Source organism: Pseudomonas sp. W2Oct36 (assembly GCF_041060465.1).
In the GTDB taxonomy this organism is placed as follows: Bacteria; Pseudomonadota; Gammaproteobacteria; order Pseudomonadales; family Pseudomonadaceae; genus Aquipseudomonas; species Aquipseudomonas graminis_B.
This window is the reverse complement of record NZ_JAUERW010000015.1, coordinates 57,672-111,711: the sequence shown is the minus strand read 5'-3', so window position 1 is coordinate 111,711 and position 54,040 is coordinate 57,672. Positions and strand designations below refer to the sequence as shown.

The following is a 54,040-nucleotide window of genomic DNA, read 5'->3' as shown; positions in this document are numbered from 1 at the left end:
TCAGATCCTCAGGCTGGATGACCAGGCGCTTCAGATTGACCCTTGCCGCCAGTTGCTCCAGATCGGCGCGCTTCGCATACGGAAGAAGCAGCGCCTTGGCGGCGTCATTGACCCGCGCCCTGTTGGCCATCTTGCGATAGGCCGCAACCTCCAACAGCTTGACCACCGGGTCGCTTTCCAGCGGCGCCGTCCAGTTGTCGCCCATCAACAACCGGAACCGCGCGAGCTCTTCGGCATAGATGTCCTCGAAATCCAGCGGCTCCAATACATCGGGTACGGACAGACCCGAGAGGTCGACGATGTTCATGCGGCCACCTCCAGTAGTACGCGCTCGCCTTCGTAATCAGCAGTGAGGCGAAAGGAGATTTTGCCGTCGGACACCGCCACGGCCTGAATGCTGGAAATCACAACCCGAGGCTCATACCGACCCAGCGCCCGGGCGGCCTCGGCCTGAACCGCGCCTTTCCAGCCCTCGGTCACGGGCAAATCGACGTAACGCCGCAGCGCGCTGCCGTACTCGGGCCGCATGCGACGTGCTCCGAGCGGCGTCGAGAGGATGTCGCCGATGGACTGACGCAGATGAGCAAGACCGGTCAGGGGCTTGCCGGTGACGCGGTCCATTCCGATCATCAATCAGTCCTCCTGCAGGCGTACCAGATCCGGATGCCCACTGAGGTATTGCAGATCGGCATCGGTGGTGGCGACCGCGCGGCCCTTGGCTACGGCAATGGTGCTGCCGTCCGGGGTGATCAGCGTCCGCGACATGTACAGGGTGTCGCGGAACACATGAGTGGCATCGGCCGCTTCTGTCTTCACGCTTACTGCAGCAGCGGGTTCCTCCGCCGACCCCAGCGTTTGAAGGTTGACCATTGCCGTGCTTGGCTCGGCCCGTGACTTGTTCATAGGAAGTTCTCCAGGTACAAAAAAGCCCGTATTCGACGGGCTGGTGTTTGTGTAAATCAGTGGACGTGGTTAGGCGTGTTGCCACCGGCATCGATGATCATGCCGAGCCCCGTTATATCGCCGGAGACCGTCAAGGGGCCGGCGATCTCAGTGGGCCCAGCCAGCTTGATCGACCCTGAGGTAATCGTGACCCCACCGTCTGATACAACGATGGTCGACCCGCCCACCTTGATCGTGCCGGTCCCGGTCGGCAGAGTGATGTCGTACGTGCTGGCCTCCCAGTCATAAACCAGTGAGCCGCCATCCTCGAACCGCCAGACCTCGACGTGATCGCGGTTATCTGGCTGAGGGTAGGTGTCGCTGTACAGCCCGGCGATGAAGCGCCCAAGGCCGGGTTGCCCGTGGGGGCAAAGCAGGCTCCCCTTCTCGTTTATGCTCGGCGCGCGCCAGTGCCGGGCCTTGCCCGCAGCCTGGCTGTGCCAACGCACCCATGGGCTCACCCAGCCGCGGGAGTCGATTCGCACTTTCCCCTCGACGGTGTCGACAGCCACCACATGGCCGGGCATCAGCATGGCGCCGATCATTCTGTCGTGCTCAGCGAGGGCTTCGCGGCTCATACGATTCCGACCTCGATTTCGACCTGATCAGGGTCCAGCTCAGGTTCCAGGAAAGCCGGCGCCGTATCAGGCCAGGGCCATTGTTCCTCACCCAGGTTGATCTCCTGAGTCCACTCAACTTTCCAGACGGTGTAGCCGTCGAGCTCCGGCCGGCTCCAGTCAGGCCCGGCCTGCACAAACTCGGCTGCATCGACGTGATAAAGATCCCAGTACTGCGCCCGAAGCAGTACGGCGAGTTGAGTGGCCAGATGCGCCGCCTGCTGGTGATGCCCGGCCTGTTCAGCCGCAACGATCACGTAGCCATCCATTCGACAGACCAACGGCGTTTCACCGGTACCGCGATCGTGTCCCGGCTCCACCTCGGCCAGCTCAAGCAGCAGCGCGGGGAGCTGGACGTGGTCTCGAATGTCCGGCCATACCGCCACGGTCTGGACTCCGGACATCTGCTCCCGGATTTGCTCCTCAACAGCGCTCATGAACTTGCTAAGCGTGAGCGGTTGTTCATCAGCCGGCGTTTCGTCGCAGGTATTTTTGCAGTTCAAAATTCAGCTCCTGTTTGAGAATGAGCAGCAAGCGTTCGTCAGCTCGCCGTGCCCAGCTGTCGAACAGCGATCTGGCGTCCTCAATCGCCACTTTCGCCTTGGCCAGCGGGAAGCGGTTGTCGTTCTCGGCTATCCAGCCAGAGCTCACGCCGGCCGCAGCGGAGATGTCGCTTTCCGGGTAATCCCGCGCGTTGAATTGCTTGCTGGCAGTGCGAATCCAGATGTCCGGGCGGTTGCCGTAGACCTTCTTGTAGAACGCCCCCTTGTACCGCCGCCGCCCGACTGACACGCCCGACGCGGTCTGGCGCGCCCGGCCGGTACGGCTGGCCTCAATGGGGTTGAGCCCGAACCACAATTTGCCCTGGGTGCTGCCGGCCTTGACCGAATACGCTCGCAGACGCTGCCGGACCGCGCGCATGGCGATGCCTTCCTTGCGACCCACCTCTCGGGCGAGATGGGTACGCAACCAACCCAGCGTTTTGTTGATCGCCCGCCGCTGGGCATTGGCGGCGGCTTTGGGCACGAGCTGGGCAAAGTCGGTGAAGGCCTTGAGGTCGGCCGTCGAGGGCTGAATGGTGATGGGGCCACTGCTGGCTGACGTTTTGTAGAACGAACCGATACTCATGGCCTGAGCCTCAAGACGAGTGCGACAAGACCGGCGCCGTCAGGCTCCAGTCGCACAATGATGTACTCGCCGCCGCCATCCAGTTTCGGCAGGTCGATCGTGAGGCCTTGGCCTTGATCCACCTCCCCGGCATCCGCTGTGCGCATGACGAAGCTGGGTTCGCGAAGCCCCGTGTTCAGCTTCCCGAACTGAGGCTGTAGCCAGGGCGCGGCGAACATACCGAGCACCGGTCGGCCCTCGATCACGGCGGTGTCAGCCAGCGTGTTGAAGACGGTTTCGTCAACCTCTGCCACCAGGTCTCGAAAGCCCATGATCAGAGGGTCAACTGGATGACTGCGCGCGGTCGCGTGCAAAGGTGCAGCGGGTTGGACTGCGCCTCTCCCGCGACACCTTTGCCGAATGGCATGGGCTCGATCTTGCTGTAGTACGGAATGCCCAGCGTGTTGACGGTCTCCATGTAGTCCGCCGGGGCGAAGGCGGACTTGAACAGCTCCGGCACGCCTTCCGGCACCAACCGCGCCTCGTCGTCAGCGATGAAAGCGACCCCGGCCACTTTGCCGCGATAGCGCTCCCAGGTGACGCCACCGAAATCGAATGATTCTCGGCCGTCGCCGCGTAACGCTGCTGCCTGAAGCGTCGCCTTGTACGTGTCGACCACCGAAGGATGACCGATGAGCTTCGACCAGAACGTTTTGCCACAAAGACCTCGCGAGCCGCTGCTGGTCACGCTGCCCAGCGCATCCTCCTGCATGTCGAGCGCCTCCACACACTTAACCTGAACCAGCGTCTCGGGGTTAGCGAACTCCATGGACATGCTTTGGCGCTGCACACCGAAGCGCGCGTAGATATCTAGCAGGACCGTGGTGCCGTCTGCATCCAGGACCTGGCCCTTGATCGCACCCATGCGTTGAAATTCGTGGGTAACGTCCAATTGACGTTTGACCTTGGCCAGCCGCTTGTTGACCACGTCCTGTACGGCCTGCAATTCGCTCTGTGTGCCGAACGCGCGGATGCCTTGAATCTCATCCGCCTTGATACTGAAGCGTTGCGGCAAATGCACGGTATTGAACGGGATGAGCACGCGCTTGCTGCCGCCCACTACCAGGCCGGACGTACCGCGCTCGCCGGCAGGTACCAGCGCCAGCGTGTCGCCGTCCTTCTCGATCTGAACCGTAAGGGTGGTCACGCCCTCCTCTTCAAACAGACCCAGGCTGGAGATGCGACCCGGCAGATATTCCTGCTCGTTAATGGCGGTGGTGAGACTTGAGACGCTGAACGCGTCATCTTCAAAAATGCCGATGTCGGCCATGGAATGACTCCATAAATAACAAACCCCGCACTGGGCGGGGTCGGGATGTTTGGGGATCGTCTCAGCGGACGATGATGAACCGGGCGGACAGCGCCTTCTCTGCATCCGCGTCCAGCCCGGTCAGATGGGCCTCGCTGACCTCGGCGAGTCGAACAACGGCGCGACCTCGACGCATGACGTCAGATTGACCGAGCGGGCCGAACAGGATGCAGGCCGCCGTTTCGGTACCGTCTTCGGCAGCGGGATCGTACGGGGCGAATTCGCCGCTGGCGGCAACCAGGCCAAGGAGCTGGCCCGGCACCAATGCCGCCCCTGCGGCCACGTTGATGGCTTCGCGTGAAATCTGGCCGTTGCCTTCCGAGAGCAGGAATTCGCCGGCATGTATCGCTTCTTGTTTGATGTTCATTGTCTGGCTCCAGGTGCCGGGTTGCGTTGATGTTGGGTGCCGCGCCGTGCGGCCCAGATGCCGCCCGGATCGGGCTGCCTGGCCGTGGGCTTAACCACGTTGTCTGGTTCCAAAGGCAAGCTGTTGTCGATCTCAAAGCCACCTTTTCCGGTGAGCTTGTCGAACAGCCGCGCGCGCACTGCCTGCGGGTCGAGGTCGTCAAGCACGAAGCCCTCGACCAGCTCAGGCAGACGTGCTGCAACACACAGGTCCCTCACCGATTTTGCTTTGGTCAGGGCTGCCTGCACGGTGGCTTCGTCTGCCAGCTTGGTGAGGCTGATCAGTGGCTCGATGAGGTTGCTTATCCCGGCCGCCGTACAGCCTTGGGTGATCATCAGCGCCAATGTGGAAGACTGGTTCTCCGGCGTTGGTGCTGGAGGATCCTCAGGAGCTGTCGGTTCCGGCGGATCGGTGGCGTCGTCGAGTTGCGCAAGCAGGGCTTTCGGCGCGCGTTGGTAGCGCTGCAGCACAGCCCCTTCGCCGATGCAGGCTTTGACCTCGATGCCGTTGCCGATCTCGTCGGCCAACCCCAGCGCCACCGCTTCGGCAGCGGTCAGCCAGGTCTCTGCGTTGACCAGCCGCCGCAGCTCTTCCTCGTCGATGTTTGGCGCTTTGGCCTTGTAGGCTGCAATGATGACTTCGAACGTCTGGTCCAGCACGTCAGCGACCCGTCGCAGCGACTCGGCGTCGCCACTGGAATACGTCCACGGGTTGTGGATCATCATCATGGCGTTGGCTGCGATCACCACGCGGTGCGCACCGCAGGCGGCAACACTGGCTGCGCTCGCGGCCAGGGCGTCGATTCGGGCAGTACATCGCTCGCCCAGACGCGAAAGCGCGTTGTGCATGGCCAGGCCATCAAAGAGATCCCCGCCGATGCTATTGAAGGCCACCATGACGGGTGATGCACCGTCGTCCAGCGCTCGCAGATCCTGCACGAACTGGCTGGCTGTGATGCCCCAGCCGCCGATCTCGCCGTAGACATAAACCTCAATGCCGGGCGTCTCCGTTTCTGCGCTGGCCCGCAGGAAATACCAGCTCTTCGCCGAGACAGGCAGTTGCTTGCCTGCGCTGTCGTAAATCTTTGGAGCGGTCTTTTTGCTCATGGTTGATCCTTGTCGTCCGTTGAGTCGGACGTGTTCAGTGTTCTGTAATTGAGGCCCAAGGACTGAGCTCTGTGCTGGTCTGCGGCGTTCTCGGCATCGACGGTCTCCGCGTCGTAACCGGTGCGCAGCACCATCTCGCTGCGCGAGCCGAAACCCGCGTTGACTTCGAGCATGCGTGACTGCACGTCTTGCACCGGGTGGATGTACGCCCAGCCTTGCGGGACCCAGCGGGTGCGCAAGTACTCGCGGCGCCGCTGCGCGTAGTCCGGCAACGTCAGCGCGCCGGAGAGCACGGCCATATCCATCCATGCCGCCCGCACCGGCCGGCAAAGCTGGTGGACATAGACGCTGAACTGCAGCTGTTCGAGCCGCCGACGAAACTCGTTGAGCACGACGCGCAGCGCTCGGTCGTTGACGTCGCGCATGTCGCCGGTCAGGAGCTCATAGGGCGTACCGCTGCCGGCCGCTGCGGCCATCAGTTGCTGCCGCATGAAATCCGGGTAGTTGTTGCCTGCATCGGGCGGTTTCGAAAACTCCACCTCCTCGCCCGGCCCGAGCTCCTGCATGGTGCCGGGCTCTAGCGCCACCATCGGCGTGAAGCCGTCGGCATCGGTGCTCAGCAACTGTCCGGTCACCGGGTCACGCGGGACCTGCCCGGCGTCCGGCGCGGGCCGACTGATAAAACCGGCGAAGAGGTTCGCGACCTCCTGCCGAAACAGCACCGCATCGTCGTAGTTGTCCAGACTGCGCAGACGCTTGAGCACCGGCGACAGTCGTGGCAAACCCCGAAGCTGGCCGGGCTCGACCGGTTCGAAGATGTGCAGCACCTGGCTGGCTGGTATGCGCACCAGCTGGTTGTACCCGCTGTTGAGGCCCTGACTTTCGCGCGGGTGCGATCGGTACATCCAGTACGCCACTCGCTTGCCGGATGGTTCGAATTCGATGCCGGCCCTGATCGAGTTGCCGTTGCTGGTCATCTCGAACTTGTCGTGCGGCACGAATTCGGGCGCCAGGATTTGCAGCTGGATCGGCACGGCCAGTCCCTCATCCAGACTTCGGGGCCTCAAGCGCACGAAGCATTCGCCGGCTGTTTCGACCGTGCGCGCGATCAGGGCCTGCTGCCCGTAGAAATCAGTCAGGCCTTCTGCATCCGCCTCTTCGACCCAGTCCACCCAGAGCTCCTGGAGCAACGTGCGCAGCTCCGGGTCATCCGTTCGGGGCCGTGGGTTGATGCCCGTCCCGATGAGGTTGCTGACCCGCTTGTCGATGGTGTTGAAGGCGTACGGATCGTTGCGCACGGCTGCCCGCGACCGGCTGCGCAGATTGCGCAGTGCAGGCATCATCAGGCTGTTCACGCTGCCATCCGGCGCCGTCCAGCTCGCGGAACGACGGCCCTCACCGGCACCGTCATAGCTGGCCTTGATGCGCTCCGGCAACAGGAACCCGCTGCGGGTCAGCGTCGGATAACGTGCCATCAGAGCCCCTTGCCGCTGTGGTACATCCGATAGACCCGCGAGCGCGGCCGGCCACTGCTGGCGAGCGAGGTGCGGATCTCCTCGCGGGCCTTGAGCAGCTCGTCGACCGTGCGGTACTCAACGGTGCGGTCGGTGTAGCGGACGGTTTTCTCGCCGCGAGCGATCGCCGCCTCGACGGCTTCGAGGTGCTTTTGGGTGAATGACATATCAGCGTCTCTTCAGATAACCGCTTTGTGAACTGCGGCGGGTGGAGGTCGGTGCGGAGCGACTCGGTTGCACAACCGGTGCAGCGGGTTGAGAGATCGTGGCGGCGCGCGGTGTTTCGTCAATCGGCGCAGACTTGGCCGGCCGCTGAGTCGGAGCAGGTTTGAGGTTCTGATCATCAAACAGCCCCGCCTGCGCGAGCGCCTGCCGAACCCGATCCCACTCATGTTCTTTGTAGCGGTTGATCCCCAGGTAGTGCGCCATCGCCAGGTTGTAAACCATCAAGTCGAGCGCTTCGTTTCGCTCGGACTTGCCCTTGACCCACTCGATACGCTTATAGCCGCGGACGTAGCGGGCGACCTTGCGCTCGGCGACACACTGGGCGAAGAAGTCATCGGGCAAGTCATTGGCAAAGTGCAGCGCGCCGGGGCCTGACTCAAACGGGTAGCGGTTGTAGATCCAGTCCTTGGCCGTGTCGGTGCCGACGATCCACAGCTCTGCACCATTGCGTTCGGTCTGGCCCTTCCATGTGACGTCGACTTGCGACGGCCTCTGCGCAATAACGGGTTTGTTCGGCTTGCTCGCGCCTTTGACGGCGAACACATTGCGCCAGCGCCGGACACGGCAGAACTGATACACCTCGTCGGTGTGATTGCCACCTGAGTCGACCGCCGTAGCCAATACGCCCAGACCGACGCCAGCGGGATGCCGGTAACGAACCTTCAGCAACTCGTCCAGCACAGCCCACGTACGCTCATCTGCGGGATCACCAGCGATGACCTGGACATCCACGACCCATCTTTCCATGCCCATGCCCCAACCCATCGCCATGAACTCGAGGCGATTAGCCTGGACGTCTACGGCACCGGTGATCATGAGCACGCCGGCTGGCATCGAGCCCAGCGAATAGTGCTCAAGCCGTGCGCGGGCCATGAGGACATCCGCCTTGGTTTGCTCCTGCGCGCTGTCCCACACCCTTGCCAGCCGCGTGTTGTAGAACACCTGCATGGGCTCCAGGTCGCCCTTGGCCTGCGCCTTTTTGGCTTTCTCGAATTGCTTGGCCAGCGCCCGCCAGTCCATCCAGCCCGGCGGCGAATACAGCGCGTTGAGGTTGAAGCCCACGGTTTCGCCGTCGCCGGTAGACGTCGCGCGCCACTCGCCTTTGGCAAGCATCTCGCCCTTGTGATGCTCCTCGATCAGCACATCGCAGTCGGGGCCCGCGCATTGGTAATGCGCCAGTGTCAGGTCCGCCGAGTAGTGCAAGCGCTCCCATTCCAGCGTCTGCATGTGCCCGCAGGTCGGGCACGGCACGAAGTAGTAGCGTTGATCGCTGGCCTCGAACAGATCGGCGATCCGCGACGCGCCTTTGATCGTTGGCGAACTTGAGAAGTAGAACTTGGCGTTGCGGCCGAAGGTGCTGCCCCGGGTTTCCGCCAGCTCGATCGGGTCACCCTCCTCGCCCACGTCGACGTCCCAGCGGTCAACTTCGTCGCCGTACACGTACCGCGCCGATAGCTCAGACAAGTTCGCGGCGGAGCCTGCGGTGGTGACGTACAACGAGCCGCCTTCGAACTCCTTGGTGTCCATCGTGTTGCGCGAGTCACGGGACCGGGTCGCCGCTACGCGCTCGCGCAGCACCGGCGTGGCCTTGATCGTCTTGCTGATCCGCGACGACACCCGCTTGGCAAGGCCCAGGCTCGGTAGCAGCGTAAGGATGTTCGACGGTGCCATGTGGATCAGGCCACCGATCCAGTTCAGCGCGATCTGAGTCTTCATCAGCTGCGACGCCACCATGGTGACGACGCGCTTGCACGGGTGCGCCGGCGAAAGGCAGCGCATGGGCTCGCGGGCGTACGGTGTGCGCGAGGTCCGGTACTGGCCGGGTTCGGCGGCGCCGGTGTCACGCGGGATACGCATGTACTCATCGGCCCATTCGTCGACCCAGAGATCCGGGTCGGGAGTCAGCCCCCGGTAATACGCTTCGCGGTACACCTCTGCACCGTCTGCGTATCCAGGTTGCATAGGCTTAGCTCTGTGTCATGGCTTGTAGAAGATCGGCATCGCCCATCCGGCCGGCGTCGTTGAAGACTCGGCGGAACGTGTTCGTGAGGTGCTTTTCGATCTGCCAGGGGTCGGTCATTGCCGCCAGCTCGGGCGCCAACTGGGGTGACAGTCCGAACACCAGATCGCGCAGCATGCGGCCGGCGGTAAATGCCGCTTGGGTAACGGCTTCGCGTTCAACAAGGTTGCCCCGGACTTTGTGGAACTCGGCTTCGGCGAGTTGCGCGAGGTAGTGCTCGCGATGGGCTCGGGCCTTCTGGTAATCCGGCGCCTTGCCGGTGGGCGGCACCGCAGGTGTTTCGGCGGTGATTGACAGCTCTGGATACACGTTTCGTTCAAGGCGGTCCTGATCATGCCGTGCGGTGACGGCCGCTTTGCTTGGATCAGCCGATGAGGCGAGGAGCAGCTCGGTGGCTTCGAGATCGATCTTGCCGTCCTCGGTCAGGACCAGGCGTTCTAGTTTGGCCAGCTTGGAAACGTACGATTTTGCCCAGCCACGGCGGGCGGCAAACTCCGTTTTGCTGATGACGGTCATGATGAGTAGTCCAGTTCACCCAATAAATACAGGTAGTTCACCTGTTCACTCGGTTCACTAAGCTGGTGAACCACCCGCTAACAAAATGCCGCGGGTTTCCTGCCCCGTACCCTCGGGATCGCCGCAGGGTCCCCGGCCCTTTCCCGACCGAAAATCGGCATGAGGCCCGGTTTCACGACCGATTTTCGCCGGAGCCCGACGTCAGATCGGCAACCCCCAGCCGTTTCGCCGCCCAGCGCTCGTATAGCCCGATCGCCACGTCTGCGCCGGCCATCGCCGTCAGGCAACCTGCGCCACTGGCGGTCAGGATGGACACCCCTGCTGCATAAAGCAGCATCGTGGTGGACACGCCACATACCACGCACGCCCCTGACCTCAATGCGAGACGGCGTATCAGCGACCAGCCTCGCATGCCTGCCTTGTCCGCGCGCCACATCTCGCCGGAGATGCCGCCTACCAGGGACAGGATGATCACCATCCAGATCGGCATGTCGGCCAGGGCTTGTTGTTCGTTTGTCATTACTTCTCCAGGTCCGTCACCCCGCGGCTTTTCGCCCGGGAATTGCCGACATATCATCAATCCCTTTAGCGCAAAGGGAATGCACATGGTTACGTGGGTTGAGTGTTTGCAAGGGGGTGCCGCAATAGCGACTGTGGTTTATGGCTACGTCCGGCTATCGCACAAGCGCCGCGCGGAGGTGAAGGCCATTGCGTATCGCTGGGGTTCCTACATCGGATGCGCAGTCATTGGCGGCGCTTCAATCATCGAGATTTACAAGTTCGGCACCAGTGCAGATCCCATTACAAGAAGGGATGTACTGTGGCTGCTGCTGAACCTCTGGAACGCCATTGCGTACATCGGCTGTGGCATTGCTCTCGCAGCGATCTGGCACCGGATGGACAAGCGCAAGGCTGATGAGCTGACCGACGACCCCGAGGACAAGCGATAGGCATAAAAAAACCGGCCCATTGGGCCGGTTCTCTTGAGCGCCTTCTACGCCCGCACCTATCGAAGATGACTACTTTTTACAGGTCGATTCCGGTGGCAGCAACCCGGTTTTAACGCCACCGGCGAATATGTAGGCAACACAGCACCAACGCCCCGGCAATATCGACGAATACACCCACCTGGCCATTCGCTTTTGATGCGCGATTTGCCTGTCCCATAGGCCTTGGACAAGGCGGGACAGCTAAGCGCCCCGCAGATCAAAGCGTTGACCCACTGTCCTACTTCTACTTTTACTTCCTCGTATATAGAAAGAAATGAAAAGCACGCCTGCGCGTGACACGCGCGTACCCACTCGCCCGCTACGCTCACATGCGTGATGGAATGGACAGATGGGACAGTGGGACAGCCCAACGACGACGAGGCCCGCGCTTGTCCCATTCGCTGAAACCGTAGAGGGACAAGGCGGGCCTGCGTCATGCGAACAGCCAGGGGCGGGCGATACTTCAAGCAGCCTTCCCTATCAGCATTCCCGCGATGCACTGGTGCGCCAGGTGCAGGCGTTGATAGTAGGTGTCACGGCTGCAGCCGCAGTGGGTGTACTTCTGCGACAAAAAGCTATCCCTATTGCAGTAGTGCTCCCGCACGACCACAGAGAGCTCCGGCGCCAGGTGCTTGTTCACGATCAGCTCGATATCCGCCGACTCATCCAGCAGGACCCGGCTCCCCCGCGTGCCCCGAATCAACTCGCCCTTGCACTCCATCAGCATGGCAATCATGTTGCCGCCGCTGCCGCCGGCGATGCCCCGGCAGGGAGAGTGGAGATCCTCAGCCCACAGCTTCAGCATCTCGTCGATACGCTTAATCATCGAAGCAAGGCTCCTCCACCGGATCGAATACCAGCGCGCCCGCCCCGCCCCAGCTCTCCGGCTTCTTGTATCCCCACGGTCGCTGCTTGCTCTTCGACAGCGCCGGCATTCGCACGCGACGCCAGCCAAGCCGATGCATGATCGCGCCCACGCGCATCTGCTCAGGTTTCCCCCAATGCCCGAAGTCCAGCTTCAGCGCCTGCGAAAGCACCTCGGCGCCAGTGGTGGTCGCGCCGATCTGCGACTCCTCCAGCCAGGTCAGAATCGGGCCTTCCCACTCATCCACCACGAAACGCTCGTCCTGCGCCTCGGCGAACATCTCAGCCTCATCACGGTTGACCCACCAGATCTCGCCCGCCAGATAGCAAAACATCGCCTCCGCCCAAAGCTGATCACGGATCTCGCGCAGTTTGTCCGTATCGACCTTCGTACACGCGACAGGCCAATAGCGCCGGTTGCCGGTGGCATCCTTCAGGTACTCGTCCTGATTGGTCGTGCCCACGAAAACACACTGGCGTGGCACGTCGTTCGTTCTGCGGCCGTAGCTTTCGCGGTAGGTGTCGGTCGAGGCGGAGAAGAACTGCTTCGCTTTCGTGCTCTCGGCCTTGTTGAAGCTGTCCAGCTCGCCCAGCTCCACAATCCACTTGCCTCGAATTGCCTGGAAGCCATCCTTGTCGCCCAACGCAAATGGCGTATCCATGAACCATTCGCCCCCAAGGATGCTCATCGCAGTCGATTTACCCGCGCCCTGCGCGCCTTCAAGGATCAACACCGAGTCCGCCTTGCAACCCGGCCTCATCACGCGCGCGACCGCCGAAATCATCCAGCGCTTGCCGACCTTGCTCGCGTACTCAGTGGGTGCAACGCCCATGACGCTGGTCAGCCAGTCCGCAAGCCGAGGCTCCCGATCCCATTCAAGCTTTTGCAGGTACTCGCGCACCGGGTGAAACGCGTGGTCGTGCGCAACGACGCTCACTGCCTCGATCACGCTGGATGGCTTCACCCGCAGGTTGTATTGCTGTGCCAGCCACTTCATCACGCGCGTGTCATCGATGTCCGCCCAGTCGCCCGTCTCACCGCCGTAGGGTGCCGCACGCTGTTTGACGATCTTTGAACTGAACGCGCTATAGCTGATGACGCCGCTCCAGCGCTCGTCATTGCCGAGGATCATCTCGACGTTGGACATGTGAGCAATCAGCGCGCCTCCCTCGGTCCGCGCGAGGTGATCCTTCCAACCTCCGGCCGCTGGAGGCTTGATGACCGCAAGCACCTGACGCCGAACAGCCTCAAGCCCTTCCGCGCAGTGCAGATCGTTGAAGTCGGTCCACTTGTCGTGCCGCTCGCCCGAAAAGACCGGCCCCACGACCTGCCCGCCGACGATCAACGCCGCATTCGCGCCCTTCTCCTCGCCAGGGTTCCAGGGCTCACCATTCGGTCGCTTCGTCTTCCAGTCATCGTCCCGGCAAACGATCAACGGGCGCCCGGGAAAACGATCACGCATCGCCTTCGCGACTTCCCGCAGATTGCCCGCATCGAACGCCACCGCAACTGTCGCAGAGGTAGCCATGTGCAAACTGGCGCCCGTCGCATACCCCTCGCACACCAGCACTGGCTCGCCCGGCTCAGGGTGCGGGCCGATCAGATGGAACGTGCCCTCTTTGCTCATCCCGTACGGCCAATAGGACTTGTCTCGCCCGGTATTCTCCTGCACCTCGGGGAAGATCACCTGCAGGCCGACAATCTTGTCGCGCGCATCGCACATGGGCACCAAGACAGCCCCGGTGCGAGGGGCATACCGAACGCCGAAGCCCACAATCTGTTTGCGGTCCAGATACAGGCTTTTGCCCTTCTCAGGCATCCGTTTGAACAGACTGGACGCGCGACTGGCTGCTCTGCGAGCAGCGTTTGCTGACACCTCCGCAGCCCGCCGTTTCGCTTCCTCCTGGCGGGCGCGCATCACTTCGCGCTCCTCCGCACTCATGCGCCCAGCCTTGACCTTGATCTTCTGCGACTCGCCGGAGCGCCAATCGCCGAAGCTGCCAAAAATGAGCGTTTCGCCCTTCTCAGTGTGATGCTCATGCACCACATACCAGCCGTTTTTCTCCCTGCCCTTGTCTAGAGACGTCCTGCAGCGGGTCAGCTTGCCGAATACCAACGGCTCGGCAGGCTCCAGACCGAAATCTGCAAATTGCCCCATTACTTCATCAATCATGTCGAACTCCCTGTACTTCCAACTTCGTCTGGCACTGCATGCAACGCACGCAGTTGGCAACAGCAAATCGCCGGGGCCAGGGAATCAATGCCCCACACCCGACACAAAACATCGACGGGGCCTGAGCCTCGGCAGGCTTGCGTGCTGCCAAGGCCAGATCCATCGATTTCAACATCAAGTCATTCGCAAAGTCGGCGGCGTCAGACATGGCACACCCCCAACTTGCGTGTGGCTACCGTTAGTTGTCCACGTAGGAACATTCCTCGGCATCTTTCGGAAGGATCCCTCAGCTCGCGGGGTTCCACTCCTCCATTCCCATGAGCCGCTTGGCTTCGCCGAACGATAGAATTCGGGCGTCGTCCGGAGGGTTGGAAATGGCGTTCGTGAGGTACAAAACGCCGCTGGGGTGCAGGCCGGTTAATTCGGAGTGACCTATCCACGGTCAGTCCCCCGCGTTGTGCGATGGACGTAAGTCGCGCGGTTGAGCATCCCGAGCAGCCCCTGAATGCCGCGAAACACCTGCAGGCGAATCTCGGCCATTTCGGAGTCGTTGACCTGCCCGTCACCGATGCTCTTCGCCCAGGTGTCCGCTAGATCGGCGACCTGACGGAAGTAGGCAGCAATGCCGACGGTCAACGTCTCAGGCATGTCGCAGGTGTAGGCCTCGGCCAGCTCCTGCCAGATCGTGTCGCCGACCAGGGCGTGTACCGCGTCGAGAATGCGGCGGTCCTTGGTCAGCTCCAGGATCTCGCCGAACTCCTGCACGTTGATCATGTGGCTGGGGTGCGTGGGTGAAAGCTTGTGCTGCAGCGTGGAAGCGTTTCTGCCGGTGGTGGCGGCGATTGCGGCAGCGCCGCCGGGGTAGTCCCGCGCGGCGTGGTACAGCGCTAATTCGAGCGTCAGGACTTCCCTTTGTGCTCGATCAACGCAATTGAGAGCGATACGGCTCATGGCATTAATCCCTACGTATTGCCAGGCCGCTCATGCAGTGGTGGTGCACGAAAGCGGCTGAGAGGTCCATTGCCGGCCAAGACCGGCACCGCGCCGAAGATGAGTAGGTCACTACCCAGCGTCCGACGTTGTAGCTGCCTATCCGTGGTGAAGAAGGCGGCGGTCTGAAGCAATCACGCCTCGGACCAAATTTTTAATTCGCAGAGGAGCAACAGTTAATGGGCCATCCCGTCCCTACCATTTCCCTCGGCCGCTTCCGCGACGCGCTGGCAGGCTACCCGGATGACTACGAAATCAGCTTCAGCGGTCTGGATTTTTATCGTGTTCGCGAGTACGGACCGGGTCTGCTGCAGGTTGAGTTCGATCAGCCCGTATACCTCGACAAAACAGGACGCGTGGTGCTTCGTAACCTCGACTGAGCATCGAGACTGCCGCTAACGCGCAGTCCAGCGAAGTCGGCGCATAAGACTGGAAAACGTGCCCGTTGTAAGCGCAGCGCACGACCACATCGCCCTTGTCGATGTGATTGATGGAGACAGACAGCCCAGGCCCTACGCCGAAGTTTTCAGCGTAAATATTGACCGGCTCAGGGCTCGGTGATGGTTTGAGTTCGTGGCTGTTGCACATGGCATTAACTCCTACAGGTTGCCAGTGCCGCGCAGGACGCAATGGTGGTAAATTGCCCGCGTGGCTGAGAGGCCCAAAACGCCGGCTAGACCCGTAAAGTCGAACCCGGCACCGTGCCGGGGCGAGCAATTCATTTGCTCACCCCTGGCGCAACAGCTGCCCAATCTGTGGTGGAGACGGCAGCAACCAAGGCATCCGTGCCTTGGAATCTCGGCTAGAACTGACGGTTGTATCGTGGTGTGACCGTCATGTTTTACCGAGACCTGACAGCGTTGTGGTGACGCTGTCAGGGGGAACTGGGCGGCCCTTGGGTCGCCTTTTTTCCTTATGCGGCTTTGGCCTCAGATGCCTCAGTGATACCGAAATGCTCCAGAACCTCAGCGAGCGAAACCAACCCTTCACTATGCCGTGCGAGGGCTTTGATTAGAGTGACGCTAGGGTCTTTGCTCGCGTACTTGACGTGAAGTCGCAGGTAGCTAGTGGAAATCCCGCATCGTTCAGCGTAAGCAGTTATCGACTGCTGGTTCATCGTGTGAATGTACTGTCGTAGCTTCATGGTGTACCTCCGAAGCCCAAAGTTAACCCAAAGGGTTATTAAAATCAACACCCGTAAGGATATTCACCTATGGGGTTAATCACCTCAGAATTGCCTACATGAATATCAAAAACACTCGACTGCAAAATTTTCGCCGGATCCTGAGCGAAAAGAACATAAAGCTTAAGGACATTGCGAATCGCCTTGACAAAGCGCCGTCGCAAGTGAGCGCGTTTGGGGGCAAAAACCCCACCAAAGGGATTGGCGACCAGATAGCGCGGCAGATAGAAAATGCATTGGGCCTCCACGACGGATACCTCGACATGCCCCATGGGGTCGGTGAGTTCAGCACTCACCAGATTTTGAGCCATACAGGTAGGAAACTCCCCGTGCTTCGATCAGTGCCTGCAGCTGCATTCTTGGAGCTGGATGGAGAGCTAAATCAAGATGGTACAGATGAGTGGATTGAATCCCCTGGACCCGTAGGGCCGCGCGCGTTCATTCTGTTGATCGAGGGGATTAGCATGTACCCACACTTTATCGAAGGCGACAAAGTCGTCGTCGACCCTTCACGTCAACCCTTGCCAAGTCATTACGTTGCGGTGAAGCACAAACATCACCACGCAATTACGTTGAGGCAATTGAAGCAAGAAGGAACAGAGCAGTATTTAGTTGCTCTAAATGCAGACTGGCCCGACAGGATCGTTCCGCTGAATGATATCTGGGTAATTTGCGGGCGAGCTATGTGGAAAATTACGGATCTCTAATAATATCCATCGCGCAGGAGCGGCCCGATGTTCGAAAACATGAAGCACATTAAAAATCCACTTACGCTGATTTCTCTTTTCGCTGGCGTAGCTGAAGTAAGTGGAGCTGGAATTCTTCCGTTTATTAAGACACCCGAAAATCAACTTTTCTACATCTATTTTTTGATGGGTTTTCCTACCCTAACTGTTGTCCTTTTTTTTGTCACATTAAACTTCAATCACAAGACTCTCTACGCCCCTTCGGACTACAAGGACGAGCAAAACTTTGTAAATCCTTTCCGGACGGCCACGTCAGTGGAAGTAGATCGCAAGCTGAAAGATGAGACGTCGGAGGTCCAGAGAAATACTGACGACGCGAGCACGTCACCCGTCGGTAATGCGCCAAATAGCGATGCTACCAAGGCCGAAGGATTAGGGGATGCAGATCTTGCAGTTAAGAACGGTTCGATTCCTCACCCCTCGCCTACTCCTGACCAACCTACTACTACCCCAGAAGAGGTGAAGTCTAAGGCATCCCCTGCCTTTGATCCAAAGAAGATTGACACGACAGAATCATATGAACTTCAGCATCGAAATTTGATGGGAGATGTCGTAGTTACCGAGAAACTTGCTATTAGAAAGCTTGCGACTTGGCTAAATCTAGACTTTAGGCAGGATGTAGTTTTCTCCCCAACCAACTCTAACGGAAGATACGTATTTGATGCTGTAGCCAGAAACAAAGACTGTATCGATGTTGCAGAGGTCAAGCTCTTTACAAATTCGTTTAATCCCAATCGTTTCCTTAAGACATTCGATATTGTTGACAGTATCAGCAGATCAATCTCTAGAGATGACAAGCTCACCCTCCACTTAGTCGTAGTTATGGGAAGACTTTTGTTGAGTCCGGCAGAGATCAAGAACGCTATCCGTAGAGTTGCAGCTGGGTACAACTTCAGAGTGAGGGTACACGTCACTACCAAGGAGGACCTTGAAAACGATGACATTCCATTCCTTTGATGACCGCCGATCTTCGCACACCAAACCCAGATAAACCTGTAAGGTTATTTTATGTTGACGTGTTAACCATATAGGTTATATTTGGCTTCACTCTCCACCACAGAGCTGAGGCCACACCCATGCAAACCACCGCAACCCTGCACGTCCACCCGGCCGCTGCAAACCCGTTCCAAATCTTCGAAACCCGCCGCTTGGCGCGCGAGTCAGGCTGCGCCTTCGTGCCATCTAAGCCGACCCTCGCCGCGCAAATCCGCACGCTCCCCACCGACCCAAACGGCGGGGGACGTGCAGCATGAGCCTGTTCAAAATCGACAACCGCACCCTTCGCCTGCTCGGCGCCCAGGTCAACCTGAGCGAGACGTTCAGTCACGTGCTGCGCTCCACTCCTCAGCGTCACGTTCTGCCCTTTCGTCTGCAGGTCGACCGAGAGCCCGTCAGGACAACGTTCACCGTTGAGATTGGTTGCGAAAGGCACTCGCTCGTCCTGCAGAATGACAAGAAGACGCACCTCAAGCTTGCGGATTTCATCGAAGAAATCGCGAACGGACCGGCCTTGGTCTCAGCTCCTTTGAAGCTGCAGGTCCGACACGCCAGCCGTCAGTTCGGGTGCTTCACTTCCGAGCAGCTTCAGCAGGTGTTTGAGCTCGTCTGCACGGGCGGAACGGTGACGCTGGAGGCGGGCTTCGATCTGCCGATCCACCTCGCCATCCACCGCAACGGCCTGCGCTCCGCGATCACGGTGATCGTCAGCATTGGCGTTAAGCAACCGCGGACTCAGTGCTTCACCGCGCGCGGCAGTGCGGTCGAGCTGTACGAAAAGGTTGCCAACGCCCTCCTCCGTATCGCCGACGCCGCAACCCCTGCGGCTCACGCGGCTTAAGGAGGCCAGCATGGAACGCAGCCTGAAACTCACCGCCGACTACTTCAGCATCACACGGCCCAAGCTCATCAAGTTGATGCGCGCCAAGGGCGTGCTGAACGAGCTCAACCTCCCGGCCTACCCCCACCGTGACCGCGATTATCTGCGCGTCAAAGACAGCAGTTGGTATCACCACGAACTGGGCATGCAGTACAGCCAGTCCACCAGGGTGAAACAAGCCGGCATCCCTTGGCTCGCTGAACAACTCGACCTCGCACTCCCCGCTACCCCGGCTGACCGCCGTGACGTGGCCTAGGGAATACGCTCGCCAGATCATCGCCATGAGGACCAAAGAGGAGCGCAACAGCGCGCTCCTTGAGGTCCCCGAACACCTGCGCGAGCTGACGAAAAAACACTGCCTGATTGCCTGGGGTCATCCCAAAAGGAAAAGACGACATGGACCATCAACTGATTGACGATGCGCTGGCAAAACTTGCATCTATCCCCCCGGAAGCTCGCTCGCCCAATCAGATCCTGAGCTGGGCGCGGCTCATTTGCATCGCCGCTGGAGCTCCAATCGAGGAGACGCCCCCTCTGCAAGTAGCACAACTTGAGCTGCACGCGGCAACGGCATTGCTCGCGCAAAAGCTGGGGGCGACGTCCTATTCGACCGAACACCAGATTAGAGCTAACCGAGATCCATCTCTCAAGGCCTTCATCTATGTACGTGAGGGCCTGTGCTTATACGGCCAAGGCTCGAGCGGCGAAGCAGTGTTGCGGGCTCTCAACCAGGAAGCCACGAAATGTCGGCCGCTGGTGCCGTGATGAACAACTCGAATCAGCCCCCGCTCCGTCTCATCCCGGCGCCGGAAGCCGTCACCGTCGAATTGCTCTACCGCACCTTCGGCGACGTGCTTATCCCTCTGGAGAAGCTGCGCGCGCAGTACTTCCGCAACCTCAACGACCGGTCGTTTCAAGCCGAGATCGAGAGCGGCCGCATCCAGCTGCCGGTCACGACTCTGGACACAAGCCGCAAGGCGCCGAAGTTCGTACACATCCGCCACATCGCGGCCCTGATCGACATCCGTGCCTACAAGGCCGACGAAGAGATGGCCGCCGGCGCATCCGACTCGGCTGAACCCAGCAAATAACCAAACCGCCGCCACCACCGGCGCACCACTAGAGAAAGCACTATGACAATCACTCAAACGTTCGCCTTCATCAGCCTGATCGTAATGGCTGTATTCCTCATTTACCTCGGCTACCGCTTCGGCAACAAAGACGGACGAAATTACGGCATGGAGCTGGGCCTGAAAGTCGGGCGTAGCGGTCTTGAGCCCACGGTGAGAGAGCTCCAGGAGAAGCTGCATCTCGCTCGCCGCGATTACTGCCGCCTTGATCGTCAGTATCACTGCGCCCGCGCCAACGCCAAGCTTGGCAAGGCCGAACGCCAGACGCTGCTGCAGATCGCCAGCAAGCTAAAGGTAGCGTCGGCCACCTTTGGCGCGATCAATGCGAAAGCGCACACCGAGCAGACGCTTCAGCTTCGCGATAAGGCCTTGGCGCTCGCCGACCTCATCGAGCCAGGTGCTCAGGAGCGTGCGGCATGACTCAGATCCTGACCTTCCTCGGCAAGACGATCGACCTGCGCGCACCAGACGCCCAGCAGATTGACCCTCGCGACATCGCGCACGCCCTCGGCCAGATCTGCCGCTTTGGCGGGCACACAAGCAAGTTCTATAGCGTTGCCCAACACAACTGCATCGTCGCGGATCTGGTGCCCGAGGAGCACAAACTCGCCGCCCTCCTGCATGACGCAACCGAGGCCTATTGCGGCGACGTCGTCCAGCCATTGAAACAGGTGCTGCCGGCCTACCGAGACATCGAGCAACGCCTCTGGCTGAGCATCTGCGAGCGTTTCAGGATCGACCGCGTGTTACCGGACTGCGTCCTGCAGGCGGACATGATCGCGCTGGCCACCGAACGACGTGACCTGATGCAACCGACGTTCGACACGTGGGTTTGCCTGGACGGCGTCGCGCCGATGACGAAACCCATTCGGCCGTGGGGTGTACAGGAAGCCCGCGACAATTACTTCCAGCGCCTGATGGACCAACTCGCCATTGAGCATCGTAGGAAAGCGGGCGCGTTAGTGGCGCAGGCTGCACACGAAAAGTCGCCCGCTTTGCTGCGCAACGTACTCAGTGTCGCCGCGCAGAAAACAAAGAGCCTCTGCTGCGCAGCAGCAGGCATTACTGAAGAGGTCAGCGCCACTGCCGAGGCGCGTATACCCCACGAAAAGCTGCGCCGGGCAGCGACATCAGAGGACACGCTAAACGCTCGGGTTTGCCCGCCCGCGCAGCTTGCTCAGGGGTATAAGCCCCTGCCGAAGACAGCCGAAGGTTGGGCCCTGATCTCTCCCAGGCACGTAGGCGAATACGCCACTGCGCCCGAGGTGACGATGTTGATGGAACACGCCAAGAGCCTGATCGGGATGTATCACCACGCGATGCGAGACCTCGCGAGCATTCTTTCATCGAACAATTGCACCACGGGCGCGCCAGGCCATTGTCATCAGACGCCAGGCCGCTGGGAGTTCGATGATTCGGTGTGTTTTGAATGCGCCACCTACGACTCAATCCGCGAGCTGGCTTCAGGCAAGAAGGAGTCCGGCTATGCATAAGCGCATCCTCAAGCACTTCCACATGTGCTGCGGCCTCGGCGGCGGGGCCAAAGGCTTCAACAAGGCCAAGCCGGTGGTGGGCAACATCCAGGGCGAGTGGGTCTGCATCGGCGGCGTCGACGTCGACCCAGCTGGGTTGCGCGACTTTGAACGACTCGCCGGCGTGCCAGGGACCTTGCTCGATCTGTTCACCCGCGATCAATACATCCGCTTCCACGACAAAGAGCCACCTGAGGGCTGGCGGGAAGCGACGGCCGAAGACATTCGCCGTGCAGCTGGATACCAGCGACCCGATGCCGTGTTCATATCCAGCCCGTGCAAGGGCGCATCAGGCTTGCTGTCCGAAACCATGAGCCAGACGCCGAAGTACCAGGCACTGAACGAGCTAACGTTGCGCTGCATGTGGCTCATGTGTGAGGCATGGCCGGATGATCCCGTGCCGCTGATCGTCTTCGAGAACGTCCCGCGTCTGGCTACCCGGGGACGTCATCTGCTCGACCAGATCAACAACCTGCTGAACCACTACGGTTACGCCGTCGCAGAGACAACCCATGACTGCGGGGTGATCGGCGGACTGGCGCAGAGCCGCAAGCGCTTCCTGCTCGTGGCACGGCACGCCGAGCAGGTCCCGCCTTTCCTTTACGAGCCCGAACAGCGGTCACTGAAATCGGTGGGTTCGATCCTCGGCCGCATGCCCATCGCCGGCGACGTGGAGGCCGCTGGCCCCATGCACCGCATCCCTGCCCTGCAGTGGAAAACGTGGGTACGCCTCGCGCTGGTCGAGGCTGGCAAGGATTGGCGATGCCTCAACGACTTGTCGATCGAGGATGGATACCTGAGGGATCTGGTCATCGTGCCGGAAGCGTACGCCGGTTACCTGGGCGTGAACCGCTGGAGCGCCCCGATGGGCACCGTCGCCGGCCGGTCCAGCCCAACCAACGGCGCGTTCTCGGTGGCCGATCCGCGCGGCAAGGCCGGTGCACTGCAGTATCAGCAGTACGGCGTCCGTCGTTGGGACGAATCGAGCGGCGCGATTATCGGCGTGAAGTCGCCGGGCCAAGGCACGTTCAGCATCGCTGATCCGCGCGATCCCGGCATCGGCCACGCCAAGTACAACGTCGCCAAGTGGGACGGCGCATCGCGCACCGTCATATCCGGCAGCACCACGGGCCAGGGCGCCTTCGCCGTACAGGACCCGCGCCCGGGGATGAAGCGCAGCAAGGGCGATGCGTATCTGAGCGGAGGCCACTACGGCGTCGTCGACTGGAACGACCCATGCGGCGCCGTGTCAGCCAGCGCACGCCAGGACAATGGCCGTTGGTCAGTCGCAGATCCGCGCATGCCGGCCGCGAATGAGCGATTGACCTGCGTGATCGAAAGCCTCGACGGCACGTGGCACCGCCCGTTCACCACCTTCGAGATGGCCGCGTTGCAGAGTCTGGTTGAGCCGGAAGAGTGGCTGGAGCTGGACGGCCTGAGCGACCAAGCGTGGCGAGAGCGCATCGGCAACGCCGTGCCGCCGGCTGCGGCCGAGGCGATTGCTTTGACCATGGGAACCACCCTGCTCCTTGCGGGCATTGGCGAGACATTCATGTTGAGCAACTTGCCGGTGTGGGTGCGTCCTATTGCAGTTGGATTGAGCGTGGCGCAGATGGGGGAAGCAGCATGATTTTTGATGCGAAAACCGACACGCTGCCTGAGGCAGTGATCAAAGGTGTCGTCTATGAAGGATTCACCTGCAGCACCCGCGCCGGGAATCGTCTGCGCTTAGCGCTGGTCGACGACAACGGAAACGTGGTGGCTGCAGGTGCTGAGGTTGAGCGGGAGGCATGGAGCGTCTGCATCCAGGTGCAGCACAACTTCTGGATCGGCCAGGGGCATCTGCGCGTACTGAGCAAACCGGTACCTTTCGCTACAGAAGACGCTGCTTAGGCGCCTACCCCAGCCTGCCATTCCCCGGTTGTGCGATTGATCCTCAGCAGCCGGGGTTGAGCACCCTTCCCAACTAACAGCACGTCGATAAATTTCCCTTTTCGGTCAGGATCCTGCATCCCTCGGTGATAGATCACAATCCGCTCGAACGTTTCTGAGACCAATTGGCGGGCCCTCATCCGAGCGCCGTAGTCCAACCCATTGACGCCCTCAACGAGATCCGCCCAAGCTTCAGAAAGCGCCGGCTGGCCCCGGTGCGATACAGCCACCAGCTCTCTCTCGGCCTGACCGACCTCCTTCTGCTTCACGGCAAGCTGCGCCTCCAGCTCACGCGCCTTGCGCACGAACACCAGCGGGGCCGCGCCGCTTTCATCTGCCATCAGCGCCTCGCTCACCCGCTCGATCTGCTGCTCGAGCACGCCGACATCAGCCTTCGCTTTCGCCAACCGCTCGCGAATGGCCTGATTCTGATCGCGTTCCTCCAGCAGACTGGTGAGATTCATCTGATCAGTGCAGTAGGCCATGATCGCTTTCTCGATCGGCACTACGCTGCAGCTGCCTCCAACCGGGCAACCCTTGTTGTGCGAATACCCAACGCAGATCACGCGCCGGTGCCCGTCAGTGATCGAGCCGTCGGCCTTGGCACGCTGCATCGAATTCTGACCAATCATCGCGGTACCGCAATAGCCGCAGTACGAGATGTTCAAGCCTGTGAACACACCAGGTATCGCACCTTTGCCCTTGCGTCGGACGCGACTATCAACCAGCTGCTGCAGCTCGGCATGCTGTAGCGGATCGATCAGCGGCGGGTAGTAGCCTTCCATTCTGTAGGTCTCACCGTCGACCTCCAGCTCCTTCGCGCCGAGCAGCGCCGGCAATCGAACCAGTCTGTGGACCTGCAGGGACGTGATGCCTTTATCAGTCAGCGCGTAGCCCTTGTCGCTCAACTCCCGGACGATCCTGACCGAGCCATAACCTCGCATGAACAACTCGATCACCGCCCGGGCGGCCTCTACCCTCTCGGGGATCATCTGCCACTGCTCGCCGTCCCAGCGGAGCCAAGCGGGATCCTTGCCGTTCCTGATCAGGCCTCGATAGGTCCCGGCTATCCAGTTCTCGCACTGCCGGCGGATCGCGGCTTTAACGCGCTTGGATTTCGTGTCTGACTCTTCGTGAGCGCGGATCATAACCAGGAGCGAGTACACCAGGTCCATCGGCTGGGCTTTCAGACCCGCACGGTTGTACTCACGGCCGTCGCTGGCGGTAACGACGGTTATGCCCGCGTTGATGATTTGGGCGAGTTGGGCTTGAGCTTGAATGGGTTCAGCGCGGCTTAGGCGGTCGAGGCCTTCGACCACTAGGACAGAGCCAGAGGCGATACGCCCGTCTTCGATAGCGCGTAGAAAGACTCCCAGAGCGCCTTTGGTAACATGGCATTGATGGTAGGCGGATAATCCCTCATCCCGCAAAGACAGAGCCGAATCCAACGCTAAATCATGCTCTGCCGCCCACTTACGTGCATATTCGACCTGCCGATCGACGCTGCTGCCAGTCAATTGTTTCGCGTCAGAAAACCTCAGATAACTGTAGACTGATGGCGCGCACTTCTTCATGTGGCAGGCTTTTCCGGCTTCACTAGCTTTTGCGCCTTATCGACGAACGTTGTGAGAGAATCGAACATTTCCATCATATGATTGAAGTCCCCATTCTTTCCTAAAGCAGTTTCTGGCCATTTAATCTCATGCGCAAGCATAGTAGAAATTTCCGAGCGGATCTTTTCATAGCTTGAACTGTCGGCGGGGTCTGAAAACTCTTTAATTCCAAAGTAGGTAAGCATGTACTTATTGAAAATTGACTTTACACGAAGCAGTTGCGTTGAGGCGTCTACAAAACTCCGGTACTGCCTCAGGAACCATGCAGCCAAAAACTCGATAACCAAAAAGGTTAACGAACAAGACACCATACCTAATACCGCAACGGTAGTAAGCTCAGAGTTTCGCTCCAATATCTGCCACCCTACAATGGTGGCAACATAGAAAAAGATGCCGTTTCGAATGTAAGCGGTTCCCTTGTCCAGCAAAATCGACGCCTTCCGCTCAGCGAGATCAATTTGAGATTCAAGATAGTCGTCGATTTTTCGCATATGATCTTCAAATTTTTCGTCGTCAGTCAGAGCAACGATATCGGAGTCAAAAGGATCTTGGGTTGCGCTCTCCACATCTGCTTTAGATAAAGGATCAGGCTTAGAAACCTCCATGGCTGATGTAAACATTTTGAAAGTTTTTTTAGCATCAGGCTGTCTAGCTTCCCCCGCACCTATGGAGTTTTTTTGGACCGCATTGTCAGCATCTATAAACGATGTTTTCTTGTTGGCAGCAGGCGCCATCCAAATCAGCGCGACCACAGCGATTTGCAAAGCAACGAATAACAATGCGACCAGAACATTACTAAAAAACTGAATTAAAATGCTAGGCTGAAGCAGTTCCCACAAGAGAGCAGACGCCAGGACACATGCTGCGTACGTCACCAAAAAATAAATTCTAGTGATGCGATGTTTCTCTTCGGCGTTTTTCGCATCTTCCTTTTCGGCTAGGGCGTGGTCTTCCGACTGTTCAGCGTCCCGCGCAGAAATGAGGCGACCGGTGGCAGGATCCCTGAAAAACATGACGCGCTTCGCGTTCTTGACTCGCTCAGTATTATTAACAGGACCGTCCTTGACACCATTAACACTTTGCTCTTCGCTCATGCTACCCACTTAATATTATTGATTATCATTATGATAAATTTTTTTGCACATTTTTTGAGCAACGCATAGAATCGCGCGCCCCGAATCACCCAAGTCAAAGGTAATATCATGTCCACAGGTCCACGTATAGGTATGGTATCGCTTGGGTGCCCGAAGGCCCTGGTCGATTCCGAGCGCATCCTGACTCAGCTGCGCATGGAAGGCTATCAGGTCGTTCCGACCTACCAGGACGCTGACGTGGTCGTGGTCAACACCTGCGGTTTCATCGACAGCGCCAAGGCCGAATCCCTCGAGACCATCGGCGAAGCGCTGGCCGAGAACGGCAAAGTGATCGTCACCGGCTGCATGGGCGTGGACGAAAGCGTCATCCGCAATGTGCACCCGAGCGTACTGGCCGTTACCGGTCCGCAGCAGTATGAGCAAGTGGTCAATGCCGTCCATGACGCCGCGCCACCCAAGCTCGATCACAACCCGCTGATCGATCTGGTACCGCCGCAAGGGGTCAAGCTGACCCCGCGACATTACGCGTACCTGAAGATATCCGAAGGCTGCAACCACAGCTGCAGTTTCTGCATCATCCCGTCCATGCGCGGCAAGCTGGTCAGCCGCCCGATTGGCGACGTGCTCGACGAAGCCCAGCGGCTGGTCAAAGCCGGCGTGAAAGAGCTGCTGGTGATCTCCCAGGACACCAGCGCCTACGGCGTTGACATCAAATACCGCACCGGTTTCTGGAACGGCCAGCCGGTGCGCACGCGCATGACCGAGCTGTGCCAGGCGCTGAGTTCGCTGGGTGTGTGGGTGCGCCTGCACTACGTTTACCCATACCCGCACGTCGACGAGATCATTCCGTTGATGGCGGCGGGCAAGATCCTGCCGTACCTGGACATCCCGTTCCAGCACGCCAGCCCGAAGATCCTCAAGCTGATGAAACGCCCGGCCTTCGAAGACAAGACCCTGGCGCGCATCAAGAACTGGCGCGAGCAGTGCCCGGACCTGATCATCCGTTCGACCTTCATCGTCGGCTTCCCGGGCGAAACCGAAGAAGACTTCCAGTACCTGCTGGACTGGCTGACTGAAGCCCAGCTCGACCGCGTCGGTTGCTTCCAGTACTCCCCTGTCGAGGGCGCACCGGCGAATCTGCTGGATGCGCCGATCGTGCCGGACGACATCAAGCAGGATCGCTGGGACCGCTTCATGGCACACCAGCAAGCCATCAGCGCCGCGCGCCTGCAGATGAAAATCGGCAAGGAGATCGAAGTGCTGATCGACGAAGTGGAAGAGCAGGGTTTCGTGGGTCGTTCGTTCTTCGACGCACCGGAAATCGACGGCAATGTGTTTGTCGAAAGCGAACGTGACTTCAAGCCAGGCGACAAGGTCATGTGCCGCGTGGTGGATGCCGATGAGTACGACCTGTGGGCTGAGCCGATCTAACGCTCAAGCGCCGGCTCCAACACCGTTCTGCCTCAAACAGCCCCGCCCGTAAAACGGCGGGGTTTGTTTTTTCTGGCTATCGTCCCCACATCAGGATCACTACCCAGGGAGCAGCGGCAATATGGCCCGGCACTCGGTCATCTATCTGCCCAGGCAGCACGACTTCGCCGAACTCACCCGGGTGTGGGAAGCCTCCGTGCGCGCGACCCATGACTTTCTGCCGGAGAACTACATCACGCTGCTGCGGCATCTGCTGGAAACCCAATACCTGGGCGCCGTGAACCTGTTCTGCACCCGGGACTCGCACCTGCGCATCACTGGCTTTGCCGGCACCACGCCGGGCAAACTCGAAATGCTGTTTATCGCCCCTGAACACCGTGGCATGGGCCTGGGCAAGCAACTGCTGGACTACGCGATCGAGCATTTCCACATCACCGAGCTGGACGTGAACGAGCAGAACGCCCAGGCGCTGGGCTTTTATGAACGGCAGGGGTTTGAGGTGGTGGGCCGGGCGGAAGTCGATGGACTCGGTCGGCCGCATCCGATGCTGCGGATGCGGCTCAGGATCAGCTGAAGCTCAACCGAATCAACGCTTCAGGTTTTCCAACAGCACCTTGTTGAACTGCTGCGGATCCTGAATCTGCGGCGCATGGCCCAACCCGGCGAACTCCACCAGCGTCGCCTGGGGAATGCGCTTGGCGGCGGCCTTGCCCAGCTCCGGGTAATTGCCCAGCGTCTTGCGCAATGCCTCAGGCGCTGCGTCTTTGGCAATGGCGGTATTGTCCTTCTGGCCGATCAGCAACACGGTCGGCATCTTCAATTTCTCGAAGTCGTAGAACACCGGCTGATTGAAGATCATCCCGTAGGTCTGGGCAGAAGCTCGCGCCACCTCCTCTTTGCCTTTGCCGTTGAACATGCCGGCCTGCATGTTGACCCAGTGATCGAACTCGGGCCGCCATTCGTTGGCGTAATAGGTCGACTGCTGATACTTGCGAATGCTGCCGGCGTTGGTCTTCAGCTCCCGGGTATACCAGTCATCGAAGCTGCGATCCGGTACGCCTTTGGCTTTCCAGTCTTCCAGACCGATAGGGTTGACCAGCAGCAACTGGTCCACTTGGTCGGGGTACATCAGCGAAAAGCGCGTCGCCAGCATGCCGCCCATGGAATGCCCGACCACCGTGACGTGATCGATGCCCAGTTGGGTCAGCAGCGCTTTGGTGTTCTGCGCCAGTTGCTCGAAGGTGTATTTATAGTCCGCCGGTTTGCTGGAGCGGCAGAAGCCGATCTGATCCGGCGCGACCACACGATAACCTGCGCCCGTCAGCGCCTTGATAGTGCCTTCCCACGTGGCGCCGCAAAAGTTCTTGCCGTGCAGCAGCACGACGCTGCGTCCATTGGCAGGGCCGGTAGGCTTGATGTCCATGTAACCCATCTGCACCGGTGCGCCTTGGGAATCGAAGCTGAAGTTCTGCGCCGGGAACGGGTACTGGAAGCCTTCCAGCTGCGGGCCGTAGGCCGGGGTTTGCGCAGCGAGTAGCGGCAGGCTGACAGTCATCAGCAGTGCGGGTAGCCATTTGGTCATGAATTCGCTCCAGACAATGTAGGAATAGAGAGCAGACCTGCGTCGCTCCCGGAAAAATCCATCGAGTGGAGGCTTATTCACCCGCCAATTTCAATGTGGCCGCGATTAACGGTGCCTGGGCGGGTACAATAGGCGCCTTTCCATTTTGTTACGGCTTTTCTCATGACTGACCCCATTCGCCTTTCCAAACGCCTGATCGAGCTGGTCGGTTGCTCCCGGCGCGAAGCCGAGCTGTTCATTGAAGGCGGCTGGGTCACGGTGGACGGCGTTGTCGTCGACGAGCCCCAGTTCAAGGTCGAAAACCAGACCGTGGTGCTGAATGCGGAAGCAAAAGCCGATACCCCTGAATCCGTCACCCTGCTGTTCAACGCGCCGGCGGGCATGGCCCCTGAACGCGCCCTGGCGCTGATCACGCCAAGTACGTTGTCCGCCGACCACAGCATCGGCCGGCGTCCGCTCAAAGGGCACTTCCTGCGCCTGGAATCTATTTCCACGCTGCAAGCCAACGCCAGCGGCCTGATGGTGTTCAGCCAGGACTGGAAAATCCTGCGCAAACTCACCGACGACCGCAGCAAGATCGAGCAGGAATACGTCGTCGAGATCTCGGGCGACATGGTTGCCCACGGTCTCAACCGCCTGAACCACGGCATGACCTACAAGGGCAAGGAACTGCCCAAGGTCAAAGCCAGCTGGCAGAACGAAAACCGCCTGCGCTTCGCCATGAAAAACCCGCAGCCCGGGGTCATTGCCCAGCTGTGCGAAGCGGTAGGCCTGAAGGTTGTTTCGGTGCGACGTATTCGTATCGGCGGCGTGTCCATCGGCAAGGTGCCTGAAGGCCAGTGGCGCTACATGACCGACAAAGAAAAATTCTGAATCCCCTTTCTGAGCGCCCTATCGACTCTCGCGGGCGCTCATCTGCGAATCCCCAGGAAATACACGCACCATGATGAACAACGATGTACTGCGCAGCATCCGTTACATGCTTGATATCAACGACGCCAAAGTGGTCGATATCATCAAGCTCGGCGGGTTCGACGCGACCAAGGCCGATGTCGCGGCCTACATGAAGAAAGACGAAGAAGAAGGCTTCGTGCCGTGTAGCGACGAGGTCATGGCGCATTTCCTCGACGGTCTGGTGTTCTTCAAGCGCGGCAAGGACGAGAGCCGCCCGCCGCTGCCTGTCGAGCTGCCGATCACCAACAACATCGTTCTGAAAAAGCTGCGTGTGGCCTTCGAGCTGAAGGAAGACGACATGCACGCGATCCTCAAGGCGTCCGAGTTCCCGGTGTCCAAGCCTGAACTCAGCGCCCTGTTTCGCAAGGCGGGTCACACCAACTACCGTGTCTGTGGCGACCAGTTGCTGCGCAACTTCCTGCGCGGCCTGACCCTGCGCGTACGCGGCTAAGCGCTGCAGCTCCGTTGATGACCCAGGCCTACAGCGTTTCGCCGATCGGTTTCATGCGCTCGTGCTTCAAAGAGAAGTTTGCGATTCCCCGGCAGCCGCAACTGGCGCCTGCCGCGCGGGGCGTGTTGGAGTTGATCGCGCCCTTTGATCAGGGTGACGCCGTGCAGGGCCTGGAACAAGTCAGCCATGTCTGGCTGCTGTTTCTGTTTCATCAAGCCCTGGAGGACAAGCCGCGACTCAAGGTGCGCCCTCCTCGTCTGGGCGGCAATCAGTCGATGGGCGTGTTCGCCACGCGCGCCACCCATCGGCCCAACGGCATCGGTCAGTCGGTGGTCAAGCTGGACAAGGTCGAAGCCGGGCGCCTGTGGTTGTCGGGCATCGACCTGCTGGACGGCACGCCGGTGCTGGACGTCAAACCCTACGTGCCCTACGCCGATGTCATCGCTGATGCGCGCAACGGCATGGCCGCCGCTGCGCCGGAGCTGATTCCGGTGCAGTGGGGGGATGCGGCGCTGGCCCAGGCCCGCGAACACGGGTTGCGCCTCGAAGAACCGCTGATCGAACTGATCGAGCAGTGCCTGGCTCAAGACCCGCGACCGGCCTACCAGACGCCCACGCCAGAGCGCCGCTACGGCGCGCAGTTCTGGGATCTGGACGTTCGCTGGCACTATCCGCAGCCGGGTGTCATTTGCGTGCTGGAGGTGGTTCCCGCCGCCGGTTGATAAACGACTGACGCCTGCCCACAAAAAAACCGCCTGGTCCGTGACCTCCAGGCGGTTTTTTTCAGACCCCAAAAATGCGGGTGCCTGTACTGACCTATTCGCCGATGACGTCACCCTCGCAGGGCTGCGAGGGTGTTCATCGGCGATTGGGTCGTATCTGAATGGCGTTACTTCTCGACGAAGGCGCGCTCGATCAGGTAATCACCTGGCTCGCGCATCCGCGGCGAAACGGTCAGGCCGAAGCTGTTCAGCACTTCGCTGGTTTCGTCGAGCATGCTCGGGCTGCCGCACAGCATGGCGCGGTCGTCCTGCGGGTTGATCGGTGGCAGACCGATGTCGCTGAACAGCTTGCCGCTGCGCATCAGGTCGGTCAGGCGGCCTTCGTTCTCGAACGGCTCGCGGGTCACGGTCGGGTAGTAGATCAGCTTGTCACGCAGCATCTCGCCGAAGAATTCGTTCTGCGGCAGGTGCTCGGTGATGAACTCGCGGTAAGCGACTTCATTCACGTAACGCACGCCGTGGCAGAGGATGACCTTCTCGAAACGCTCGTAGGTTTCGGGGTCCTGAATCACGCTCATGAACGGCGCCAGACCGGTACCGGTGCTGAGCAGGTAAAGGTGCTTGCCCGGCTTGAGGTCGTCCAGCACCAGCGTGCCCGTAGGCTTCTTGCTGATGATGATCTCGTCGCCTTCCTTCAGATGCTGCAGCTGGGAGGTCAGCGGGCCGTCCGGCACCTTGATGCTGAAGAACTCCAGATGCTCTTCCCAGTTCGGGCTGGCAATGGAGTAGGCACGCATGAGCGGGCGCCCGTTTGGCTGCTGCAGACCGATCATGACGAACTGACCGTTCTCGAAGCGCAGGCCAGGATCACGGGTGCACTTGAAACTGAAGAGGGTGTCGTTCCAGTGATGAACGCTGAGGACACGCTCGTGATTCATGTTGCTCATGGTACGTGGGAGCTCCTGATAAATAACGTGCGCCAGTCGATGCGCCATTGCGCGACATTCTAGTGGCAGACACAATATCTGTTAACTGAATTATCAAGATATGGGTTATCGGTTATATAGATATGCGATTTACTCTCCGTCAGCTCCAGGTTTTCGTCGCCGTCGCTCAGCAGGAAAGCGTTTCCCGCGCAGCGGTCCTGCTGTCCTTGTCGCAATCGGCGGCGAGCACGTCCATCACTGAACTGGAACGCCAGTCCAGCTGCCAGCTGTTCGACCGCGCCGGTAAGCGGCTGAGCCTCAATGCCACCGGCAGGCAGCTGTTGCCCCAGGCCGTTGCGCTGCTGGATCAGGCCAAGGAGATCGAAGACCTGCTCAACGGCAAGTCCGGCTTCGGCTCGCTGGCGGTCGGCGCAACCCTCACCATCGGCAACTACCTGGCGACCCTCTTGATCGGCAGTTTCATGCAGCGCCACCCTGAGAGCCAGGTGAAGCTGCACGTGCAAAACACGGCGAACATCGTTCAGCAGGTCGCCCATTACGAAATCGATCTGGGCTTGATCGAAGGCGACTGCAGCCACCCCGACATCGAAGTGCAGACTTGGGTCGAGGATGAGCTGGTGGTGTTTTGCGCCCCTCAGCATCCGCTGGCCAAAAAGGGCCGGGCGTCACTGGAGGAATTGACGCGGGAGGCGTGGATCTTGCGGGAGCAGGGTTCGGGGACGCGCCTGACCTTCGATCAGGCCATGCGTCATCACCTGAACAGCCTGAACGTGAGGCTGGAGCTGGAACACACCGAGGCGATCAAACGTGCTGTGGAGTCAGGGCTGGGAATTGGTTGCATCTCGCGTCTGGCCCTGCGTGACGCTTTCCGTCGCGGCAGCCTCGTTGCGGTTGAAACGCCGGAGCTGGATCTGGTGCGCCAGTTCTACTTCATCTGGCACAAACAGAAATATCAGACGTCCGCTATCCGCGAATTCCTCGACCTCTGTCGCTCATTCACCGCCGGTGTTAACCGCAGCGACGAGATTGTCCTGCCAAGCATTGCCTGACGCGCAGCCCGGCTATAAAGGCGATTGTCAGCCCAGCAGGATCAGGCCCCAGACCACGGCAATCATGCTCAGCGCCACGAACTGTGCGGCGCTGCCCATGTCTTTGGCGTTCTTCGACAGCGGGTGGCGGTCGAGGGAAATCCGGTCAATCGCGGCTTCGATGGCCGAGTTCAGCAGTTCCACGATCAGCGCCAACAGGCACACCGCGATCAGGATCGCGCGCTCGCCGCGGCTGACATGAAACACGAAGGACAGCGGGATCAACACGACGTTGAGCAGCACCAGTTGACGGAACGCCGCTTCGCCCTTAAATGCAGCGGTCAGGCCGTCAAAGGAATAGCCAGACGCGTTGAGAATACGTTTGAGGCCGGTCTGGCCTTTGAATGGGGACGTCATAGGAAAACTACTGATGAATGAAAGCGGTGGAGGCTAGTGCGGCGACGGTCAAAAAAGTGTGAAGGTCGGCCGCGTAAAGCCCGGGGTTTAGCCTGATTCGCGGGAATCAGCTCTGGGGAATGGATTCCAATTGTTGCAGCAGTAAAGCGGCCTGGGTTCGGGTGCGCACGTTGAGCTTGCGAAAGATCGCCGTGACATGGGCCTTGATCGTGGCTTCCGACACGCTCAGCTCGTAGGCGATCTGCTTGTTCAGCAACCCCTCGCAGACCATCGTCAACACGCGAAACTGCTGGGGCGTCAGGCTGGCAAGGCCTTCGCTGGCGGCCTTGGCCTCCGGTGACACGCTGATGCTTTCGTTGACCTGCGGGGGCCACCAGACATCGCCATCCAGCACCGTTCGCACGGCCTTCTGAATGGTTTCCAGGGAACTGGATTTCGGGATGAAGCCGCTGGCGCCGAACTCGCGGGACTTGACCACCACCGCGGCCTCTTCCTGAGCGGAGACCATCACCACCGGGACTTGCGGGTACTGGCCGCGCAACAGCACCAACCCCGAAAAGCCATAGGCGCCGGGCATGTTCAGGTCCAGCAGAACCAGATCCCAGTCAGACTTTTCGGTCAGTCGCGCTTCCAGATCAGCGATGCTCTCGGCCTCGACCAATCTGGCGTCCGGCCCGAGCCCAAGGCTCAGCGCCTGATGCAAGGCGCTGCGAAACAGGGGATGGTCGTCGGCAATCAGGATTTCGTATGGCATTTCATGATCCTGTAAGTGACTGAGCGCCGACGAATTCAACACCCAATGAGGTCACCCGCGACATCTTGACACAGGGACCGTACGTGAGCGGCGCCAAGGATGCCCAGCGAAGTCGGGGTGGTCAAGCCTGATGCTTTGCGGCAAAGTCTGCGCCCCCGACCTGACGAGTGCCATCATGCCAAACCATGCCCTGCGAGCGGACCTGCTCATGCTCCTGACCGCATTGATCTGGGGCACCGGCTTCGTCGCCCAGACCGCCGGTATGGATCACATCGGTCCCTACCTGTTCTCGGGTCTGCGGTTCGCGCTGGGCTCCCTCTGCCTGATCCCGCTGATTCTGCGCAATGCCAAAACGGCACGTGTGCCAGAGCCCTTGCTCAATCGCGGCATGTTACGCGCCGGCATCATCATGGGCCTGGCGCTGGCACTGGGCATCAACCTGCAACAGGTCGGCCTGCTGTTTACCAGCGTGACCAACTCCGGGTTCATCACCGGCCTTTACGTGATTGTAGTTCCGTTGCTGGGCTTGCTGCTCGGGCATAAAACCGGGCTGGGCACCTGGCTGGGTTGCCTGTTGGCAGTGGTTGGCATGTGCCTGCTCAGTATCGGCGATAACTTTCACGTCGCTTCGGGGGATTGGCTGCAGTTGATCGGCGCGTTCGTGTGGGGTGCACACGTGGTGTTGGTCAGTTTGTTCGCCAGCCGCCACGACCCGATCCGTCTGGCTTTTTTACAGTTCGCCACCTGTTCGGTAGTGAGTCTGCTCCTGGCAGTCCTCTTCGAACCGATCGCCCTCAATGCGATCATCGATGCGGGCCCTTCCCTGCTTTATGGCGGCATCGTCGCGGTGGGCGTGGGTTACACGCTGCAAGTGGTCGCGCAGAAGCACGCCATTGCCTCCCATGCCGCCATCATCCTCTCTCTGGAAGCCGTGTTCGCCGCCATCGCCGGCGCCTGGATTCTGGGAGAGGCCTTGCAACTGCGTGGTTATATCGGTTGTGGATTAATGCTGGCGGGGATGCTGCTGGCGCAGTTGTGGCCGAAGAAAACTCTCGCCTGAGGTCATACTCGTATTGCGAGCCGTTTTAAGGCGGCTCGCGGGCGGCGACACAACTGATGACTACTCGAGGTAACCCTTCAGCTCTTGATGGGCATCGCTTAGCAAGTCGAGGGGCAACTGATTTTTAGCCCCTAAATAGTGCTGACTGAACACATCGAAATAACAGCTCAACGCAGAGCCTGCCTCAGTATCGCCGGCCAGATCGAAACACAGTGCGGCCACTTCAGCGGTACAGAGATGTTCGCTGCGGGTGGAGCGTCTCAACTTGTATCGTGAAAGCTTCTCGGGAATCAGGCTTAAAATCGGGATCGAATCAAAGTAAGCGCTTTTACGGAAGATCTTCCTCGCTTCAGTCCATGTCGCGTCAATCAGCACAAACAGCGGTCTCTTGTTCGGATTAATCGTCACGGTGTTGGTGACGCGCTCCGCCGCTACGTATTCACCCGGGAACACCAGGTAGGGCTGCCATTGCGGATCATTGAGCAATGCAATCAGCTTTTCGTCGACCTCAGTGCGTGACCACACAAACGCATGGTTATCCTGAATCACGTCTGCTATCAGCCAACCGGTATTGCTGGGTTTGAATACCTCTTTTTTGGTCATGATGAGGCAAACCCCAGATCGTGCCTGGACCTTGGGACGCCACCTGCAAAGGCAGTGACTTTCGATCACTCGACAGCAATGGCACCTTGGCGCACGTGATCCGCGAGCCAAGAAAGGTTTCGTGCTCTCCTCCTCCCGCTCATCTCTCAGACGTGCGACCGAATTACCGTGAAAAACAGTCTGGGTCATTGAGGGGTAAGAAGGCAGTGACACGAGGGGCATCCGGCAGGTCGAAAAGTCGCGGCATTCTATCAGACGCGGGCCAAGGCGCCGTGCTCTCTGGTGTCCGCCAAGGCTCCTCCCCTATACTGCCCGGCCTTGAGAGCACTCACGCCCACAGTGAACGCCTCGGGATGTCGCCGGTCCAACGGCCAGCCTCTGCAACACCCGTCCACGCACCAGGAGAATTCAATGCTGCGCCTCATCGCCCCCACTCTCACGCTTTTGCTCGTCGCTCCACTGTGCGCCAACGCGGCGTCCAAGCAGGATTACGAACTGAGCCAGATGCTTGATAAAGTCGCGAAGGAAAGCAGTGTCGGCACCCCACGCGCCATCAACGAAGACATCCTCGACGAAGGCTACACCGTTGAAGGCAAGATGCTGATCAACCACCTGAGCGTGCAGGCCGGCCAGGCGGCTCAGATGCGCGAAAACCCGGACGACGTCCGCGGTCAGCTGGGCGGTAGCGTGTGCCGCAACGCCGGTTACCGCCAACTGATGGCCAAGGGCGCGATCCTGCGGTACCAGTTCACCGAATACAAAACCAACAAGCTCATCACCACCCAGGAAATCAAAGCGGCGGACTGCGCTGCCAAGCCCCCTGCCCACAAGAAGTGATGTAACGAGATTTACGGGCTGCGCGTTTCGAGATCCTTTCAACGCGCAGTCCTGTTTCACCCTCCCTGGCTACATGCGTCATCCACTCCCTGCCCACTCAACATCTTTCGCACCCTGCCTTGATCGCGGATCGCAGAGCCTGCGTTTCGTTTCGCCTTGCCTGTTACGCCCCAACACACTTTGCGTGCAAGAAAGAGGTTGCCTGTCGCGCGGCTTGCCATCACTGTTTTCTCTAATTCTGCTGAAGGAGAAAGCGTGAATGCCGTACGTACCCAGTGACGCGTTGTCTCAACACTTTCAGAGCAACGGAAACGACCTCACCCTCAAGGTCGAAGAGCTCCTCGGTTCGGTCGCCCCGGACAGCCCCAATCTTCCGCTGTACCGCGACATGACCCTGACCGTCCTGCGCATGGCCCAGGACGACCTCAATCGCTGGAATGCCAAAATCACCCTGCAAGCATTACGCGAACTGGAAAATGCTTTCCGGGTGCTCGAACGATTCAAAGGCCGGCGCAAGGTCACCGTGTTCGGCTCCGCCCGCACACCCCTCGAACATCCTGTTTATGCGCTGGCCCGTGAACTGGGCAAGCAACTGGCCGCCTCGGACCTGATGGTCATCACCGGCGCCGGTGGCGGGATCATGGCCGCGGCCCACGAAGGCGCCGGTCTGGATCACAGCCTGGGCTTCAATATCACCCTGCCCTTCGAGCAGCACGCCAATGCGACCGTGGATGGCACCGGCAATCTGCTGCCGTTCCACTTCTTCTTCACGCGTAAGCTGTTTTTCGTCAAAGAGGCCGATGCGCTGGTGCTCTGCCCAGGCGGGTTTGGCACCCTCGACGAAGCGCTGGAAGTGCTGACGCTGATCCAGACCGGCAAAAGTCCTCTGGTTCCGATCGTGCTGCTGGATGCCCCGGGCGGGACCTTCTGGGAAGGAGCGCTCAGCTTCATCAGAAATGAGCTGGAGACGAACAAGTACATTCTGCCTACGGACATGAACCTGATGAAGCTGGTGTACAGCGCCGATGAGGCCGTCGCCGAGATCAACCGCTTCTACAGCAACTTTCACTCCAGCCGCTGGCTGAAGAACACCTTCGTCATTCGCATGCACCACGCCTTGAGCGAACAGGCGTTGAACGCCCTACAGGACAGGTTTGTCGATCTGCGGTTAAGCGGCGACTTCCAGCAATACGGGCATCAGGACGAATATGACGAAGCGCAGTTCAGCCATCTCACGCGCCTGGCATTCACGTTTAACGGCCGCAACCATGGCCGCTTGCGCGAACTGGTGGACTGCATAAACCTGGAGGAAAACTGGGCAAGACCTGCGCACTCTCAGCAGGCCCGAGGGAGCGAGCCTGTGAAACCGATGTGACGGTGCATGCTTGAGGGCGCGTCTGCGCGCCTTCAGGCAGATCACGCGTCAGTCGTCGTTGCCCTTGCCACTCAGCAAACGACCAATCAGCTCGGGCGGGTATCCGCGATAACTCAGAAAGCGCATCTGCTGGCCACGCTCGCGAGCATCCCTGGGCAGTTGACCGCTGAACTTGCGCTGCCACAGCGCTTCCAGTTTCTCCCACCAGTCCACGCCGCACTCGCGCAGCGCTTGTTCGACGTCTGCACGCGGCAAGCCGCGTTGCCCCAGCTCTTCGCGGATACGCAAAGGGCCGTGGCCAGAGCGGGCACGGTAGGAAACAAAGCTTTCGAGGTATCGGGATTCAGACAGCAGACCCTCTTCCGTCAGACGGTCAAGCGCTGCGTCAATCAATTCGGGGGGAGCGCCGCGCTGACGCAACTTGCGCGTCAGCTCGACACGACCGTGCTCGCGTCGTGCGAGCAGGTCCATTGCAGTACGCCTTACAGCGACGGGCGTATCAAGCACAGCTGGCATGGCAGGGATCAGATGTCCGCGTCAGCTTCGACTTCAGCCACATCGTCTGCCGCTACGCGGGACGACTGGGCCTTCACATCAGGCGCTGCCGTCAGCAGCTTCTCGCGAATCTGCCTTTCGAGGGTGGTACCGATTTCCGGGTTGTCCGCCAGGAACTTCGCGGAGTTGGCCTTACCCTGACCGATCTTGCTGCCCTGGTAGCTGTACCAGGCACCGGATTTCTCCAGCAGACCGTGCAGCACGCCGAGGTCGATGATCTCGCCGTTACGGTAGATGCCCTTGCCGTAGAGAATCTGGAACTCAGCCTGACGGAACGGCGGAGCCACCTTGTTCTTGACGACTTTGACGCGGGTTTCACTACCGACGACTTCGTCGCCTTCCTTGACCGCGCCCGTGCGACGGATGTCCAGACGGACCGATGCGTAGAACTTCAGCGCGTTACCACCGGTGGTGGTCTCCGGGCTGCCGAACATCACGCCGATCTTCATACGGATCTGGTTAATGAAGATAACCAGGCAGTTGGCAGTTTTGATGTTACCGGTGATCTTACGTAGCGCCTGGGACATCAGTCGGGCTTGCAGGCCGACGTGCATGTCGCCCATTTCGCCTTCGATTTCAGCCTTTGGCACCAGAGCGGCAACGGAGTCGACGACGATGACGTCGATCGCGTTCGAACGCACCAGCATGTCGGTGATTTCGAGGGCCTGTTCGCCGGTGTCTGGCTGGGAGACCAGCAGGTCATCGACGTTGACGCCCAGCTTGCCGGCGTACTCTGGATCAAGCGCGTGCTCGGCGTCGACGAATGCGCAAGTGGCGCCCATTTTTTGGGCTTCTGCGATGACGGACAGAGTGAGGGTGGTTTTACCCGAAGATTCCGGGCCGTAGATTTCAACGATCCGGCCTTTTGGCAGGCCACCGATACCGAGTGCGATATCGAGGCCCAGCGAGCCGGTGGAGATAGCAGGAATAGCCTGGCGGTCATGGTCACCCATGCGCATTACGGCACCTTTGCCGAACTGACGCTCGATCTGACCCAAGGCCGCAGCCAAGGCTTTCTTCTTGTTGTCGTCCATTGAATCCTCTCGTAATAGGTTAGGCCTTGACGGCCGATATAACTGTATAAGTAGCCAGTATTATTCCACAGGGTCCGACGCGCGCCTACCCCTGATTTGGTATTTCTCCGCGAGAGAGCCGGACAAGCCCCTCTAGCGCGGCGATCACCGTTTGTCGGCGGACCGCATCGCGGTCACCTGCAAATAGAAACCGCTCGGCGATCAATCGTTCCGCCACACCCCAGCAGACCCACACCGTGCCCACGGGTTTCTCCAGCGAGCCCCCGTCCGGCCCGGCCACGCCGCTGACCGCGACCGAAAACTGCGCGCCGCTGTTGGCCTGCGCGCCCCTTGCCATGGCCTCGACCACTTCGCGACTGACGGCACCGACTTGCGCAAACAACGCTTCCGGCACTGCCAGTTGTCGGGTCTTCTGCCGGTTGGAGTAAGTGACATACCCGGCCTCGAACCAGGCCGAACTCCCCGGGATTCGGGTGATGGTTTCGGCGATACCGCCTCCGGTGCAGGATTCGGCCGTGCTGACCTGCGCGCCTGTTGCCAACAGTTGCTGGCCCAGGGTTGCTGCCAGATGGGTAATGTCATCCACGGGAGATTCTCCGTATCGGTCGAGGCGAAGCAGACACGCTACACCAGCCGGGTCGATCTGCAACACAGGACGCGACCTGAATCCGGATCACGCCTGCAAGACACTTATTTGCGCTCCGGTTTTTCGGGGCAGGGTTTCTTGACGGTTTCCACGATGGTTTCCCGTGGACGTCGCTTGGCCTCCTCCAGAGGGATGAAACGGCCGTTGGTTGAATCTCGTCCTCGCTTGCGTTGCATGGTGCAATCCTTGTCGATGATGCCGCCTCCAGTCGGGCGGTGCTCGACATCCTAGCCAGCTCGAAGCGCTTCGTGTCGGTTCGGAAACGCGCCGTGACGAATCAGCCGGACCTGCGGCCCGCGAACGTGCGTGGTAACCTTGCCGCCATCGCAAAAGCAATCGGACATGACGTCGAGCCACGTAGGTGGAATCCACGTCGTCGCCCGAAACTTGCCTCAATCTCCTACAGAATTTGCCTAAATAACTGATGAATAAAGCAATTTCCGACCTCTCCTCGCACACCCCCATGATGCAGCAGTACTGGCGGCTGAAAAATCAGCACCCCGACCAGTTGATGTTTTATCGCATGGGTGACTTCTACGAGATCTTCTACGAAGACGCCAAGAAGGCGGCCAAGCTGCTCGACATCACGTTGACCGCCCGGGGCCAGTCAGCAGGGCAAAGCATTCCCATGTGCGGCATCCCCTATCACGCAGCGGAAGGCTATCTGGCCAAGCTGGTGAAATTGGGCGAGTCCGTGGTCATCTGTGAACAGATCGGCGATCCGGCGACCAGCAAAGGCCCGGTTGATCGTCAGGTGGTGCGCATCATCACGCCGGGCACCGTCAGCGACGAAGCGTTGCTGGACGAGCGTCGGGATAACTTGATCGCCGCCGTACTGGGCGACGAGCGCCTGTTCGGCCTTGCCGTGCTCGACATCACCAGCGGCAATTTCACGGTGCTGGAAATCAAGGGCTGGGAAAACCTGCTGGCCGAGCTTGAGCGTATCAACCCGGTGGAACTGCTGATTCCCGATGATTGGCCCCAGGGCCTGCCAGCGGAAAAACGTCGCGGAGCCCGTCGTCGCGCGCCGTGGGATTTCGAACGCGATTCGGCGCATAAAAGCCTGTGCCAGCAGTTCTCCACTCAGGACCTGAAAGGCTTCGGCTGCGAGAACCTGACCCTGGCAATCGGCGCGGCCGGCTGTCTGCTGAGTTACGCCAAGGAAACCCAGCGCACGGCATTGCCTCACTTGCGCAGCCTGCGCCATGAACGCCTCGACGATACGGTGATTCTGGACGGCGCCAGCCGTCGCAATCTGGAACTCGACACCAATCTGGCGGGCGGCCGGGACAACACGCTGCAATCGGTCATGGATCGCTGCCAGACCGCCATGGCCACGCGCCTGTTGACCCGCTGGCTGAACCGGCCATTGCGCGATCTGCGCATCCTTCAGGCCCGGCAGGAATCAATCGGTTGCTTCCTTGAACGCTATCGCTTCGAGAACCTGCAGCCGCAACTGAAAGAAATCGGCGACATCGAGCGCATTCTCGCGCGCATCGGCCTGCGTAACGCCCGTCCCCGTGACCTGGCGCGTCTGCGTGATGCCCTGAGCGCGTTGCCCGAACTGCAATTGGCGCTGGCGGAGCTTGAAGCGCCGCACATTCAGCAATTGGCGAAAACCGCGAGCACCTACCCGGAGCTCGCCGACCTGCTGCAACGCGCAATCATCGACAATCCGCCTGCCGTCATTCGCGACGGCGGCGTACTGAAGACCGGTTACGACGCCGAGCTCGACGAGTTGCTGTCCCTGAGCGAGAACGCCGGGCAGTTCCTGATTGATCTGGAAACACGGGAGAAGGCGCGCACCGGGCTGGCCAACCTCAAGGTCGGCTACAACCGCGTGCACGGCTACTTCATCGAGCTGCCGAGCAAGCAGGCGGAACAGGCGCCGGCCGATTACATCCGCCGTCAAACGCTCAAGGGCGCCGAGCGTTTCATCACCCCCGAGCTCAAGGAATTCGAAGACAAGGCGTTGTCGGCCAAGAGCCGCGCGCTGGCTCGGGAAAAAATGCTGTACGAGACGCTGCTGGAAGACCTGATCGGGCACCTTGCGCCGCTGCAGGACACCGCCGCGGCTCTGGCCGAGCTGGATGTGCTGAGCAACCTGGCCGAGCGGGCGTTGAATCTGGACCTGAACCGTCCGCGCTTCACCGATGAGCCGTGCATGCGCATCGAGCAGGGGCGTCACCCGGTGGTTGAGCAGGTTCTGTCGTCGCCTTTCGTGGCCAATGACCTGGACCTGAACGACAGCACGCGCATGCTGGTGATCACCGGTCCTAACATGGGCGGTAAATCCACCTACATGCGCCAGACCGCTCTGATCGTGCTGCTGGCGCATATCGGCAGCTTCGTGCCGGCGGCGAGCTGCGAGCTTTCGCTGGTCGACCGCATCTTCACGCGGATCGGTTCAAGCGATGACCTGGCCGGCGGACGCTCCACCTTCATGGTGGAAATGAGCGAGACGGCGAACATTCTGCACAACGCCACCGACAAAAGCCTGGTACTGATGGATGAAGTCGGACGTGGCACCAGCACCTTCGACGGGCTCTCGCTGGCGTGGGCGGCGGCGGAATGCCTTGCCCAGCTGCGTGCGTACACGCTGTTCGCCACGCACTACTTCGAGCTGACGGTGCTGCCGGAGAGCGAGCCGCTGGTGGCCAACGTGCATCTGAATGCCACCGAGCACAACGAACGGATTGTCTTCCTGCACCGCGTGCTGCCGGGCCCGGCGAGCCAGAGCTATGGCCTTGCCGTGGCGCAACTGGCCGGCGTGCCAGGGCGCGTCATCACCCGGGCCAAGGAGCATCTGTTGCGTCTGGAGACCACCAGCCTGCCCCACGAACAGCCCAGGGCCAAGCCGGGCAAACCGCCGCTACCGATGCAGAGCGATATGTTCGCAAGTTTGCCGCACCCTGTTCTGGACGAGTTGTCGAACCTGAAGATCGACGACCTGACGCCGCGCCAGGCGCTTGAGTTGTTGTATTCGATGAAAACTCGCATCTAACGTGATTCGTAACAAGCTGTTAGAATCCCGCGCGGTTCGGGACGCTGTGAGCTTTTAGCCTGGCTTTACAGCGCACCTGGCCGCGTTTGAACGCAGCGAACCAAGGTCGGACATCGCCGCGCAGGACACCTTGCCTGCCGCGTTGCTCGAGAAGCTGAGTTTTACGGCCGGGGGACGTCCCGTACCTGGCAAGCCGGACTGAACGGCCTTGCTGCCGCCGCCTGAGGAGAGAATTAGAAATGACCTTCGTCGTCACCGACAACTGCATCAAGTGCAAGTACACCGACTGCGTAGAAGTCTGTCCGGTGGACTGCTTTTACGAAGGCCCAAACTTCCTGGTGATTCACCCGGACGAGTGCATCGACTGTGCCCTTTGCGAACCCGAATGTCCTGCGAATGCGATCTTCTCGGAAGACGAGATTCCGGCCGGCATGGAGAATTTCATTCAGCTGAACGCAGAGCTGGCTGACGTCTGGCCCAACATCACGGAACGCAAGGATGCGCTGCCGGATGCTGCGCAGTGGGATGGCAAGACCGGCAAGATCGCCGATCTGGAGCGCTAAGCGTCTGGAGCGCTGCGCATTCTGCTGACACAAAAGGCCCCTCGGGGCCTTTTTGCATCGTGGACCGGTTGCAGTCGCACTTTTCTGCAGACGAAAAAAGGGGCGGTATGACCCGCCCACATTTTTTCCATAATCCCTTTAATCCTTGTTCATCATCCTGATGAATCGCGTCCTGCGATGTCCTTGAGCAGTCGTCCTTGACCGCTTGTACCAATCCGTCGGTACAGGACTGATCTTAGTGATTTAAACGGTGAGGGCAAGCGCCGAGAGTTTGCAGAAAAATTCAGCCGCTGATCGACGCTCATTTTAAATTGATAGTTAAATCAATGGGATAACCATCGGCTCTCAACTGACGGAGACCTGATCCTCCAAAGAAGAGACGATAACTCACATTACGCGTAAGAAACGGCTTACAGGAGGAGTAAGCATCACTTACCCGATTGTGAAAAAGACCATCGGCCTGTCCGGTCGGTGTCACGTGACATCCATCTAAAGCGCATTCAGCTGGCATAAAAAAAGCCCCGACGCGTCGGGGCTTTCGTGTTGCTGTTATCTGACTTCCGCCAACCATCGGCGGTTTATTGAAAGAGTGACTCGCTGGATAACCCATTCTTCTCGAGAATCTCGCGAAGGCGTTTCAACCCTTCCACTTGAATCTGCCGCACACGCTCTCGGGTCAGGCCGATTTCCAGCCCGACGTCTTCAAGGGTGCTGCTTTCATGCCCGCGCAGCCCGAATCGCCGGACAACGACTTCACGCTGTTTGTCGGTCAACTCGGACAGCCACTGGTCGATGCTCTGGGAGAGATCGTCGTCCTGAAGCAACTCGCACGGATCGGTCGGACGATCGTCCGTCAGCGTGTCGAGCAGCGTCTTGTCAGAATCGGGGCCCAGCGACACATCCACCGAAGACACGCGCTCATTGAGGCCCAGCATGCGCTTGACCTCACCGACCGGCTTCTCCAGCAGGTTGGCGATTTCTTCGGGAGAGGGTTCGTGATCCAGCTTTTGCGTCAGCTCCCGCGCGGCGCGCAGGTAGACGTTGAGCTCTTTGACGACATGGATCGGCAGACGAATCGTGCGCGTCTGATTCATGATCGCGCGCTCGATGGTCTGACGAATCCACCAGGTGGCGTAGGTCGAGAACCGGAATCCGCGCTCCGGATCGAATTTTTCGACTGCTCGAATCAGGCCCAGATTGCCCTCTTCGATCAGGTCCAGCAATGAAAGACCACGATTGACGTAGCGCCTGGCGATTTTCACGACCAGCCGCAGATTGCTCTCAATCATGCGTTTGCGCCCAGCCGGATCGCCGCTTTGCGACAGTCGCGCAAAGTGGACTTCTTCTTCCGGGGAGAGCAGGGGGGAAAAGCCGATTTCATTGAGATACAGCTGCGTAGCATCCAGTGCCCGAGTGTAGTCAATGTACTTATGCTGTTTGAGCGCTGCAGAGTTTTTGGGTTTTGCACGAACAGAAGGTGTAGCTGGCTTCTCATCCGTTGCAGAATCCAGGACGATTACGGGCTCCATGAGGAGAACCTCGTCGTCTATGTCAAACTCCGGCACTTCTTTGCTGAGAGCCATTGTTATAGTCCTTTGGTGAGTTCGACCTCAAGCTCCAGTGACGCCTTCTTCCGTGGCAGCACTTGAGCCTGTCCCCTCTACGCAGGAACAGGCTGACAACCGATCAGCGACGTGGCAAAAATTCCAGTGGATCTACAGGTTTACCCTGGCGGCGAATCTCGAAATGCAGTTTCACCCGGTCCGTTCCCGTCGAGCCCATCTCGGCAATACTCTGCCCTGCCTTGACCTGTTGTCCCTCCCGAACCAAGAGCCGACGGTTATGACCGTAGGCACTGACGTAGGTATCGCTGTGTTTGATGATGACCAGCTCGCCGTAGCCCCTTAAACCACTCCCGGCGTATACAACTGCCCCATCAGACGCGGCCAAAACAGGCTGTCCCAAATCACCAGCGATATCAATTCCTTTATTCAAACTACCGTTTGAAGAGAACTTGCTGATCAAAACGCCGCTTGTCGGCCATGTCCAGCCGCTTGGCGAGCGGGCACCAGTGACCACTGTTGTGTTGACCGGCGTGGCCGTCGAGTTGCTGGTTGGCGGAGGCGTCGTCGCGGCAACGGCGCCTACCGGCCTTGAAATCACGGTGGTCTTCAGCGACCCGGAAGGCGATGTAGAACTGCTGGTCCTGGTCTGCGGAACGCCGACCGGCGCAGCGGCCACTGCAGTGGATGGCGAGTTGGCGCGCCCGTCAAAGCGGATCGTCTGACCGACATGAATGGTGAACGGCTCTGGAATGCTGTTGCGTGCGGCCAGCGCTTTCCAGTCCCAGCCGTAACGGAATGCAATGGAAAAAAGCGTGTCGCCGCGCTTCACAACGTACTGGCCAGTGGTGACCGGCTGACGCGTCGGCACCGTCGATTTGCCGTTACGGTCAACAACGCGCACGCCGCCTGTTGGCGTGCTGGAGCAGCCGACCAGAAGGATACTCAGGGCAACTCCAATCACCAGACGCTGAAAACTTGTTGAAGAACTACGCTGCCGAATGACTGTGAGACTCACCCGCCACTCCCTTTACCGGTGACTGAAGAAGAAACTGCCCTGCATCGTGAAAAGACCAGGCAGCCATGAAAAAATGGTGTGAGACGGCGCTGCGGCAGTTGGCCGAAGCATCGTTGCAAAACGCCAGCCTGTAGACCGACTGCGTTCTGTGGAATTCATTGCCGCTGCAAAATAGCGCTCAGGCCAACGGGCCGTTGAGCAGCGGGACGAAACGAACGGCGCCCAGCACATGCCGGGAGAAGCCGTTTTCCTCGCGGATGATCAGCATCAGTTGCTGCACTTCACCCGAGCCCACTGGAATCACCAAGCGACCGCCGGGGGCCAGTTGGTCCAGCAAGGCCTGAGGTACGTCAGTGGCAACCGCGGTGACGATGATCCCGTTGTAGGGCGCGAGCGCCGGCCAGCCTTCCCAGCCATCGCCCCAGCGAAACACCATGTTGCGCAGGTTCAGCTCGACGAGGCGTTCCTTGGCACGGTCCTGCAGCACTTTGATGCGCTCAACGGAGAAAACCCGCTCCACCAGCTGCGCCAGCACCGCGGTCTGATAACCCGAGCCGGTGCCGATCTCCAGCACCTTGTCCAGCGGACCCGCCGCCAGCAGCAGCTCGCTCATGCGCGCCACCATGTAAGGCTGGGAAATCGTCTGGTTGTTGCCGATCGGCAGCGCGGTGTCTTCGTAGGCGCGGTGCGCCAGAGCTTCGTCGACAAACAGGTGACGGGGGGTCTTGCGAATGACGTCCAGCACCTGGGTGTTGGCGATGCCTTCTTCGCACAACCGTTGAATCAGACGCTCGCGGGTGCGCTGGGAAGTCATCCCCACGCCACGTCGTAACAGATCATCTTGCTCACGCGACATCAGGCCATTCCCTCCAGCCATGCGTTCAGGCTGTTGAAACCGTCCTGATAGGTACGATCCAGCTGCAACGGGGTGATTGACACGTAACCCTGCATCACAGCGTGGAAATCGGTGCCCGGCCCGCCATCTTCGGCATCTCCGGCGGCAGCAATCCAGTAACCGGCCTTTCCGCGCGGATCGACCACGCGCACAGGCGCCGCCGCACGGGTGCGGTGGCCAAGACGGGTCAGCTGGATACCGCGCACGTGCGCCAGCGGCAGATTAGGGATATTCACATTCAATACGGTACGGGGTGGGAGGTCGAGGCGCTCGTGGGCTTCGACCAAAAGCCGGGCAAAATGCGCGGCGGTTGCCAGGTTATCGACCTGACGCGACAAAAATGAAAAGGCAAATGACGGACGTTGCAGAAAACGACCTTCCAGCGCTGCGGCGACGGTGCCTGAATAGAGCACATCGTCGCCCAGATTGGCGCCCAGATTGATGCCCGAAACGACCATGTCCGGCTGATCGGGCAGCAAGCCGTTGAGTCCGAGGTGGACGCAATCGGTGGGCGTGCCGTTGAGGCTGATGAAGCCGTTGTCCAGGGTATGCGGGTGCAACGGACGGTCCAGCGTGAGCGAACTGCTCGCGCCGCTTTTGTCTTGATCGGGCGCAATCACCACGCACTCGGCGTACCCGGCCAGTGCGCCATGCAGCGCAACGAGCCCGGGCGCCATGACCCCGTCATCATTTGAAATCAGAATACGCATGAGCTGTCCGTCTGCCCTGCAGGCGCGAGATCGACGAGTTCACGCACCAATGCGGTGGCGAAGCATCCGGCCGGCAGGACGAATTCCAGTTGCAGAATGTCAGGCTCGGGATAATGCCACGTCAACCGCCCGATGGGCAGTCGCAGGATGCGCCGTTCATGCTCCATTCCCGCTTTTATCAACCAGTTACAGAGCGACGCCTCGCGCAAGGCGATGCTGTTTTCAAGCTCGGCGGTAGCGCCGGAGGCCGGAGAATCGCCCTCGCCCCACTGCGGCCCGGTGGGGTGCAGATCGAGGATGGCCAGTCGCGGGTCGCTGCACTCGGCTTCGCCTGCGGGGAAAAAACTGCGGCTGTCGGTGAACGCCAGCAGATCGCCCACTTGCGCTCGCTGCCAGCTGCCGTCGGCAACCCGCGCGGCCAGGACCTGATTGAACAGGTAACTGCGGGCGGTGGAGAGCAGCCGAGAGCGCACATTGCGCTGCTCGGGCAAAGCTTGACGCTCGGCATAATGCCGGGCTTCACCCAGATTCCCACCCTCATGGCCGAAACGCTGGGCGCCAAAATAATTGGGGATGCCGTGTTGCTTGATCAACTCAAGACGCGCATCGAGCCCGGCTTTGTCGGCCTGCAATTGCGTCAGACGCAGCGTGAAACCATTGGCCGCGTGGGCGCCCCGCTGCAGCTTGCGCTTGTGGCGTTTGCTGTCGAGGATCTTAAGAGAATCGTTCTGAGCTACCGACATGTCCGGATCGGCCTTGCCCGGCAGCTGAATGCTGAACCACTGGCGGGTCAACGCCTGACGATCCTTCAAACCGGCGTAGGCGACGGTTCGCAACGGCACACCGGCTGCCTTGGCCAGACGCCGGGCCGCTTCCTCGGTGTTCAGGCCGCGCTTTTCGACCCATAACCACAGGTGCTCACCGTCCCCGGACAGCGGGATGTCGAGCACTTCATCGACCTGAAAGTCTTCGGCGGTGGCCTTCAGCACGGCAGTACCCAGCGTGTCGCCGTAAGCGCTCGGGCCCAGAAGTTCGAGCTCGGTCATGCGCTGATCAACAACGCTACGGCATGCACGGCGATGCCCTCTTCACGGCCAGTGAAGCCCAGCTTTTCAGTGGTGGTGGCCTTGACGTTGACCTGGTCGATGTCGACTTGCAGGTCTTCGGCAATCAAGGCGCGCATGCTTTCGATGTGCGGGGCCATCTTCGGCGCCTGGGCAACGATGGTGGCATCGACGTTGCCGACCTTCCAGCCCTTGCCCTGCACCTGCTTGAGCACGTGGCGAAGGAGGACCCGGCTGTCGGCGCCCTTGAATTGCGGATCGGTGTCCGGGAAATGCTTGCCGATGTCGCCCAGCGCGGCAGCACCCAACAGGGCATCGCTCAGCGCATGCAGCACTACATCGCCATCGGAATGCGCGAGCAGACCCGACGTGTGCGCAATGCGCACGCCGCCCAAGGTAATGAAATCGCCTTCAGCGAAACGGTGCACATCGTAGCCGTGGCCAATACGCATAAAAAAACGCCCTGAAAAAGTCAGGGCGTGATTCTACCTACTTTGACCGAGATTAGGGTCGGCCCGCGTTCAATTGCCCGTGACGCTGCAATTGAAGGCGAAGACTTCAGCCGGCCAGGGCTCGGGCGTGATGGCGCAAGTGGTCTTCGATGAAGCTGGCGATGAAGTAATAGCTGTGGTCGTACCCCGGCTGCATGCGCAATTCCAGAGGCTGACCGGCCGCCTTCGCCGCCTGAACCAACGATTCCGGCTTGAGCTGATTGCCGAGGAAGTCGTCGCGATCGCCTTGGTCCACCAGCAGTGGCAAGCGTTCGGTGGCTTCAGCAATGAGCACGCTGGCGTCCCATTCACGCCAGCGCGAACGGTCTTCGCCCAGGTAGCGGGAAAACGCTTTTTGTCCCCACGGGCAATCCATCGGGTTGCAGATGGGCGAGAACGCCGACACCGATTGATAGCGGCCCGGATTGCGCAATGCGCCGACCAGCGCGCCGTGGCCACCCATGGAATGCCCGCTGATGCTGCGTTTGTCCGAGGCCGGGAAGTGCGCTTCGATCAACGCGGGCAGCTCGCTGATCACGTAATCGTACATGCGGTAGTGCCGCGCCCACGGTTGCTCGGTGGCGTTCAGATAAAAGCCGGCGCCCAGGCCGAAATCGTAGGCCTTGTCCGGGTCATCCGGCACGTCGGCACCGCGGGGGCTGGTGTCCGGCGCCACGATGATCAACCCCAGTTCCGCCGCCACGCGCAGCGCACCGGCCTTCTGCATGAAGTTTTCATCGGTGCAGGTCAGCCCTGACAACCAGTAGACCACCGGCAGCTTGCCGCCCTGCTCCGCTTGCGGAGGCAGATACACCGCGAACACCATGTCGCAACCGAGCACATCAGAGTGATGTTTGTAACGCTTGTGCCAGCCGCCGAAGCTTTTCTGGCACGAGATGTTTTCCAGACTCATGGGCTTCTCCGGGCGGCAAGCTTCAAGCCTCGAGCGGCAGAGGTCATGACACGCCCCTCTTGCTGCTTACAGCTATAAGCTTGCCGCTGCTCCTCAGAAATGAATGACGGTACGGATGCTTTTGCCTTCGTGCATTAGGTCAAAGGCTTCGTTGATCTGGTCCAGGCCCATGGTGTGGGTGATGAAGGTGTCCAGCGGGATCTCGCCGGCCTGCGCTTTTTCGACGTAGCTTGGCAGTTCGGTGCGGCCTTTGACGCCGCCGAAGGCCGAACCGCGCCAGACGCGACCGGTCACCAGCTGGAACGGACGCGTGGAGATTTCCTGACCTGCACCAGCGACGCCGATAATCACCGATTCGCCCCAGCCCTTGTGGCAAGATTCCAGCGCCGCACGCATCAGATTCACATTGCCTACGCACTCGAAGCTGTAATCGACGCCGCCGTCGGTCATCTCAACGATGACTTCTTGAATCGGCTTGTCGTGGTCCTTTGGATTGACGAATTCTGTCGCACCCAGTTCACGGGCCACGTCGAATTTGGACGGGTTGATGTCGACCGCGATGATGCGCGAGGCCTTGGCCATTTTTGCGCCGATGATCGCCGCCAGGCCGATACCGCCCAGACCGAAGACCGCCACAGTGGCGCCTTCCTCGACCTTGGCCGTGTTCAGGACCGCACCGATGCCGGTGGTGACACCGCAACCCAGCAGGCAGACCTTCTCCAAAGGCGCTTCCTTGGGGATTTTCGCCAGGGAGATTTCCGGGACCACGGTGTATTCGGAGAACGTCGAGCAGCCCATGTAGTGGTAGATCGGCTGGCCGTTGTAGCTGAAGCGGGTGGTGCCGTCGGGCATCAGGCCTTTGCCCTGGGTGGCGCGGACTTTCTGGCAGAGGTTGGTTTTGCCGGATTTGCAGAATTTGCACTCGCGGCATTCGGCGGTGTACAGCGGAATGACGTGGTCGCCCACGGCGAGCGAGGTCACGCCTTCGCCGATGGCTTCAACGACGCCGCCGCCTTCGTGCCCGAGGATGCACGGGAAGACGCCTTCAGAATCGGCGCCGGACAGGGTGTAGGCATCGGTGTGGCAAACGCCGGATGCCACGTTACGAATCAACACTTCGCCGGCTTTAGGGGCCTCAACGTCCACTTCGACGATCTGCAGTGGTTCATTGGGCGCAAAAGCAACGGCAGCACGTGACTTGATCATCATGATCTCCAGCTAAATAAAAACGAGCCATGAGTGTAATGCAGTGCTGGCTGATTAATAATCGGCCTGAAAGCAAAACATTAATGCTGTCCAGGGACAATCTATGCAGGTCAATCGCTGGGAAGGTCTGGACGAGTTCGTCGCCGTCGCCGAGTGCGGGCAGTTCACCGCCGCGGCTGAGCGACTAGGGGTGTCTTCATCGCACATCAGTCGACAGATCGCGCGGCTGGAAGAGCGCTTGCAAACACGCTTGCTCTATCGCAGCACCCGCAAGGTCGCGCTGACCGAAGCCGGCCAGACGTTTTTGCATCATTGCCAGCGCTTGCAGGACGGGCGAGAAGAAGCGCTGCGCGCGGTGACAGACCTGACCAGCGAGCCGAAGGGGTTGCTACGGATGACCTGCGCCGTGGCGTACGGCGAGCGGTTCATCGCCCCGCTGGTGACACGCTTCATGGAGGACTACCCGCAACTGCGCGTGGACATCGAGCTGACCAACAACACGCTGGATCTGGTGCATGAAGGTCTGGACTTGGCGATCCGGCTGGGTCGGTTGCAGGAATCGCGACTAGTGGCCGCCCGGCTGGCGCCGCGCAAGATGTACCTGTGCGCCTCCCCTGCCTATCTCGAACGCTATGGCCGTCCCCACAGCGTGTCGGAACTGGCGCGACACAACTGCCTGATCGGCAGCTCGGACAGTTGGCTATTGCAACAAAACGGACGGGAATTTTCCCAGCGGGTGCAGGGAAACTGGCGCTGCAACAGTGGGCAGGCAGTGCTGGATGCGGCATTGCGCGGGGTCGGGCTGTGTCAGCTTCCGGATTACTATGTGCTGGAGCATCTCAAGCGCGGTGCGCTGGTGTCGTTACTGGATGCCCATCAGCCGCCGAACACCGCCGTCTGGGCGCTGTACCCGCAGCAGCGGCATCTGTCGCCCAAGGTGAGGAAGCTGGTGGACTACCTGAAGGCAGGACTGGCTTCCCGGGAGGAGTACAGCCTGTAGGCGGATTAGCCGTTGAACTCCACACGCCGCTGGCGCAGCCATTCGAGGTCTTCCGGGCGGGTGACCTTGATGTTATCTGCACGCCCTTCAATCAGACGCGGCGATTGCCCGGCCCACTCGATGGCCGAAGCTTCATCGGTAATCGCCACATTCGACACCAGACTGTCCGCCAGCGCGCGATGCAGCGCCCCCAGACGAAACATCTGCGGCGTATAAGCCTGCCAGATAAGGCTGCGATCCACCGTTTCGGTCACGCGGCCATTGGCATCGGCGCGCTTGAGGGTGTCTTTGGCCGGCACCGCCAACAAGCCGCCGACCGGATCGTCCGCCAGTTCACCCAGCAAGGTGTCGAGGTCCGAACGCGTCAGATTCGGGCGCGCAGCGTCATGCACCAGCACCCAATCGTTGTCATCGGCGCCGTTGGCGTGGAGGTGCAGCAACGCATTGAGCACCGAGTCCGCACGCTCTCTGCCGCCCGCGACCTGCTGAATACGGGAATCCAGCGCGCAAGGCAACGTAGGCCAATACGGGTCATCCACAGCCAGACTGACCACCAGGCCCTTGAGCCGGGGGTGATCGAGAAAGCAAAGCAGGCTGTGTTCAAGAATCGTGAGGCCGCCCAGTTGCAGGTATTGCTTGGGACGGTCTGCCGCCATGCGCGCGCCAACGCCCGCTGCGGGAATCACTGCCCAGAAGGCAGGAAGGGATTGAGTCATTACACCAACGTCACTGTGCCAACTGATAAAGGGTTTCGCCGTCCTTGACCATGCCCAATTCATGACGGGCACGCTCTTCAACGGTTTCGAGGCCTTTTTTCAGCTCCAGCACTTCCGCGTCCAGGACCCGGTTACGCTCCAGCAGAGCATCGTTTTCGGCGTGTTGATCGGCGATTTGCTGCGTCAGACTGGCCACCTGCGCGAGACTGCCGTTACCTACCCATAGGCGATACTGCAAGCCAGCGAGCATCAAAAGCAGAACGAGGAACAACCAGTTAGGACTGCGCATTGTGAATATCTGTTACCCGGCGAATAAAGACAGCAAAACCGACCATTTCAAATGCCCATAAGCCCGGTGGTCACCGGGCTTATGGATCAGGACGACAAGAAAAGTCACCTTTAAGAGACTTCTCCTACAACGCCTGCTGCCTTTTTACCACCTTTGCAATCAGCCGCGAAACTCGCCGCGACCACGGTACACCGCTTTGGCGCCCAGTTGCTCTTCGATACGCAGCAGCTGGTTGTACTTGGCGATACGGTCGGAACGGCTCAACGAA

General features: G+C 60.0%; 64 protein-coding genes (2 of these 64 only partly in view). 24 read left to right on the top strand and 40 right to left on the bottom strand.

Going from position 1 to position 54,040, the window contains the following annotated elements; genetic code table 11:
- From QWI18_RS18975 to QWI18_RS18905, 15 genes are all read right to left on the bottom strand, one after another.
- Positions 1-307, bottom strand: the beginning of a protein-coding gene (locus QWI18_RS18975; protein WP_369319543.1) for a baseplate J/gp47 family protein. Its footprint begins 575 nt before the window's first position; only the first 307 of its 882 coding nucleotides appear in the window; the start codon lies at positions 305-307; its stop codon lies beyond the left edge, outside the window.
- Positions 304-630: a GPW/gp25 family protein gene (locus QWI18_RS18970; RefSeq protein ID WP_369319542.1), complete on the bottom strand. Its 327-nt coding sequence runs from the start codon at positions 628-630 to the stop codon at positions 304-306. Before QWI18_RS18970 ends, QWI18_RS18975 begins: the two co-directional genes overlap by 4 nt.
- Positions 631-633: 3 nt before the next feature.
- On the bottom strand, positions 634-903 hold the full coding sequence (locus QWI18_RS18965; protein ID WP_369319541.1) for a hypothetical protein: 270 nt from the start codon (positions 901-903) through the stop codon (positions 634-636).
- Between the two features lie 56 nt (positions 904-959).
- Positions 960-1,520, bottom strand: a complete 561-nt coding sequence (locus QWI18_RS18960; RefSeq protein ID WP_369319540.1) for a phage baseplate assembly protein V — start codon at positions 1,518-1,520, stop codon at positions 960-962.
- Positions 1,517-2,062, bottom strand: coding sequence for a hypothetical protein (locus tag QWI18_RS18955; protein WP_369319539.1), 546 nt, complete (start codon positions 2,060-2,062; stop codon positions 1,517-1,519). Before QWI18_RS18955 ends, QWI18_RS18960 begins: the two co-directional genes overlap by 4 nt.
- Entirely contained in the window at positions 2,025-2,687 is a 663-nt protein-coding gene (locus tag QWI18_RS18950) for a hypothetical protein (RefSeq protein WP_369319538.1), read from the bottom strand. The genes QWI18_RS18955 and QWI18_RS18950 overlap by 38 nt, the downstream gene beginning before the upstream one ends.
- The gene (locus QWI18_RS18945; RefSeq protein WP_369319537.1) at positions 2,684-2,998 is read right to left on the bottom strand and encodes a hypothetical protein; all 315 of its coding nucleotides are present in this window, start codon (positions 2,996-2,998) and stop codon (positions 2,684-2,686) included. The genes QWI18_RS18950 and QWI18_RS18945 overlap by 4 nt, the downstream gene beginning before the upstream one ends.
- Before the next feature lie 2 nt (positions 2,999-3,000).
- On the bottom strand, positions 3,001-3,996 hold the full coding sequence (locus QWI18_RS18940; protein ID WP_369319536.1) for a major capsid protein: 996 nt from the start codon (positions 3,994-3,996) through the stop codon (positions 3,001-3,003).
- A gap of 61 nt (positions 3,997-4,057) precedes the next feature.
- A complete protein-coding gene (locus tag QWI18_RS18935; protein ID WP_369319535.1) occupies positions 4,058-4,402 on the bottom strand; it encodes a head decoration protein in 345 nt (114 codons plus the stop codon).
- Positions 4,399-5,547: a head maturation protease, ClpP-related gene (locus QWI18_RS18930; RefSeq protein ID WP_369319534.1), complete on the bottom strand. Its 1,149-nt coding sequence runs from the start codon at positions 5,545-5,547 to the stop codon at positions 4,399-4,401. The genes QWI18_RS18935 and QWI18_RS18930 overlap by 4 nt, the downstream gene beginning before the upstream one ends.
- Positions 5,544-7,022, bottom strand: coding sequence for a phage portal protein (locus tag QWI18_RS18925; RefSeq protein ID WP_369319533.1), 1,479 nt, complete (start codon positions 7,020-7,022; stop codon positions 5,544-5,546). The genes QWI18_RS18930 and QWI18_RS18925 overlap by 4 nt, the downstream gene beginning before the upstream one ends.
- Positions 7,022-7,228, bottom strand: coding sequence for a phage head-tail joining protein (locus QWI18_RS18920; RefSeq protein WP_369319532.1), 207 nt, complete (start codon positions 7,226-7,228; stop codon positions 7,022-7,024). The genes QWI18_RS18925 and QWI18_RS18920 overlap by 1 nt, the downstream gene beginning before the upstream one ends.
- Position 7,229: 1 nt before the next feature.
- The gene (locus QWI18_RS18915) at positions 7,230-9,248 is read right to left on the bottom strand and encodes a phage terminase large subunit family protein (protein WP_369319531.1); all 2,019 of its coding nucleotides are present in this window, start codon (positions 9,246-9,248) and stop codon (positions 7,230-7,232) included.
- 4 nt (positions 9,249-9,252) lie between these two features.
- Positions 9,253-9,822 (bottom strand): terminase small subunit, encoded by a 570-nt coding sequence (locus QWI18_RS18910; RefSeq protein WP_369319530.1) that lies wholly within the window; start codon positions 9,820-9,822, stop codon positions 9,253-9,255.
- A 172-nt stretch (positions 9,823-9,994) separates the two neighbouring features.
- Positions 9,995-10,342 (bottom strand): phage holin family protein, encoded by a 348-nt coding sequence (locus QWI18_RS18905; protein ID WP_369319529.1) that lies wholly within the window; start codon positions 10,340-10,342, stop codon positions 9,995-9,997.
- Positions 10,343-10,427: 85 nt separating this feature from the next.
- Between QWI18_RS18905 and QWI18_RS18900 the strand changes: the two genes are divergently transcribed.
- Entirely contained in the window at positions 10,428-10,772 is a 345-nt protein-coding gene (locus QWI18_RS18900) for a hypothetical protein (RefSeq protein WP_369319528.1), read from the top strand.
- Between the two features lie 502 nt (positions 10,773-11,274).
- Here QWI18_RS18900 and QWI18_RS18895 read toward each other — a convergent pair.
- From QWI18_RS18895 to QWI18_RS18885, 3 genes are all read right to left on the bottom strand, one after another.
- Entirely contained in the window at positions 11,275-11,637 is a 363-nt protein-coding gene (locus QWI18_RS18895) for a hypothetical protein (protein ID WP_369319527.1), read from the bottom strand.
- Entirely contained in the window at positions 11,630-13,849 is a 2,220-nt protein-coding gene (locus tag QWI18_RS18890) for a VapE domain-containing protein (protein WP_369319526.1), read from the bottom strand. The genes QWI18_RS18895 and QWI18_RS18890 overlap by 8 nt, the downstream gene beginning before the upstream one ends.
- A gap of 432 nt (positions 13,850-14,281) precedes the next feature.
- The gene (locus QWI18_RS18885; protein WP_369319525.1) at positions 14,282-14,800 is read right to left on the bottom strand and encodes a phage regulatory CII family protein; all 519 of its coding nucleotides are present in this window, start codon (positions 14,798-14,800) and stop codon (positions 14,282-14,284) included.
- Positions 14,801-15,018: 218 nt separating this feature from the next.
- Here QWI18_RS18885 and QWI18_RS18880 point away from each other — a divergent pair, with 218 nt between their 5' ends.
- From QWI18_RS18880 to QWI18_RS18830, 11 genes are all read left to right on the top strand, one after another.
- Positions 15,019-15,219 carry a hypothetical protein gene (locus QWI18_RS18880; protein ID WP_369319524.1) on the top strand — a complete coding sequence of 67 codons (201 nt, stop codon included), beginning with the start codon at positions 15,019-15,021 and terminating at the stop codon, positions 15,217-15,219.
- Between the two features lie 862 nt (positions 15,220-16,081).
- Positions 16,082-16,729, top strand: coding sequence for a S24 family peptidase (locus tag QWI18_RS18875; protein WP_369319523.1), 648 nt, complete (start codon positions 16,082-16,084; stop codon positions 16,727-16,729).
- A gap of 27 nt (positions 16,730-16,756) precedes the next feature.
- A complete protein-coding gene (locus QWI18_RS18870) occupies positions 16,757-17,725 on the top strand; it encodes a hypothetical protein (protein WP_369319522.1) in 969 nt (322 codons plus the stop codon).
- 292 nt (positions 17,726-18,017) lie between these two features.
- Positions 18,018-18,605: a hypothetical protein gene (locus QWI18_RS18865; RefSeq protein WP_369319521.1), complete on the top strand. Its 588-nt coding sequence runs from the start codon at positions 18,018-18,020 to the stop codon at positions 18,603-18,605.
- A 10-nt stretch (positions 18,606-18,615) separates the two neighbouring features.
- Entirely contained in the window at positions 18,616-18,900 is a 285-nt protein-coding gene (locus QWI18_RS18860; protein WP_369319520.1) for a phage antirepressor KilAC domain-containing protein, read from the top strand.
- Between the two features lie 140 nt (positions 18,901-19,040).
- Positions 19,041-19,409: a hypothetical protein gene (locus tag QWI18_RS18855; RefSeq protein ID WP_369319519.1), complete on the top strand. Its 369-nt coding sequence runs from the start codon at positions 19,041-19,043 to the stop codon at positions 19,407-19,409.
- Positions 19,409-19,735: a pyocin activator PrtN family protein gene (locus QWI18_RS18850; RefSeq protein ID WP_369319518.1), complete on the top strand. Its 327-nt coding sequence runs from the start codon at positions 19,409-19,411 to the stop codon at positions 19,733-19,735. The genes QWI18_RS18855 and QWI18_RS18850 overlap by 1 nt, the downstream gene beginning before the upstream one ends.
- Positions 19,736-19,777: 42 nt before the next feature.
- Positions 19,778-20,194 (top strand): hypothetical protein, encoded by a 417-nt coding sequence (locus QWI18_RS18845; protein ID WP_369319517.1) that lies wholly within the window; start codon positions 19,778-19,780, stop codon positions 20,192-20,194.
- Positions 20,191-21,267: a hypothetical protein gene (locus tag QWI18_RS18840; protein WP_369319516.1), complete on the top strand. Its 1,077-nt coding sequence runs from the start codon at positions 20,191-20,193 to the stop codon at positions 21,265-21,267. The genes QWI18_RS18845 and QWI18_RS18840 overlap by 4 nt, the downstream gene beginning before the upstream one ends.
- Positions 21,260-22,936 carry a DNA cytosine methyltransferase gene (locus tag QWI18_RS18835; RefSeq protein ID WP_369319515.1) on the top strand — a complete coding sequence of 559 codons (1,677 nt, stop codon included), beginning with the start codon at positions 21,260-21,262 and terminating at the stop codon, positions 22,934-22,936. Before QWI18_RS18840 ends, QWI18_RS18835 begins: the two co-directional genes overlap by 8 nt.
- Entirely contained in the window at positions 22,933-23,199 is a 267-nt protein-coding gene (locus QWI18_RS18830; RefSeq protein ID WP_369319514.1) for a hypothetical protein, read from the top strand. Before QWI18_RS18835 ends, QWI18_RS18830 begins: the two co-directional genes overlap by 4 nt.
- On the opposite strand, the gene QWI18_RS18825 is transcribed toward QWI18_RS18830, so the two are convergent.
- Both QWI18_RS18825 and QWI18_RS18820 read right to left on the bottom strand, forming a co-directional pair.
- Entirely contained in the window at positions 23,196-24,812 is a 1,617-nt protein-coding gene (locus QWI18_RS18825; protein ID WP_369319513.1) for a recombinase family protein, read from the bottom strand. The two genes, QWI18_RS18830 and QWI18_RS18825, sit on opposite strands and share 4 nt — an antisense overlap.
- A complete protein-coding gene (locus tag QWI18_RS18820; protein ID WP_369319512.1) occupies positions 24,809-25,945 on the bottom strand; it encodes a hypothetical protein in 1,137 nt (378 codons plus the stop codon). Before QWI18_RS18820 ends, QWI18_RS18825 begins: the two co-directional genes overlap by 4 nt.
- A gap of 108 nt (positions 25,946-26,053) precedes the next feature.
- On the opposite strand from QWI18_RS18820, the gene rimO reads away from it, so the two are divergent.
- Positions 26,054-27,376: a 30S ribosomal protein S12 methylthiotransferase RimO gene (gene rimO, locus QWI18_RS18815; protein WP_369319511.1), complete on the top strand. Its 1,323-nt coding sequence runs from the start codon at positions 26,054-26,056 to the stop codon at positions 27,374-27,376.
- 121 nt (positions 27,377-27,497) lie between these two features.
- Positions 27,498-27,950 (top strand): GNAT family N-acetyltransferase, encoded by a 453-nt coding sequence (locus QWI18_RS18810; protein ID WP_065989768.1) that lies wholly within the window; start codon positions 27,498-27,500, stop codon positions 27,948-27,950.
- Positions 27,951-27,962: 12 nt separating this feature from the next.
- Here the strand turns inward: QWI18_RS18810 and QWI18_RS18805 are convergent, their stop codons facing one another.
- Positions 27,963-28,958 carry an alpha/beta fold hydrolase gene (locus QWI18_RS18805; protein WP_369319510.1) on the bottom strand — a complete coding sequence of 332 codons (996 nt, stop codon included), beginning with the start codon at positions 28,956-28,958 and terminating at the stop codon, positions 27,963-27,965.
- Between the two features lie 162 nt (positions 28,959-29,120).
- Here QWI18_RS18805 and QWI18_RS18800 point away from each other — a divergent pair, with 162 nt between their 5' ends.
- The 3 genes from QWI18_RS18800 to tsaA all read left to right on the top strand — a co-directional run bounded on the left by QWI18_RS18800 (position 29,121) and on the right by tsaA (position 31,085).
- Positions 29,121-29,831, top strand: a complete 711-nt coding sequence (locus QWI18_RS18800) for an rRNA pseudouridine synthase (RefSeq protein WP_369319509.1) — start codon at positions 29,121-29,123, stop codon at positions 29,829-29,831.
- A 70-nt stretch (positions 29,832-29,901) separates the two neighbouring features.
- Positions 29,902-30,363: a DUF1456 family protein gene (locus QWI18_RS18795; RefSeq protein ID WP_074891250.1), complete on the top strand. Its 462-nt coding sequence runs from the start codon at positions 29,902-29,904 to the stop codon at positions 30,361-30,363.
- Positions 30,364-30,380: 17 nt separating this feature from the next.
- Positions 30,381-31,085, top strand: a complete 705-nt coding sequence (gene tsaA, locus QWI18_RS18790; RefSeq protein ID WP_369319508.1) for a tRNA (N6-threonylcarbamoyladenosine(37)-N6)-methyltransferase TrmO — start codon at positions 30,381-30,383, stop codon at positions 31,083-31,085.
- Positions 31,086-31,252: 167 nt separating this feature from the next.
- Here the strand turns inward: tsaA and fpr are convergent, their stop codons facing one another.
- Entirely contained in the window at positions 31,253-32,032 is a 780-nt protein-coding gene (gene fpr, locus QWI18_RS18785) for a ferredoxin-NADP reductase (RefSeq protein WP_065989778.1), read from the bottom strand.
- A gap of 122 nt (positions 32,033-32,154) precedes the next feature.
- Here fpr and QWI18_RS18780 point away from each other — a divergent pair, with 122 nt between their 5' ends.
- The gene (locus tag QWI18_RS18780) at positions 32,155-33,081 is read left to right on the top strand and encodes a LysR family transcriptional regulator (RefSeq protein ID WP_065989779.1); all 927 of its coding nucleotides are present in this window, start codon (positions 32,155-32,157) and stop codon (positions 33,079-33,081) included.
- A 27-nt stretch (positions 33,082-33,108) separates the two neighbouring features.
- Here the strand turns inward: QWI18_RS18780 and QWI18_RS18775 are convergent, their stop codons facing one another.
- On the bottom strand, positions 33,109-33,477 hold the full coding sequence (locus tag QWI18_RS18775) for a diacylglycerol kinase (protein ID WP_065989780.1): 369 nt from the start codon (positions 33,475-33,477) through the stop codon (positions 33,109-33,111).
- Between the two features lie 106 nt (positions 33,478-33,583).
- A complete protein-coding gene (gene erdR / locus QWI18_RS18770; RefSeq protein WP_065989781.1) occupies positions 33,584-34,231 on the bottom strand; it encodes a response regulator transcription factor ErdR in 648 nt (215 codons plus the stop codon).
- Between the two features lie 175 nt (positions 34,232-34,406).
- Here erdR and QWI18_RS18765 point away from each other — a divergent pair, with 175 nt between their 5' ends.
- Positions 34,407-35,291, top strand: coding sequence for a DMT family transporter (locus QWI18_RS18765; protein WP_065990259.1), 885 nt, complete (start codon positions 34,407-34,409; stop codon positions 35,289-35,291).
- 60 nt (positions 35,292-35,351) lie between these two features.
- Here the strand turns inward: QWI18_RS18765 and QWI18_RS18760 are convergent, their stop codons facing one another.
- Positions 35,352-36,083 (bottom strand): tRNA-uridine aminocarboxypropyltransferase, encoded by a 732-nt coding sequence (locus QWI18_RS18760; protein ID WP_065989782.1) that lies wholly within the window; start codon positions 36,081-36,083, stop codon positions 35,352-35,354.
- A gap of 222 nt (positions 36,084-36,305) precedes the next feature.
- Here QWI18_RS18760 and QWI18_RS18755 point away from each other — a divergent pair, with 222 nt between their 5' ends.
- Positions 36,306-36,731, top strand: a complete 426-nt coding sequence (locus QWI18_RS18755) for a quorum-sensing-regulated virulence factor family protein (RefSeq protein ID WP_369319507.1) — start codon at positions 36,306-36,308, stop codon at positions 36,729-36,731.
- 259 nt (positions 36,732-36,990) lie between these two features.
- Positions 36,991-38,106, top strand: coding sequence for an LOG family protein (locus QWI18_RS18750; RefSeq protein WP_369319506.1), 1,116 nt, complete (start codon positions 36,991-36,993; stop codon positions 38,104-38,106).
- Between the two features lie 48 nt (positions 38,107-38,154).
- On the opposite strand, the gene recX is transcribed toward QWI18_RS18750, so the two are convergent.
- From recX to QWI18_RS18730, 4 genes are all read right to left on the bottom strand, one after another.
- A complete protein-coding gene (gene recX / locus QWI18_RS18745) occupies positions 38,155-38,622 on the bottom strand; it encodes a recombination regulator RecX (RefSeq protein WP_065989787.1) in 468 nt (155 codons plus the stop codon).
- Positions 38,623-38,630: 8 nt separating this feature from the next.
- A complete protein-coding gene (gene recA, locus QWI18_RS18740; protein WP_065989790.1) occupies positions 38,631-39,695 on the bottom strand; it encodes a recombinase RecA in 1,065 nt (354 codons plus the stop codon).
- 85 nt (positions 39,696-39,780) lie between these two features.
- Positions 39,781-40,281 (bottom strand): CinA family protein, encoded by a 501-nt coding sequence (locus QWI18_RS18735; RefSeq protein WP_369319505.1) that lies wholly within the window; start codon positions 40,279-40,281, stop codon positions 39,781-39,783.
- Positions 40,282-40,385: 104 nt separating this feature from the next.
- The gene (locus tag QWI18_RS18730; RefSeq protein ID WP_265386899.1) at positions 40,386-40,517 is read right to left on the bottom strand and encodes a hypothetical protein; all 132 of its coding nucleotides are present in this window, start codon (positions 40,515-40,517) and stop codon (positions 40,386-40,388) included.
- Between the two features lie 260 nt (positions 40,518-40,777).
- Between QWI18_RS18730 and mutS the strand changes: the two genes are divergently transcribed.
- Entirely contained in the window at positions 40,778-43,345 is a 2,568-nt protein-coding gene (gene mutS / locus QWI18_RS18725; protein WP_369319563.1) for a DNA mismatch repair protein MutS, read from the top strand.
- A 239-nt stretch (positions 43,346-43,584) separates the two neighbouring features.
- On the top strand, positions 43,585-43,908 hold the full coding sequence (gene fdxA, locus QWI18_RS18720; RefSeq protein WP_065989796.1) for a ferredoxin FdxA: 324 nt from the start codon (positions 43,585-43,587) through the stop codon (positions 43,906-43,908).
- Between the two features lie 578 nt (positions 43,909-44,486).
- Here the strand turns inward: fdxA and rpoS are convergent.
- The 8 genes from rpoS to QWI18_RS18680 form a co-directional block, all read right to left on the bottom strand.
- Entirely contained in the window at positions 44,487-45,491 is a 1,005-nt protein-coding gene (gene rpoS, locus QWI18_RS18715) for an RNA polymerase sigma factor RpoS (RefSeq protein WP_065989798.1), read from the bottom strand.
- Between the two features lie 103 nt (positions 45,492-45,594).
- Positions 45,595-46,488: a peptidoglycan DD-metalloendopeptidase family protein gene (locus QWI18_RS18710; RefSeq protein ID WP_369319504.1), complete on the bottom strand. Its 894-nt coding sequence runs from the start codon at positions 46,486-46,488 to the stop codon at positions 45,595-45,597.
- Positions 46,489-46,666: 178 nt separating this feature from the next.
- Positions 46,667-47,302, bottom strand: coding sequence for a protein-L-isoaspartate(D-aspartate) O-methyltransferase (locus QWI18_RS18705; RefSeq protein WP_172610991.1), 636 nt, complete (start codon positions 47,300-47,302; stop codon positions 46,667-46,669).
- A gap of 41 nt (positions 47,303-47,343) precedes the next feature.
- On the bottom strand, positions 47,344-48,093 hold the full coding sequence (surE, locus tag QWI18_RS18700) for a 5'/3'-nucleotidase SurE (protein ID WP_065989806.1): 750 nt from the start codon (positions 48,091-48,093) through the stop codon (positions 47,344-47,346).
- Positions 48,081-49,139 carry a tRNA pseudouridine(13) synthase TruD gene (truD, locus tag QWI18_RS18695; RefSeq protein ID WP_369319503.1) on the bottom strand — a complete coding sequence of 353 codons (1,059 nt, stop codon included), beginning with the start codon at positions 49,137-49,139 and terminating at the stop codon, positions 48,081-48,083. Before truD ends, surE begins: the two co-directional genes overlap by 13 nt.
- Positions 49,136-49,609: a 2-C-methyl-D-erythritol 2,4-cyclodiphosphate synthase gene (gene ispF / locus QWI18_RS18690; protein WP_122622973.1), complete on the bottom strand. Its 474-nt coding sequence runs from the start codon at positions 49,607-49,609 to the stop codon at positions 49,136-49,138. The genes truD and ispF overlap by 4 nt, the downstream gene beginning before the upstream one ends.
- A 106-nt stretch (positions 49,610-49,715) precedes the next feature.
- Positions 49,716-50,561 carry an S-formylglutathione hydrolase gene (gene fghA, locus QWI18_RS18685; RefSeq protein WP_369319502.1) on the bottom strand — a complete coding sequence of 282 codons (846 nt, stop codon included), beginning with the start codon at positions 50,559-50,561 and terminating at the stop codon, positions 49,716-49,718.
- Positions 50,562-50,654: 93 nt separating this feature from the next.
- The gene (locus QWI18_RS18680; RefSeq protein WP_369319501.1) at positions 50,655-51,767 is read right to left on the bottom strand and encodes an S-(hydroxymethyl)glutathione dehydrogenase/class III alcohol dehydrogenase; all 1,113 of its coding nucleotides are present in this window, start codon (positions 51,765-51,767) and stop codon (positions 50,655-50,657) included.
- Between the two features lie 103 nt (positions 51,768-51,870).
- Here QWI18_RS18680 and QWI18_RS18675 point away from each other — a divergent pair, with 103 nt between their 5' ends.
- Positions 51,871-52,767 (top strand): LysR substrate-binding domain-containing protein, encoded by an 897-nt coding sequence (locus tag QWI18_RS18675; RefSeq protein WP_192132152.1) that lies wholly within the window; start codon positions 51,871-51,873, stop codon positions 52,765-52,767.
- A gap of 5 nt (positions 52,768-52,772) precedes the next feature.
- Here QWI18_RS18675 and ispD read toward each other — a convergent pair whose 3' ends face one another.
- The 3 genes from ispD to eno all read right to left on the bottom strand — a co-directional run.
- On the bottom strand, positions 52,773-53,483 hold the full coding sequence (ispD, locus tag QWI18_RS18670; RefSeq protein ID WP_296315707.1) for a 2-C-methyl-D-erythritol 4-phosphate cytidylyltransferase: 711 nt from the start codon (positions 53,481-53,483) through the stop codon (positions 52,773-52,775).
- Positions 53,484-53,493: 10 nt separating this feature from the next.
- Positions 53,494-53,772, bottom strand: a complete 279-nt coding sequence (gene ftsB / locus QWI18_RS18665; protein WP_037014212.1) for a cell division protein FtsB — start codon at positions 53,770-53,772, stop codon at positions 53,494-53,496.
- A 159-nt stretch (positions 53,773-53,931) separates the two neighbouring features.
- Positions 53,932-54,040 carry the end of a phosphopyruvate hydratase gene (gene eno / locus QWI18_RS18660; protein WP_122537377.1) on the bottom strand. It continues 1,178 nt past the right edge of the window, so the window shows 109 of its 1,287 coding nt (coding positions 1,179-1,287); its start codon lies off the right edge, out of view; it ends in the stop codon at positions 53,932-53,934.

Excerpts from the sequence above, each read along its gene's own strand:
- QWI18_RS18970 (WP_369319542.1), bottom strand. The coding sequence starts at position 630 with ATGATCGGAATGGACCGCGTCACCGGCAAGCCCCTGACCGGTCTTGCT.
- QWI18_RS18965 (WP_369319541.1), bottom strand. The coding sequence starts at position 903 with ATGAACAAGTCACGGGCCGAGCCAAGCACGGCAATGGTCAACCTTCAA.
- QWI18_RS18960 (WP_369319540.1), bottom strand. The coding sequence starts at position 1,520 with ATGAGCCGCGAAGCCCTCGCTGAGCACGACAGAATGATCGGCGCCATG.
- QWI18_RS18950 (WP_369319538.1), bottom strand. The coding sequence starts at position 2,687 with ATGAGTATCGGTTCGTTCTACAAAACGTCAGCCAGCAGTGGCCCCATC.
- QWI18_RS18945 (WP_369319537.1), bottom strand. The coding sequence starts at position 2,998 with ATGGGCTTTCGAGACCTGGTGGCAGAGGTTGACGAAACCGTCTTCAAC.
- QWI18_RS18940 (WP_369319536.1), bottom strand. The coding sequence starts at position 3,996 with ATGGCCGACATCGGCATTTTTGAAGATGACGCGTTCAGCGTCTCAAGT.
- QWI18_RS18935 (WP_369319535.1), bottom strand. The coding sequence starts at position 4,402 with ATGAACATCAAACAAGAAGCGATACATGCCGGCGAATTCCTGCTCTCG.
- QWI18_RS18930 (WP_369319534.1), bottom strand. The coding sequence starts at position 5,547 with ATGAGCAAAAAGACCGCTCCAAAGATTTACGACAGCGCAGGCAAGCAA.
- QWI18_RS18925 (WP_369319533.1), bottom strand. The coding sequence starts at position 7,022 with ATGGCACGTTATCCGACGCTGACCCGCAGCGGGTTCCTGTTGCCGGAG.
- QWI18_RS18920 (WP_369319532.1), bottom strand. The coding sequence starts at position 7,228 with ATGTCATTCACCCAAAAGCACCTCGAAGCCGTCGAGGCGGCGATCGCT.
- QWI18_RS18915 (WP_369319531.1), bottom strand. The coding sequence starts at position 9,248 with ATGCAACCTGGATACGCAGACGGTGCAGAGGTGTACCGCGAAGCGTAT.
- QWI18_RS18910 (WP_369319530.1), bottom strand. The coding sequence starts at position 9,822 with ATGACCGTCATCAGCAAAACGGAGTTTGCCGCCCGCCGTGGCTGGGCA.
- QWI18_RS18905 (WP_369319529.1), bottom strand. The coding sequence starts at position 10,342 with ATGACAAACGAACAACAAGCCCTGGCCGACATGCCGATCTGGATGGTG.
- QWI18_RS18900 (WP_369319528.1), top strand. The coding sequence starts at position 10,428 with ATGGTTACGTGGGTTGAGTGTTTGCAAGGGGGTGCCGCAATAGCGACT.
- QWI18_RS18895 (WP_369319527.1), bottom strand. The coding sequence starts at position 11,637 with ATGATTAAGCGTATCGACGAGATGCTGAAGCTGTGGGCTGAGGATCTC.
- QWI18_RS18890 (WP_369319526.1), bottom strand. The coding sequence starts at position 13,849 with ATGATTGATGAAGTAATGGGGCAATTTGCAGATTTCGGTCTGGAGCCT.
- QWI18_RS18885 (WP_369319525.1), bottom strand. The coding sequence starts at position 14,800 with ATGAGCCGTATCGCTCTCAATTGCGTTGATCGAGCACAAAGGGAAGTC.
- QWI18_RS18880 (WP_369319524.1), top strand. The coding sequence starts at position 15,019 with ATGGGCCATCCCGTCCCTACCATTTCCCTCGGCCGCTTCCGCGACGCG.
- QWI18_RS18875 (WP_369319523.1), top strand. The coding sequence starts at position 16,082 with ATGAATATCAAAAACACTCGACTGCAAAATTTTCGCCGGATCCTGAGC.
- QWI18_RS18870 (WP_369319522.1), top strand. The coding sequence starts at position 16,757 with ATGTTCGAAAACATGAAGCACATTAAAAATCCACTTACGCTGATTTCT.
- QWI18_RS18865 (WP_369319521.1), top strand. The coding sequence starts at position 18,018 with ATGAGCCTGTTCAAAATCGACAACCGCACCCTTCGCCTGCTCGGCGCC.
- QWI18_RS18860 (WP_369319520.1), top strand. The coding sequence starts at position 18,616 with ATGGAACGCAGCCTGAAACTCACCGCCGACTACTTCAGCATCACACGG.
- QWI18_RS18855 (WP_369319519.1), top strand. The coding sequence starts at position 19,041 with ATGGACCATCAACTGATTGACGATGCGCTGGCAAAACTTGCATCTATC.
- QWI18_RS18850 (WP_369319518.1), top strand. The coding sequence starts at position 19,409 with ATGAACAACTCGAATCAGCCCCCGCTCCGTCTCATCCCGGCGCCGGAA.
- QWI18_RS18845 (WP_369319517.1), top strand. The coding sequence starts at position 19,778 with ATGACAATCACTCAAACGTTCGCCTTCATCAGCCTGATCGTAATGGCT.
- QWI18_RS18840 (WP_369319516.1), top strand. The coding sequence starts at position 20,191 with ATGACTCAGATCCTGACCTTCCTCGGCAAGACGATCGACCTGCGCGCA.
- QWI18_RS18835 (WP_369319515.1), top strand. The coding sequence starts at position 21,260 with ATGCATAAGCGCATCCTCAAGCACTTCCACATGTGCTGCGGCCTCGGC.
- QWI18_RS18830 (WP_369319514.1), top strand. The coding sequence starts at position 22,933 with ATGATTTTTGATGCGAAAACCGACACGCTGCCTGAGGCAGTGATCAAA.
- QWI18_RS18825 (WP_369319513.1), bottom strand. The coding sequence starts at position 24,812 with ATGAAGAAGTGCGCGCCATCAGTCTACAGTTATCTGAGGTTTTCTGAC.
- QWI18_RS18820 (WP_369319512.1), bottom strand. The coding sequence starts at position 25,945 with ATGAGCGAAGAGCAAAGTGTTAATGGTGTCAAGGACGGTCCTGTTAAT.
- rimO (WP_369319511.1), top strand. The coding sequence starts at position 26,054 with ATGTCCACAGGTCCACGTATAGGTATGGTATCGCTTGGGTGCCCGAAG.
- QWI18_RS18810 (WP_065989768.1), top strand. The coding sequence starts at position 27,498 with ATGGCCCGGCACTCGGTCATCTATCTGCCCAGGCAGCACGACTTCGCC.
- QWI18_RS18805 (WP_369319510.1), bottom strand. The coding sequence starts at position 28,958 with ATGACCAAATGGCTACCCGCACTGCTGATGACTGTCAGCCTGCCGCTA.
- QWI18_RS18800 (WP_369319509.1), top strand. The coding sequence starts at position 29,121 with ATGACTGACCCCATTCGCCTTTCCAAACGCCTGATCGAGCTGGTCGGT.
- QWI18_RS18795 (WP_074891250.1), top strand. The coding sequence starts at position 29,902 with ATGATGAACAACGATGTACTGCGCAGCATCCGTTACATGCTTGATATC.
- tsaA (WP_369319508.1), top strand. The coding sequence starts at position 30,381 with ATGACCCAGGCCTACAGCGTTTCGCCGATCGGTTTCATGCGCTCGTGC.
- fpr (WP_065989778.1), bottom strand. The coding sequence starts at position 32,032 with ATGAGCAACATGAATCACGAGCGTGTCCTCAGCGTTCATCACTGGAAC.
- QWI18_RS18780 (WP_065989779.1), top strand. The coding sequence starts at position 32,155 with ATGCGATTTACTCTCCGTCAGCTCCAGGTTTTCGTCGCCGTCGCTCAG.
- QWI18_RS18775 (WP_065989780.1), bottom strand. The coding sequence starts at position 33,477 with ATGACGTCCCCATTCAAAGGCCAGACCGGCCTCAAACGTATTCTCAAC.
- erdR (WP_065989781.1), bottom strand. The coding sequence starts at position 34,231 with ATGCCATACGAAATCCTGATTGCCGACGACCATCCCCTGTTTCGCAGC.
- QWI18_RS18765 (WP_065990259.1), top strand. The coding sequence starts at position 34,407 with ATGCCAAACCATGCCCTGCGAGCGGACCTGCTCATGCTCCTGACCGCA.
- QWI18_RS18760 (WP_065989782.1), bottom strand. The coding sequence starts at position 36,083 with ATGACCCAGACTGTTTTTCACGGTAATTCGGTCGCACGTCTGAGAGAT.
- QWI18_RS18755 (WP_369319507.1), top strand. The coding sequence starts at position 36,306 with ATGCTGCGCCTCATCGCCCCCACTCTCACGCTTTTGCTCGTCGCTCCA.
- QWI18_RS18750 (WP_369319506.1), top strand. The coding sequence starts at position 36,991 with ATGCCGTACGTACCCAGTGACGCGTTGTCTCAACACTTTCAGAGCAAC.
- recX (WP_065989787.1), bottom strand. The coding sequence starts at position 38,622 with ATGCCAGCTGTGCTTGATACGCCCGTCGCTGTAAGGCGTACTGCAATG.
- recA (WP_065989790.1), bottom strand. The coding sequence starts at position 39,695 with ATGGACGACAACAAGAAGAAAGCCTTGGCTGCGGCCTTGGGTCAGATC.
- QWI18_RS18730 (WP_265386899.1), bottom strand. The coding sequence starts at position 40,517 with ATGCAACGCAAGCGAGGACGAGATTCAACCAACGGCCGTTTCATCCCT.
- fdxA (WP_065989796.1), top strand. The coding sequence starts at position 43,585 with ATGACCTTCGTCGTCACCGACAACTGCATCAAGTGCAAGTACACCGAC.
- rpoS (WP_065989798.1), bottom strand. The coding sequence starts at position 45,491 with ATGGCTCTCAGCAAAGAAGTGCCGGAGTTTGACATAGACGACGAGGTT.
- QWI18_RS18705 (WP_172610991.1), bottom strand. The coding sequence starts at position 47,302 with ATGACTTCCCAGCGCACCCGCGAGCGTCTGATTCAACGGTTGTGCGAA.
- surE (WP_065989806.1), bottom strand. The coding sequence starts at position 48,093 with ATGCGTATTCTGATTTCAAATGATGACGGGGTCATGGCGCCCGGGCTC.
- truD (WP_369319503.1), bottom strand. The coding sequence starts at position 49,139 with ATGACCGAGCTCGAACTTCTGGGCCCGAGCGCTTACGGCGACACGCTG.
- ispF (WP_122622973.1), bottom strand. The coding sequence starts at position 49,609 with ATGCGTATTGGCCACGGCTACGATGTGCACCGTTTCGCTGAAGGCGAT.
- fghA (WP_369319502.1), bottom strand. The coding sequence starts at position 50,561 with ATGAGTCTGGAAAACATCTCGTGCCAGAAAAGCTTCGGCGGCTGGCAC.
- QWI18_RS18680 (WP_369319501.1), bottom strand. The coding sequence starts at position 51,767 with ATGATCAAGTCACGTGCTGCCGTTGCTTTTGCGCCCAATGAACCACTG.
- QWI18_RS18675 (WP_192132152.1), top strand. The coding sequence starts at position 51,871 with ATGCAGGTCAATCGCTGGGAAGGTCTGGACGAGTTCGTCGCCGTCGCC.
- ispD (WP_296315707.1), bottom strand. The coding sequence starts at position 53,483 with ATGACTCAATCCCTTCCTGCCTTCTGGGCAGTGATTCCCGCAGCGGGC.
- ftsB (WP_037014212.1), bottom strand. The coding sequence starts at position 53,772 with ATGCGCAGTCCTAACTGGTTGTTCCTCGTTCTGCTTTTGATGCTCGCT.